Raw genomic sequence first — 57,671 nt, 5'->3', positions numbered from 1 at the left:
AACGGCAGCAGCGCGGCGGCCCGGCACAGCGTCGCGTCGGAGTTGAAGCTCCAGCTTCCGGCGACCAGCGACAGGGCCACCGACACCGCGACGGGGTGCCGCAAGTGCGTCCACAGCGGGGCGCTCAGCCGCCACAGCACCAGCGCGACGAGGAACCACATCAGGAACTGCGGACGGAAAAGTTCGTGCAGCCGGAATTCATTTCCTCTGATGAACACCAGCTGCAACCGGTAAAGCACGACGAAGATCACGTACGGAACGACCAAGGTGGGGAAAACAACCCGGAATTTGTCGGTCGACCGCATGAAACCGCGCGCGAAGTAACCGGAGACGAACACGAACACCGGCATGTGGAAGGCGTACACCACGGTGTAGGCCGCGTCCACCGCGTGGCTGTCCTTCCTGAGGACCTCCCAGACGTGCCCGATCACGACCAGCAGGATGAGGAAGAACTTGACGTTGTCGAAGTAGGCGTCGCGCCGCCGGGGCGCGGCCGGGCGGGCGTCCGCCGGCCCCGCCGCGCGCGGGTCCCGCTCCTGCGGGCCCGGCGAGCCCGGGACCGTCCCCGGGTCCTGTGCGGTCTCCGGGGCCCGCGCGGTCTCCGGGCCCGGGGCGAGCCGTGCGTGCGGCGCCGGCCCGTCGTCCGGGCGCCGGTGGGGGTCCGAGGGGCGCGGTTGGGGGAGGGTTTCCGTCATGTCTCCGAAGGATCCATTTAGTACGTGACAACCGTTCACGTGGAGGCAGGCCGACTCTAGTGCGCGATCGGCGCCCCTGGGGCCGGATGTGGGATTGTTCCGGTTCGGGGCCCGCCGGGGCCGCCCCCTGCCCGGCTAGCCGCGGCCCGGCCGGCGCAGGGGGGTGAACACCCAGGTCATCTTGGGTTCCAGCGCCCAGCTCATGGTCCGGCGGACCGGGGGAGAGCACAGGAACGTCCCGACGACGACGGCGCCGCAGATCACCGCGACGACGCCGCCGGGCGTGTGCATCCAGTCCGCGCCCCACCAGCCGGTGAAGTTCAGCAGCCGGGTGACGAAGCCGTGCAGCAGGTAGCAGTAGAGCGTGGTCGCGCCCAGCGCGGTGAACCAGTGCTTCCGGCGCGGGACCAGCGTCAGGAACGCGGCGACCAGCACGGTGGCGCACGCGAACATCGCCAGCCGCATCAGCGTGCCCTTGAAGTCGCCGACGCCGAGCATGAAGTGCGGGTCCTTCCAGAAGATCCAGCGCACCGACATGTGCTTCATCACCAGGTACGAGCACGCCAGCCCGACCGCCAGCACGGCCGCGCCGATCGGCCGCGCCGCCGGCCGCTTCAGCAGTTCGAAGTGCTCCGGCCTCAGCTTCAGGCCGAGGACGTAGAACGGCAGCAGCCCGAAGACCCGGTGGATGTCGAAGGTGGTGCCGAGGTCGCTCATGTAGGCCAGCAGCGCGAACCCCAGCGCCACCGCCAGCGGCCAGCGGATCTGCTGCCACACCGGCGTGGACAGCCGCCACAGGAACAGCGCGCACAGGAACCACGTCAGGTAGTACGGGCTGAGGAGGCTGATCTCCAGGTCGTGCCGGCCGGCCAGCCAGTCGTAGACCGAGTACGCGACCTCGAACACCACGTACGGCACGCCGACGTTGGTGATGAGCTTGCGCGCCTTGCCGGGGGAGAACGTCCAGTTCCGCGAGAAGTAGCCGGTGATCACGATGAACAGCGGCATGTGGAACATGTAGATGAAGATGTACAGGCCCTTGGCCATCGGGACGTTCTGCAGGTTGGCGATCGAGTGCCCCGACACCACCAGCAGGATCGCGAAGTACTTCGCGTTGTCGAAGAACGGGTCGCGCTCCGTGCGCGGCTTCGGCGGCGACGCGAGCCTGGGGCCGGCCGCGGGACGTCCGCCGTCCGGGGCCGCCGCTTCGGTGGGTCCCGGGGGGCCCGGGGCCGTCGCGACCGGCGCCGCCGGGTCGGGGCGGGGATCCGAGACGTCCGGTCTCCGCTGATCCGCCGGTGCCGGCGCATCGGCCGTGGCCGGTGGGCTGGGCTGCGGTCCCGTCTCGGCCCCCGAGGGCCTGGTGCTGTACGTCATGGCCTGCCGGTTCAAGCCCCCTTGCAGATGTCGTCGTTGGCGCGGATCTCGCCCTGCTGCTCGGGGATGCCCCCCTTGGCGTTCTTCAGGGCCGTCCAGTTGGAGCCGACGACCAGGTCGACCACGCCGGGCGTGCCGCCGGTGGTGCGGGCCGCCGCGGCCGGCCTGCTCGGGATCAGCGCGGTCAGCGTCCCGGCCTGCTGGTCGGCGCCGGAACCGTACATCACCTTGGTGCTCTGGGTCCGGGACGCGTTGCCGCCGACCGTCACCTGGAAGCCCTGCGCCTCCAGGTCGGAGGCGACCCGGCTCGCCTGGCCGGCGATGCCGCTGCCGTTGTAGACCCGCACCCGGACCTGCTCGGGCTTGATCTTGGGCGCGGCCGTCTTGGACTCGCTCGGCACGGTCTTGTCGTTGCGGACCGCGGCGAAGAACGGCTGGGCGGCGGAGGTGAGCACGACCCGGTTGGGGTCGGCCGGGTCGGGGCCGGACGGCGCGGTGACGAAGCGCAGCTTGCCCGAGGTCATGCCCTGCATGCCCTGGGCGATCTTCAGCATGACCGGCGGGGTCAGCTCCTTGTCGGTGGTGAGCGACTTGGTCGCCGCGTTCATCAGCGGGATCAGCTTGGTGGGGTTGCTCAGCACGCCCTTGCTCATGGCCTTGTTCGCCAGCGCGCCCATGAACTTCTGCTGCCGCTTGATGCGGTCGAGGTCGGAGCCGTCGCCGAGGCCGTGCCTGACGCGGACGTAGGCCAGCGAGGTGGAGCCCTTGATGACGTGCTTGCCGCGGGACAGGTGCAGCTTGGACTTGGGGTCGTTCACGTCCTTCGGCAGGCACACCGGGACGCCGCCGACCGCGTCGGTGATCGCCTTGAAGCCGGTGAAGTCGACCTGCATGAAGTGGTCGATCCGGACGTCGGACAGGCCCTCGATCGTCTTGATGACGCAGGCCGCCCCGCCGGTGGTGAAGGCCGAGTTGATCTGCGCGCGCGGCTGGTCGGGCGACGTGCCGCCGGCGTGGGTCTTGCACGCCGGGATGTGCACCATCAGGTCGCGCGGGAAGCTGATGCCCATCGCCTGGCTGCCGCCGGGCGACAGGTGCAGCAGGATCATGGTGTCCGAGCGCGGCGGGTCGTTCTTCATCGAGCGGCCGTAGCTGGCGTTGGCGCCCGCGCGGGTGTCGGACCCCAGCAGCAGGATGTTCATCGCGCTGTTCAGCTTCTTCGGCCGGTTGGGGCCGAGCTGGGCGTTGACGTCCTCGTGGTTGATGTTGCCCATCGCCTTGCGGTACACGCCGTAGGCGGTGAGCGATCCGGCGACCAGGACGGCCGACATCCCGATGCTCACCCAGCCGAGGATGCGCCAGCCGCGTCGACGCGGCGCCGGCTGTGGATCGGCGTCGTCGACGTACTCCATGTACATCGGGTTGCTGTTCATCGGCTCCGTGGTCCGGGGGCGCGGCCCGCTCTCAGGGGGGTCGGTCGGCTTGGTCTGTCCTGCGGAAACTGCCTGTTCTGCGAGAACTGTCTGGCTCTGCTGGAACTGTCCTGTAGCTCTGAGACGGGGCTGGCCGGGGCTCGGTTGACAAAGCGCGGGCAAAGAGAGCGTAGGTCAGGCGAGCCGGCGCACGGACCCGGATGCGTCATTCCATCCGGGCACTCCGGCCACCGCCGTCACATGCTCCAAGGCCACGCGTCGATCTAGGGCGGCTTTGTCAAAGTTTCGTTGGATTATGACGGAAGCACCTGAGGCTAGTGGTGCGACCAGGCCGGCCAGTAGCCCGTCCAGTGTGGCGAACGACATGTCAACCAGGACGCGCGACGACGCGTCCAGCTCCCATTTCTCGGCCGCCGCGGCACCCGCCGCGACCAGCTCGGCACCGGTCAATGTGGTCTTTGTCACATCGAGCGCGGGCAGCCGCGGGGTGACGTCCGGGCCCGCGGCGAACCGGTCGCCGTAGGAGCGCACCTCCGCCGCGTAGTCGGTGACGCCCGGGGGGCAGTCGGCCAGCGGGCCGCCGAGCGGATGCAGCGACAGCCCCACGACCTCCTCCGCGTCCGCGTTCACGCCAGGGTCCGCGAGCACCACTTCGAGCACCTCCTCGGCCGCCGCCAGGATGTACGGCCCGGACGCCCCGTCCGGTTCGGGCACCGCCGCGCCGCTCTCCAGGACCGCCGCCGGATCGACCGGCACGGCCGTCAGGCCCGCCGACCAGCACGCCATCAGCCACACCGCGGTCTGCCAGTGCGGCGGCAGCGCGAGCACGACACGCCCGCCGGGCTCGGTGGCCAGCCCGTCCACCAGGAAGTTCGCCGTCTTGGCCACCCAGTTGTCGAACGTCCGCGCCGACAGTTCGACGCGCTCGCCCTTCGCGTCGTCGTAATACGTGACGAGGGGGCGGGACGGGTCGGCGGCCAGCCGCCGCCGAAGCAGGTCGGCGGGTCCGGGCGCGGCGGGGTCGCTGTCGCTCATGGGGCGAGCGTAGAGCCCCGTGACCGGCCCGGACTCGCCAACCGGCCGTTCCCGCTACGCTCCGCACCGATGAATGACCACGGATCGGACGAGCGCGGGGCGGATTCATGAACGCGGGTCGGCTGCTCGCCCGGCTCACCGTGGCGCCGGCGCTGCTGGTCACCGCGTGGCTCGTGGTGGCGATGCCGCTGCTGATGGGCGGGGTGTTCCGGCCGGGGCCGGCGATCCTGCTGTGGGTGCCGGTCGCCGCGGCGGCGCTCTGGCTCGGCCTGCGCCGCCGCCCCCGCGAAGCCGTGGAGCCCCGTGACGGGGCCCCTGACGAGCCGCTCGGTGCCGTCCCGTGGTGGTCGGCGGGCGGCGTCGTCGCGGTCGCCGTCGCGTTCGGCGTGTTCGAGGCGCTGATGTGCTCCGAGCAGATCATCGTCCGCCGCGACCCCGCCTCGTACGTCCAGTTCGCGACCTGGCTGAAGGACCACGGGTCGCTGCCGATCCCGCAGATGCGCCAGGCCTTCGGCGGCGGCGACCCCGCGCTGAGCTTCGACAGCCCGGCCTTCTACCAGGACGGCGGCGCGGTCGTCCCGCAGTTCATGGCGGGCCTGCCGCTGATCCTCGCGCTCGGCGGCTGGGCGGGCGGAACGCACGGGATGCTGCTGATGGCGCCGCTGCTCGGCGCCTGCTGTGTGCTGGCCTTCGGCGGCCTCGCCGCGCGGCTCGTCGGCCCGCGCTGGGCGCCCGCCGCGGCGCTGCTGCTGGCGCTGACCCTGCCGATGCTGTGGGTGTCGCGGTCCACCTTCAGCGAGCCGCCCGCGCTGATCCTGCTGCTCGGCGGGCTGTCGCTGCTGCACGACGGCCGGACGGAACGCCCCAGTGCGGCCATGGCGAAGGCGTTCCTCGGCGGCCTCGCGCTCGGGCTGATCGTGCTCGTCCGGATCGACGGGATCCGCGACATCCTGCCGGTCGCGGTGTACGCCGGGCTGCTGGCCGCCCGGCGGCGCCGGAGCGGTTACACGCTCGCGGGCGGGCTCGCGATCGGCGCGGCGGCGGGGCTCGTCGAGGGCTACCTGAAGTCCCGCCCGTACCTGGACTACCTGCACGCCTCGCTCAACCCGCTGCTGCTCATCTCCGCCGCGATCGTCGTCGCCACGGTGCTGATGGTGCTCGTGCTGCGCTGGGACGCGACGGGCCGTCGGCTGCGGGCCGCCGGGGCGGCGATCGGGCGCGGCCGGCTGCCCGGCGCCGCCGCGATCCTGACCGTGCTGGTGATGGTCGGCTTCGCCGTCCGGCCGCTGGTGCAGACGGTCCGGCGCGTCCCGGCCAACACCGACGACCGGCTGAACGCGCAGTTCATCGAGGCCGTCCAGAAGCTCAACCACATGCCGCTGGACGGTGCCCGGCAGTACTCGGAACTGTCGCTGTACTGGGTCGTCTGGTACATCGGCATCCCCGCGCTGCTGCTCGCCACGTTCGGCGCGGCGCTGCTGGTGCGGCGGCTGATGCGCCGCCAGTCCCCGCAGTGGCTGCTCCCGTACGCGGTCATCGTCTGGACGACCGTCCAGGTGCTGGTCAGGCCCGGCATCACCCCGGACCATCCGTGGGCGTCCCGGCGGCTGATCGGCCTGGTCATCCCCGGGCTGCTGCTGTTCACGGTGTTCGCGGCGGCCTGGATCACCAAGCGGCTGCGGCGGATCGGGTACTCGCGGAAGGTGGTGCAGGTGACGGCGGTGGCGGGCATCGCCCTCACGCTGGTGCCGATCGTCATCACGTCCGCCATGTACATGGTTCACAGGACCGACCAGAAGGAGGTCGGCGCCGTCGACGCGATGTGCGACCGGATCGGGCCCGGCCGCTCCGTCGTCGTGGTCGAGGCCGGCACCGCCGACCGCTTCCTTCAGGTACTGCGCGGAATGTGCGGGCTGCCCGCCGCGCGCACCACCTCGTTCGCCACGCCCGCCGACGTCCGCCGGATCGTCGGGAAGGCCGGCGGGGCGGGCCGGCGTCCGGTCGTCATGGGATCGAAGCCCGAGCAGGTCGCGCCGTACGGGACTCCCCGGCAGGTGATGCGGCTGCGCACCCGGCAGGACGGCCGCACCCTCGACCATCCGCCGGGCGGGTCGTGGGGGCTGGCCATCGACGTGTGGATCGCCGAGCCGCCGGTGGCGTGACGCGGGCGTGACCGGCGCGTGTCCGGTGCGCGTCCAGCGGCCGTCGGGGCGGTGTTCTCGCGCCGTGTCGGCCGGTGAGTCGGCCTGAGCGCGCCGTTGCGAGTATTCTCGCGGTGCGTGAGTACCCAGCCCGCCGAGCCCGCGCCCCGGCCCGTGCCCGAAAGCGCCGAGACCGGTGACCCCGTGAGCGACGCCGCCCCCGTGCATGTGACCATCGTCCTGCCCTGCTACAACGAGCAGGAGCACGTGATCGACGAGGTCGAGCGGATCACGAAGGCGATGGACAACAGCGGCAAGAGCTACGAGCTGCTGGCCGTCGACGACTGCTCCACCGACGGCACCCTGGCCCGGCTGGAGGAGGCCGCCCCCCGCTTCCCGCACATGCGGGTGCTGGCGTTCCAGCACAACAGCGGCTCGGGGACGGTCCGGCGCATCGGCTCCCAGCAGGCCCGCGGCGAGATCGTCGTGTGGACCGACGCCGACATGTCCTACCCCAACGAGCGGATCCCCGACCTCGTCGACATCCTCGACACCGACCCGTCCGTCGACCAGGTCGTCGGCGCCCGCACCTCCGAGGAGGGCACGCACAAGCTCCTGCGGGTGCCCGCCAAGTGGTTCATCCGCAAGGTCGCCGAGCGGCTCACCAACTCCAGGATCCCCGACCTGAACTCGGGGCTGCGCGCGTTCCGCCGCGACGTGTCGCTGCCCTACCTGCGGCTGCTGCCGCCCGGGTTCTCCTGCGTGACCACGATCACGATCGCGTTCCTGTCGAACCAGCACCCCGTGCGCTACGTGCCGATCGAGTACTCCAAGCGGGCCGGCAAGTCGAAGTTCCACTTCACCAAGGACGCCTACCGCTACATCCTCCAGGTGCTGCGGATGGTGATGTACTTCAACCCGCTCAAGGTGCTGATGCCGCTCGCGCTGTGGCTGATCGGGATCGGGCTGCTCAAGGGCGTGTTCGACATGGTGGTGCACATCGGCTACTTCGCCAACAACACCATCATGATCTTCGTGACGGGGCTGATCATCGCCTCGCTCGCGCTGCTGGCCGACCTGATCGTCCGATCGCGCGGCGACGTCTAGTGCGGATCGCGATCGTCGGCCCCGCCTTCCCGTACAAGGGGGGCGGCGCCCACCACACCACCGAGCTGGCGCGGCGGCTCGCCGCCGCAGGGCACGAGGTCGCCATCGAGTCGTGGCGTGCCCAGTACCCCGGCTTCCTGTACCCGGGGCAGCAGACGATCTCCGAGCCGGAGGGCGAGCCGTTCCCCGGCACCCGGCACCGCCTCGACTGGCGCCGCCCGGACGGCTGGTACCGCACCGGCCGGGCGCTGCGGGCGTACGACCTGGTCGTGCTGGCGGTGATGAGTTCCGTCCAGGTGCCGTCCTACCTGGGCATACTCGCCGGCCTGCGGCATCGGGCGCCCGTGGTGGCGCTGTGCCACAACGTGCTGCCGCACGAGCGCAAGCCGTACGACGAGCCGCTGATGAAGCGGCTGCTGCGCAAGGCCGACGGCGTCCTGGTCCATTCGGAGGCGCAGGCGGAGCTGGCGCGCGGGCTGACCTCGCGTCCGGTCCGGGTCGCGGAGATGCCCGCGCACCTGCCCGCCTCCGGTGGTGCGCCCGCCGACGACGGCAAGGTGCGGCGCCGGCTGCTGTTCTGGGGGATCGTCCGCCCGTACAAGGGGCTGGACGTCCTGCTGCGCGCCCTCGCCGAGGGCCCGGACGACGTCGGGCTGACCGTCGCGGGCGAGTTCTGGGGCGGCCTGGACGAGACCCGCGCGCTGATCCGGACGCTGGACCTGGCGTCCCGGGTGGACCTGCGCCCGGGGTACGTGCCGGCCGCGGACGTCCCCGGCCTGTTCGCCTCCGCCGACGCGCTCGTCCTGCCGTACCGGACGGCCACCGCGTCGCAGAACGTGTGGATGGCCTACGAGCACGGCCTCCCGGTGATCGCCACGGACGTCGGCGCGTTCGCCGAGCAGGTCCGCGACGGGGTCGACGGGCTGGTCTGCCGCCCCGGCGACGTGCCGGGGCTGGCGGAGGCCATCACCCGGTTCTATGCGCCGGGAACGCCGGAGCGGCTGCGCTCCGGCGTCCGCCCGGTCGACCACGGCCCGGTCTGGGCCGCTTACCTGGAGGCGCTCACCGCGCTCACAGGTGCGGTTCGATGACCTTGAGCAGGGCCCGCTTCGGCTTGGCGCCGGTGATCTGCTCGACGACCTCGCCGTTCTTGAGCAGCAGCAGGGTCGGCAGGCCCAGCACGCCGTACTTCTGCGGGGTCTGCGGGTTGGCGTCGTAGTCCATCTTCGCGATCTTGATCCGGCCGTCCTGCTCGGTCGCGATCTGGTCCAGGACGGGGGCGATCATGCGGCAGGGGCCGCACCAGTCGGCCCAGAAGTCGACGAGCACGGGGACGTCGCTGTCCAGGACTTCCTCGGCGAACGTGGCGTCGGTCACGCTGATGGGGGCCGTCACGGTCACTCCTTAGTGGGTTGCGTACCCCTGACAAGCGCGGGGCGCCCGCCTTCATTCCCGCCTTCGTTCCCGGCCTCGTCCCCGGTCTCGTCCCCCGTCCCGGAGCCGCCGGAGCGGGCGCCGCGGCCGAGGACCATGCCGGCCCCCGCGTTGACCAGATCGGCGATCGTCAGCAGCACCCGGGACGCGATGGCGACCACGACGGGCGCGCCCGCCGGCAGCACCGGGGTCAGCACCACGGTCAGCGCGGCCTCCCGGGCGCCGATCCCGCCGGGCGCGATGAAGACGATGAACCCGGCGACGAACGCCAGCGAGTAGGCGCCGGTCGCCAGGAACGGCAGCCCGGGGCCGTCGCCGCCGACGGCCAGGCACAGCAGCCAGGTGTGGACGCCGAACAGCACCCAGCCGAGCACCGTCCAGCCGACCGCCCGCAGCGTCACGCCGAGGCTGACCGGGTGCTCCAGCGGGGGCCGCCGGACGAGCCTCAGCAGCACGCCCAGCGCCCAGGTCACGATCTTCGGGTGCAGCGCCGCGATCATGAACGGGGCGAGCAGGAACAGCCACCAGTACTCCCGGCGCGCCGCCGCCGAGGTCAGCGGCAGCGTCACCGCCGCGACGGCGAGGCCGCAGGCGGTGGAGGTCGCCACGGCCAGCAGCGTGGAGCCGAAGCTGCGCTCGGCGGGCACCTTGTGCTCGCGGGTCATCTCGATCTGGGTGACCAGCGCCCACACCTTGCCCGGCACGTACTTGCCGAGCTGGGAGACCGCGGAGATCCGGTACGCGACGCGCAGCGGCAGCGGCGAGCCGAGCCCGCCGAGGAAGGTCCGCCAGGCCAGCGTCCAGGAGAACAGGCCCGCCAGGCCCACCGCGAGCGCGCCCGCGAGCGTGGCCCAGGACATCTCCTGGAACGCCTTCGTCGTCGCGTCCCACTGGGAGGCCACGCTGTAGGCGCAGAACCCGAGCGCGAGCAGGATCAGCAGCACGCGCAGGGCCCGCATGGCGGCGACCTTCGTATTCACGCGCCCAGCGTAGGCGAACCGGGATCACGGCGCGTGCCGTCGCTTCGGCCGCGCCGCCGCCCGCCGCGCCCTAGAGTTGGGGACGATGAAACTCTCCGATGTGGTCGCCTTCATGGGGCACCAGGTGCACGTGTGCCGGTACCGCGAGGCGGGGACGCTGCTGTCGTGGATGGGACGGGACCTGCGCGGCAAGCGGGTCCTCGACGTCGCCGGCGGCGACGGCTACTGGGCGGGGCGGGCCCGCAGGCGCGGCGCCGACGCGGTCTCGATCGACCTCGCCCGCAAGAAGATGGTGTACGGCCGGACGCTCGCCGACGCGCCCGCGCTGATCGAGTGCGACGCGCTGCGGCTGCCGTTCGGCGACGCCACGTTCGACGCGGTCCTGTCGGTCTGCGCGATCGAGCACTTCGACGACGGCGGCAGGTCCCTGGACGAGATGGCGCGAGTTCTCAAGCCCGGCGGCGAGGTCTTCATGTCCGCCGACGTGCTGAGCCGCGCGGACGCGTGGCCGAAGCTGCGGGACGCGCACAAGTCCAAGTACCACGTCCAGCACACCTACACCCACGAGAGCCTGCGCAAGCTGATGGACGAGCGGGGGCTCGACCTCGTGCGGCACTCCTACCAGTTCAGGACGGCCGCGACCGAGCGGCTCTACCTGTCGCTGTCGACGTACGGCGGCCGGGTCGGCTTCAACGCCGCGGCGCCGCTGGCGCCCCTGGTCGCGCTCGCCGACCGGAGCGCGCCGAACCGGCAGGGCAGCATCGTCCTGATTCACGCGCGCAAAAGATAGGCGGGTGGGTAGGGGGCCACAAGGACTTGCGGCGGCGACCGGCGCGGAGGGCCCACGGCCGGCCGGTCGCAGGCGTAGGCTCGAACGGTAAAGAGTGATCTACGCCACTACGGCTTCAGCGCCGGAATGGGGGAGTGGACCGTGGCGCCTCGGATACTGCTCGACGCCACCGCGGTGCCCGCCGACAGGGGCGGGCTCGGGCGGTACGTGGACGGACTGCTGTCGGCCCTGCACGCGCTCGGCGCCGACCTCGCGGTCGCCTGCCAGCGCTCCGACGAGAAGCGGTACGGGCTGCTCGCGCCGGGCGCCCGGATCGTCGCGGGCCCGACGGCGCTGGCGCACCGCGCGAGCCGGCTGGCCTGGGAGCAGTCCGGGCTGCCGCACGTCGCCGACGGCGTCGCCGCCGACGTGATCCACCTGCCGACGTACACGATGCCGGTCAGCTCCGTCCGGCCGACGGTGGTGACGATCCACGACGTGTCCCTGTTCGCCGAGCCGGAGATCCACGACCCCGTCCGCACCACCTACGTCAAGTCGGCGACCCGCACCGCGGCGCGCCGGGCGACCCGGCTGATCGTCCCGTCGCGGGCGACGCGGGACGAGATGGTCCGGGTGCTGGGCGCCGACCCCGAGCACATCGACGTGGCCTACCACGGTGTCGACCACGAGGTGTTCCACCGCCCGTCGGAGGCGGAGATGAAGAGTCTCTCCGACCGGCTCGGCCTGCACGGCCGCCCGTACGTCGCCTATCTGGGCGCGCTGGAGCCGCGCAAGAACGTCCCGAACCTGATCCGCGGCTGGGTGCGCGCATGCGCCGGGCTGGAGGACCCGCCCGCGCTGGTGCTGGCGGGCGGCGGAGGCTGGGACGACGAGGTCGACGCCGCTCTGGCGATGGTGCCGCCCCGCCTGCGGGTGCTGCGGCCGGGGTACCTGCCGTGGCCGTCGCTGCCCGGGTTCTTCGGCGGCGCGCTCGTGGTGGCGCTGCCGAGCCGCGGCGAGGGGTTCGGGCTGCCGGTGCTGGAGGCGATGGCGTGCGGCGCGCCCGTCCTGACGACCCGCCGCGGCTCGCTTCCCGAGGTCGGCGGCGACGCGGTCGCCTACACCGAGCCCGACCCGGAGGGCATCGCGACGGCGCTGACCGCGCTGAGCGCCGACCCGGCCCGGCGGGCCGAACTGGCCGCCGCGGCGCACGCGCGGTCGCAGGAGTTCAGCTGGGCCGCGTCGGCCGAGGCGCACCTGGCGTCCTACGAGCGGGCCGTCCGGCAGCACGCCGCGTCGGGCGGTCACGGTTCGGCGCCCGCCACCCACTAGGCTTCCTCTCCACGACCGTGGTGGAGAAAGGGAACCGAGTGGAAGCGATCCTCCTGGTGGGAGGTCGGGGCACCCGCCTGCGCCCGCTGACGATCTCCACCCCGAAGCCGCTGCTCCCCACGGCCGGCGTCGCCTTCCTGGCGCACCAGCTCGCCCGCGCGCACGCCGCCGGCGTCGAGCGCATCGTGTTCGCGACGTCCTACCGCGCGGAGATGTTCGAGGCGGCGTTCGGCGCCCGCGCGCACGGCGTCGACCTCGCCTACGTCAGCGAGGCGCAGCCGCTCGGCACGGGCGGCGCGATCCGCAACGCGGCCCGCGCGCTGACCTGCGGCCTCGACGACCCGGTGCTGATCCTCAACGGCGACATCCTGTCCGGCCACGACGTGCCGGCCCAGGTGAAGCTGCACGAGGACACCGGCGCGGCGGTGACACTGCACCTCACCGAGGCCGACGACCCGTCCCGGTTCGGCTGCGTCCCCACCGACGACTCCGGGCGTGTCACCGCGTTCCTGGAGAAGACGTCCCATCCGGTGACGAACCAGATCAACGCGGGCTGCTACGTGTTCCGGCGTTCGGCGATCGACACGATCGCCGAGGACGAGGTCGTCTCGGTCGAGCGGGAGACGTTCCCGTCGCTGATCTCGTCCGGCGCCGTGGTCATGGGGTACGTCGAGTCGGGCTACTGGCTGGACGTCGGCACGCCCGAGGCGTTCGTGCGCGGCTCGTGCGACCTCGTGCTCGGCCGGCTCGCCTCCCCGGCGATGCCCGGCGAGCCGGGCGAGCGCCTCACCCTCGCCGGGGCGTCGGTGTCGCCGGGCGCGGTGGTGCGCGGCGGCACCACGGTCGGCCGCGGCACGGTGATCGAGGCGGGCGCCATCGTCGTCGGCAGCGTGCTGCTGGACGACGCGTTCGTCGCGGAGGGCGCGACCGTCCGCGACTCGGTGCTGAGCCGCGGTGCCCGCGTGGGCCCCGGCGCGATCCTGGACGGCGTCATCCTGGGCGACGGCGCGGTCGTCGGCCCGGGCAACGAACTCTGCTGCGGCCTGCGCGTCTGGCCCGGCATCGAGCTTCCCCCCACCGCGGTCCGCTTCTCCACCGATGCCTGACGGCCCGCCGGGCACGGCCGCCGGCGGCGTGGCCGGGGAGGAGACCGCCGGGCTGCTCACCGGCCACGGGTCCGGGAGGGTGCGGCGGGAGTGGGCGCCGCGATGGCCCGTGGACGTGGGGGCCACGCTGTCGCCGCATCGGCGGGGGCATCACGATCCGGCGTTCCGGGTGGAGCGGGACGGGACGGTCTGGCGCGGGTCCTACACGCCGGAAGGGCCCGGCACGCTGCGGATCCGTGCGCGCGGGGACGTGGTGGTCGCGGACGCGTGGGGGCCGGGGGCCGCGTGGCTGCTCGACGGGCTGCCCGACCTGCTCGGCGCGTCGGACGAGCCCGAGGGGTTCGAGGCGCGGCACGAGATCGTCCGGCGGCAGGCGCTACTGCGGCCCGGGCTGCGGATCGGGCGGACGAACCGGGTGTTCGAGGCGCTCGTCCCGGCGGTGATGGAGCAGAAGGTCCTGGCGCAGGAGGCGTGGCGGGCCTGGGGGTACCTGGTGCGCCGGTTCGGGACGCCAGCGCCGGGCGCGCCCGCCGCGCTGCGGCTGCGGGTGCCGCCGCCGCCCGCGGTGTGGGCGCGGATCCCGTCGTGGGAGTGGCACCGGTCCGGGCTGGAGGCCGTCCGGGCCCGGACGATCATCGGCGCCGCGCGGGTCGCCGCCCGGCTGGAGGAGGACCCCGCCGAGCGGCGGCTGCGGAGCCTGCCGGGCGTCGGGGTGTGGACGGCGGCGGAGGTACGGCAGCGGGCGGCGGGCGATCCCGACGCCGTCTCCGTGGGCGACTACAACCTGCCCGGCGTGGTGGGCTGGGCGCTGGCCGGCCGCAAGGTCGACGACGACGGGATGCTCGAGCTGCTGGCGCCGTACGCGGGGCATCGGTATCGGGTCACCCGGCTGCTGGAATCGTCCGGCGCGCGCCCTCCGCGGCGCGGTCCCCGTCTGCCCGTCCGCGACTACCGGGGCTTCTGACTTTTCCCTTCGGGGTTCCGTTCGACCGGCGCGGGAGCCAGAAGTGGTCGGGGGTCCAGCTCAGGCCGTCGCGGGTGTCGGCGCCGAAGACCGGCGCGAGGACGGCGAGCGCGATGATGATCGCGAGCATGACCAGCATGGGACTGTCCTTCGGGCGAGGGCCGTGCGGCGGTGGTTCCGCCCGGGGGACGACCCTCTCGCACTCATAGTTTGACTCAGTCCAACATTGAGGACCAGCGACTATTTCTAGACGTATTCATTAAGGTTCGCTACATCCTGGGAGGGACGCCCTCGCCGGGGAATAGATCGGGAGCGCCGCTGGCTCTCGTAGGCGGACACCGTTCCCCGGGGCCCCGCCGCGTCGCGAAATATGACGATTGGCATAGAGTGCCCGCATGGAGGCCACGCAGAACGCGATCAGGCGGGCTTTGGCCCGTGCGCGTGACGGGAAGACGCTCGACCACTCCGAGGCCACGACGCTGCTGCAGGCCCGCGGGCCGCGGCTGGACGATCTGCTCGCCCACGCGGCGAGGACCAGGGACGCCGGCCTCGCGGCGGCGGGCCGTCCCGGGATCATCACCTACAGCCGCAAGGTCTTCATCCCGCTGACCCGCCTGTGCCGGGACCGCTGCGGCTACTGCACGTTCGCGACCGTCCCGCACAAGGTGGACGCGCCGTACCTCAGCCCGGACGAGGTCCTGGGGATCGCCCGGCAGGGCGCCGCGATGGGCTGCAAGGAGGCGCTGTTCACGCTCGGGGACCGTCCCGAGGACCGGTGGAAGCAGGCCCGCGAGTGGCTCGACGCGCACGGCTACGACGACACCCTGTCGTACGTGCGGGCGATGGCGGTCCGGGTGCTGGAGGAGACCGGGCTGCTGCCGCACCTGAACCCGGGCGTGCTGACCTGGCGCGACTTCCAGCGGCTCAAGCCGGTCGCGCCGTCCATGGGGATGATGCTGGAGACGACCGCGACACGGCTGTTCAGCGAGCGCGGCGGCCCGCACTTCGGGTCGCCCGACAAGGACCCGGCCGTCCGCCTGCGGGTGCTGGAGGACGCCGGCCGGACGAACGTCCCGTTCACCACCGGGATCCTCATCGGCATCGGCGAGACGGTCGAGGAGCGCGCCGACGCGATCTTCGCGATCCGCAAGACGATGCGGGAGTACGGCGCGATCCAGGAGGTGATCGTGCAGAACTTCCGCGCCAAGCCCGACACCAAGATGCGCGACACGCCCGACGCCGAGCTGGAGGAGCTCGCGGCGACGATCGCGGTGACGCGGTTGCTGCTGGGGCCGAAGGCGCGCATCCAGGCGCCGCCGAACCTCGTCGCCGACCAGTATTCGCTGATGCTGCGCGCCGGGATCGACGACTGGGGCGGCGTCTCGCCACTGACGCCGGACCACGTGAACCCGGAGCGGCCGTGGCCGCAGATCGACGAGCTGGCGGCACGGACCGCCGAATCGGACTTCGAGCTGCGCGAACGGCTCACGATCTACCCTGAGTACGTCAAGCGCGGCGAGCCGTGGCTGGACCCGCGGCTGATCGGGCACGTGTCCGCGCTGGCCGACCCGGCGACCGGGCTCGCCCGCGAGGACGCCGTCCTCGAAGGCCGCCCCTGGCAGGAGCCCGATGGCGGGTTCCAGGCGTCCGGACGCACCGACCTGCACACCGAGATCGACACGACCGGCCGCACCTCCGACCGGCGCGACGACTTCGACGAGGTCTACGGCGACTGGGACGCGCTCAAGGAGCGCATGAGCGCGCCGGAGCGCTTCGACGCCGACGTCAAGGCCGCGCTCGCCGCCGCCGAACGCGACCCCGCCGGGCTGTCCGATGACGAGGCGCTGGCGCTGTTGCACGCCGACGGCCCCGAACTCGACGCGCTCGCGAAGCTGGCCGACGACCTGCGCCGCGACACGGTCGGCGACGACGTGACCTACGTCGTCACCCGGAACATCAACTTCACGAACGTCTGCTACACCGGCTGCCGGTTCTGCGCGTTCGCGCAGCGCCGCACCGACGCCGACGCGTACACGCTGTCGCTCCAGCAGGTCGGCGACCGGGTGGACGAGGCGTGGGAGGCGGGCGCCACCGAGATCTGCATGCAGGGCGGCATCCACCCGGACCTGCCCGGCACCGCCTACTTCGACCTCGCCCGCGAGGTGAAGCGCCGCGCGCCCGACATCCACCTGCACTCCTACAGCCCGATGGAGGTCGTGAACGGCGCGTCCCGCAGCGACCTGTCCATCCGCGAATGGCTGGAGGCCGCGAAGGAGGCCGGCGTCGACTCGCTGCCCGGGACGGCCGCCGAGATCCTCGACGACGACGTCCGCTGGGTGCTGACCAAGGGCAAGCTGCCCACCGACCAGTGGGTCGAGGTCGTCACCACCGCGCACGAGATCGGCATCCCGACGACGTCAACGATGATGTACGGGCACGTCGACACCCCGTCGCACTGGGTCGGGCACATCAAGCTGCTGCGCTCCATCCAGGAGCGGACGGGCGGGTTCAGCGAGTTCGTGCTGCTGCCGTTCGTCCACCACAACTCGCCGATCTACCTGGCGGGGCTCGCGCGGCCGGGGCCGACCGTCCGGGAGAACATCGCCGTCCACGCGCTCGCGCGGATCCTGCTGCACGGGGCCATCTCCAACATCCAGACGTCCTGGGTGAAGCTGGGCGACGAGCTGTGCACGCGGGTCCTGCAAGGCGGGGTCAACGACCTCGGCGGGACGCTGATGGAGGAGACCATCAGCCGGATGGCCGGGTCGGAGAACGGCTCGTTCAAGGCCATCAGCGAGCTGGAGCAGATCGCCGCCCTCGCGGGCCGTCCCGCCAAGCAGCGCACCACCCTCTATGGCGAGGTGTCGGCCGAGCGCATCGAGGCCGCCCGCAAGACCGACGGCATCGGCCACTTCGGACGCCCGTCCCTCACCCTCACCCCACGTTGAGTTGCGGCGAGTCGTCGTTATGGCGCGGCTCATAACGACGACTCGCCGCAAGTGAACGCATGTTCATCGCGAGTCCGGTATGACTGACGCGTGAGCTTGAAGGTCTGGGTTCCGGCGGCCGTGCTGCTCGTCGCGGTCGCCGGGGGCGGGGCGTGGGCGTTCGGCCTGCTGCCGTCGCCGTCGCCGTGCCGGAGCGGGACGGTGGAGGTGTCCGTCGCCGCACAGCCGGAGATCGCGCCCGCGCTGCGGGACGTCGCGTCCCGGTTCACCGTGGAGCGGCACCGGGTCGGCGGGCGCTGCGTCCGCGTGCGGGTGACGGCCGTCGCCCCCGCCGAGTTCGCACACCGCCCCGACCTGCGGCGCCGCACGGACGCCTGGGTGCCGGAATCGTCGCTGTGGCTCGGCATCGTCCGCGACGCGGGCGACAGGAGCGTTCCGCAGGGCGGGACGTCCCTCGCCGTCACGCCCGTCGTGCTCGCGACGACCCGTCCGGTGGCCGACGAGTTCGCCGCCGACCACGTCGCCATGAGCTGGAAGCTGCTGCTGAAGCCCAAGGTGAACGGTCTCGGCCTCGCCCGAAAGGCGGCGGACCCGGGCGTCGGCATCAGCGGGATGGTCACGATGCTCGCCCTCGACCAGGTCGGCAACGGGACCGGGGACGTGGCCGGCGACCTGCGCAAATCCGCGCCGTCACCGGCGGACGACGCGGCCGGCGGCGCCGCGGCCGTGCTCGCCGGGCTCACCGCCGCCGAACGCTTCGACCGTCCCCTCGTCGTCACCACCGAGCAGGCCGCCGTCGCCTACAACGACGCCCACCGCCCCAACCCGGTCGCCCCGATCGTCCCGGACGAGGGCACCCTCCTGCTCGACCACCCGTACGCGGTCACGGCCCGCGACCCGCGGCACCGCGACGCGGCGGCGGCGTTCGGCGACGCGCTCGGGACGCGGTTCGCCCGCGACACGCTCCAGCGCGCCGGGTTCCGCGCCCCCGACGGCACCTTCGGCGACGCCCATGCCCGCGAGCACGGGGTCTCCGCGGCGCCGCCGAAGGCCCTGCGCTTCCCGACCCGCAAGGAGATCGACCGGGCCCTGGCGTCCTGGAAGACGTGAACCCGGCTAACGGACCTCGACGAACGCGTCCGCGCTCCGGGGCGGGCGGTCGCGCGGCGGCGCGGCCGGGTGGCCGACGCCGACGGCGCCCATCGGGTCCCACTCGTCCGGCAGGTCCAGGGCCTCGCGGACGACGTCGCGGCAGAACATCGTGCTGGACACCCAGCACGACCCGAGGCCTTCCACCGCCAGCGCGACCAGCAGGTTCTGCACGCCCGCGCCGGTCGCCACGACGAACATCTCGCGTTCGGCGGCGGCGCGGCGCGCGTCGGGATAGTCGTGCGAGCCGTCCATGACCAGGCACGGGACGACGAGGTAGGGCGCGCGGCGGAGCACGTCGCCGCGCCGCAGCCGCTTGGTGATCGACTCCTCGGAGAAGCCGTCGCGGCGCAGGTCGCCCTCCCACGCGTCGCGCATCGCGTCCAGCAGCCGGGTGCGGGACTCCGCCGACTCCAGCAGGACGAACCGCCACGGCGTGGTGTGGTGCGGCGCCGGCGCGGTGATCGCGGCGGCGACGGCGCGCCGCACCGCCTCCGGGTCGACCGGGTCGGCGGTGAACTCGCGGATGGTGCGGCGCGCGTGCAGGACGTCCGCCGACCCGTACCGGAACATGTCCTCGGCGGGCGGCCGGACCAGCTGCCGCGCGCCCGGCCCGTCGTCGGCCGTGACGAGGTGGGACAGCCCGCGCACGACCGCGATCGGCACCCCGTCGAGCTTGCCCTTGACCAGCTCGCCCGCCGCCGCGATCTCGTCCGCGACCGCCGTGATGGTGGCCTCGAGCCGGTTGCCGTACCGGTCGTCGCTGCCGCGCAGGTCGCTGAGCGGCGCCAGGCCCGCCACGCCGATCGCCGCGTCCGTCAGCCCGTTGCGCCACGGCCGGCCGAGCGTGTCGGAGACGATGACCGCGACGTCCCTGCCGGTGCGTTCCCGCACGCCCGCTCGGATGCGGCGCGCGGAGGCGTCGGAGTCCTCCGGCAGCAGCAGCACGGTGCCGGGCGCGGTGTTGGACGCGTCCACCCCGGCGGCGGCCAGCACCAGGCCCTGCCGCGTCTCCACGATCCGGGTCTCGCCGCGCGCGTGCCTGCGCCGCGCGACGACCCGTACCGTCTCGGCGTCGATCGCCTTCTCCCGGTCGTCGGCGACCAGGACCCGGCCCTCCGCCTTGCTCACGATCTTGGACGTGACGACGAGGACGTCCCCGTCCTCGACCAGGTCCGCCGGGACGAGCGCGGCGATGTCGTCGCCCTCGCCGACCTCCGGGAGCCCGGGGATCCCGAACACCCGCAGGCCCACCTGGCCGGTCCCGGTCGTCATGCGGCCTTCTTCAGTTCGAGGGCCAGGTCGAGCGCCTCGCGCGCGATCGCCGCGGTCGCCTCCAGGTCGCTCATCAGCAGCGGCCGGGGCCGGATCTCGATGCCCTCCACCCGAACGTCGCCGTCCGCCTCGTCGACGAGCCAGCCGTCCAGCAGCCCGAGACCGTAGTGCTCGGCCACCGCCTTCGCCGAGGTCTCCACCCCGATCGCGGTCAGGCACGCGTCCGCCATCCCGCGCACCGGGGCGCCGCCGATGATCGGCGACACGCCGACCACGGTGTTCGCCGCGACCGCCTCCCGGATGCCGGGGATCGCCAGGATCGTCCCGACGCTGACGACCGGGTTGGACGGCGGGAACAGCACCACGTCCGCCTCCTCGATCGCCTTGAGCACCCCCGGCGCCGGCTTGGCCTCGTCGGCGCCGACCGGCGCGATCGACAGCGCGGGCAGCGACGCCCGCAGCCGCACCCACCACTCCTGGAAGTGGATCGCGCGCCGGCCGTGCTCGGGGTCGTCCACGACCACGTGCGTCTCGACCTGGTCGTCGGTCATCGGGATCAGCCGCACGCCCGGCTTCCACCGGTCGCACAGCGCCTCCGTCACCGACGACAGCTTGTACCCGGCCTCCAGCATCTGCGTCCGGACGATGTGGGTGGCGAAGTCGCGGTCGCCGAGCCCGAACCAGCCGGGCCCGACGCCGTAGGCGGCCAGCTCCTCCTTGACGGCGAACGTCTCGTCCGCCCGCCCCCAGCCCTGCTCCTCGTTGATCCCGCCGCCGAGGGTGTACATCACGGTGTCCAGGTCGGGGCACACCCGCAGTCCGAACAGGGAGATGTCGTCCCCGGTGTTGCCGATGACGGTGATCTCCGCCTCGGGGGCGGCGGCCTGGAGCCCGCGCAGGAAGCGGGCTCCCCCGATGCCGCCCGCCAGCGCCACGATCCTCATGCCGATCAGCCTAGGCCGTACGGGGGGCGCGGCGGCTGCGAGCCCGGCTTTCTCGCGGTTTGGCGGCGGGCGGGGGACAGAGACGTCCGTGGGCGGGATGTGCAAAGCTTTGCGTGTCATCCGATTGCCTCGGTCTGGAGAAGCCACCGTGAACAAGGAAGCCGTCCAGCGCCTGCGCGAACCGGCCGCCTGGGTACTGCTCGCCTCCGCGGGCGTCCAATTGCTCGCGGGCGTCATCCTGCTGCTCGGCGGGCGCGGTGCCTTCACCTATCGCGCGTTCGAGGCCGCCACGGACTCGCTGTTCACGCAGGTCGTCTGCGTCGGGCTCGTCGTCCTGGCGGTGCTGCTGACCACCTGGGGCGCCGTGACGCCGCAGGCGCGCACCATCACCATGGGCGCGCTCGGCGTGCTGGGCGTCACCGCGCTGTTCGCGGTCGTCTCCTGGCTGAGCGCGATGGCCGCGGACGGGCTGGGCGCGCTCACCAAGCTCTCGGTGTTCCTGGCCGGGGGCGGCAAGATCGCGGTGATCGGCATCGGCGCCTGGTTCGTCTTCACCGTCTTCCAGGGCATGCAGCCGGCCCGCCCGCAGCCGCAGATGCAGCAGGGCTACCCCGACTACGGCTACCAGCAGGGGCAGCAGGGGCAGCAGTTCGGGCAGCAGGGCTACGGACAGCAGCCCTATCAGCAGTACCAGCAATACGGCCAGCAGGGCGCCGAGGGCCAGCAGGCCGCCCAGCAGCAGGGCCAGCAGCAGTACGGGCAGCAGCAGCCCTACCAGCAGCAGTACGGGCAGCAGCCTTACCAGCAGTACGGCCAGCCGCAGCCGGGCCAGCCCGGTCAGCCTCAGCCGGGGCAGGGCCAGTCGGGCGAGCAGCCGCAGCCCCAGCCGCAGCCCGCCGACCAGCAGGAAGAGATGGGCGAGTGGACCCGGGCCTACGGCGGCTCCGGGCAGGAGGGCGCCCAGGGTCCGCAGGGCACCCAGCCGGGGCAGCCGCAGGGCGAGCAGCGCCCCGAGGAGGGCGGCGACTGGTACCGCGACAACCGGCCCCCGCCGCCGCAGTGATCGCGCGCCGTTCCGCGCCCTGACCCGCCGATTAACTGATCTTCATCTGAGGTCCGGCGAGCGGTTCACCACATAACCCGCCATGCCGCCCTGGAAACTCGTTCCGCTTGACGGGGCGGGCGCTACACGCGTGTAATTTCGTCGGTGTAGTTTCGATGCCTTCTCGGGGGAGAGATCTTGAGAACGGCATTGACCAGGGGGTTCCACGGGCAGGAGGTGCGCTGTGAGCGAGGTCGTCATCCCGCTGGCGCACGGCACAGACGGCGAAGAGTTGGGCTGGCAGGAGCGCGCACTGTGCGCGCAGACGGACCCGGAGGCGTTCTTTCCGGAGAAGGGCGGCTCCACTCGGGAGGCCAAGAAGGTGTGCCGGGCGTGCGAGGTGCGGACGGAGTGCTTGGAGTACGCGCTGCAGCACGATGAACGTTTCGGTATTTGGGGGGGACTGTCCGAACGCGAACGCCGCAAGCTGAAGCGCCAGGCCGTCTGACGCGCACGACCCGCGGGTCACCGGCGGGCAGGGTTCGCGGGCGCCGAAGGGGAGCGGCGCCGCGCTGAGCCCCTCCCGGACGCCCGCGGCGGCCGCGGCGTCGCCCGGATCCGGGGGATCCGGAGCGTGCAGGCCCGGCCGCGCGTACAGTTATCAGCCGTGCCGGCCCCCGGGGCCGGCACGGCTGCTGCGTATCCGGCAGGAAAACCGTCGTCCCACAGATCGAGCGATCCTTGGCCCCCACACTCGATCGCCATGTCGTCACGGCCGTCCTCGTCGCCCATGACGGCGCGCGCTGGCTGCCGGAGACGCTGAAGGCGCTGCTGACGCAGGCGCGGCCGGTGCAGCGCCTGGTGACCGTGGACACCGGAAGCCGCGACCGCGGGCCGGCCGTCCTCGCCGAGGTGGTCGGCGGGCGCGACGTCCTCACGCTGCCCCGCACCACCGGCTACGGCGAGGCCGTCGCGGAGGCGCTCCGCCAGGACGCGGCGTCCGCCCCCGTCCCCGACGACGACCCCGGGAACCCGCGCACCGAGTGGGTCTGGCTGCTGCACGACGACTCGGTGCCCGACCACGACGCGCTCGACCGGCTGCTGCGGACGGCCGAGGCCGACCCGAACATCGCCGTCCTCGGCCCCAAGCTCCGCGACTTCGACGACCGGCGCGTGCTGCGCGAGGCCGGCACGTCCGTCGACGGGGCCGGGCGCCGCTGGACCGGCATCGACCGGCGCGAGTTCGACCAGGGCCAGCACGACGGCGTCCGCGACGTGCTGGCCGTCTCCAGCGCCGGGATGCTGGTGCGGCGCGACGTGTGGGAGCGGCTCGGCGGCTTCGACGTCGAGTACGGCGTCTTCCGCGACGACCTCGACTTCTGCTGGCGCGCGCACGCCGCCGGGCACCGGGTGGTCGTCGCGACCGACGCGGTCCTCTACCACGCCGAGGCCGCCCGCCGCGGGCTGCGCCGGATCGGCATGACCTCCGACCACCCGCTGCGCCGCGACCGCCGCAACGCGCTCTACACGCTGCTGGCGAACCAGCCGTTCCGCGCCATGCTGCGGACGCTGGTCCGCAACATCTGGACGTCGCTGGTGCACGCGCTCGTCCTCACGGTCACCAAGCGGCCCACCGCCGCGCGCGCGGAACTCGCCGCGCTCACCGACGTCCTGCGCGACCCCGGCCGGCTGCGGCGGGCCCGCGCCGCCCGCGCGGACGGCCGCGCGCGCGTGCACCGCAGCGTGCGGCGGTTCCAGCCCCGGATGGTCGTGCTGCGCCGGATCGCCGAGGGGATCTCGGAGTTCTTCGCCGCCCACGAGCACGACCGCGAGTCCGAGGACGAGATCACCGACGAGCCGGGGCCGATCCGCCGGCTGCTGGCCCGTCCGGGCGTGCTGGTCGTGCTGGCGCTCGCCGCGGTCACCGCCGCGGCGGAGCGATCGCTGGTCACCGCGGCCGGGCGCCTCGGCGGCGGCGCGCTCGTGCCCGCGTGGGGCGGCGCGAGCGACCTGTGGGAGCAGTACCTGGCCGGCTTCCACCCGGTCGGGCTCGGCACCGACGCGGGAAGCCCCCCGTACGTCGGGTTCCTGGCGCTGCTGTCGACGGTCCTGTTCGGCAAGCCGTGGCTGGCGGTGGCGGTCCTGCTGCTCGGCAGCGTCCCACTGGCCGGGCTGACCGCCTACCGCGCGTCCCGGGTGCTGGTGCTGGAGCCGCCGCGGAGCGGCCGCCGCGCCCGCAAGAGCGGCCGCCGCATCCCCGTCTCCGCCGTCCGCGTGTGGTTCGCCGCCGTGTACGCGCTGCTGCCCGCCGCGACCGGCGCCATCGCGGGCGGACGGCTCGGTACCGCGATCGTCCTCGTCCTGCTCCCGCTGGTCGCGCTGCAGGTCGCCCGCATGTACGGGCTGCCGCGGTTCGCCGCCGACCCTGCCACGCTGCGCAAGCGCGCCGGACGCGCCGCCTGGGCGGTCGCGCTGCTGCTGACCGTCGCGACGGCGTTCGTCCCGCTCGCCTGGCCGCTGGCCCTGGCGGGCGGCGGGCTGGTCTGGGCCCTGTTCGACCGGCGCCGCCGGCAGGACCGCCGCAACCTCGTCATCGCGCTCGGCGTGCCGCCGCTGCTGCTGTTCCCCTGGACGCTCGGGCTGCTGCTGCACCCGTCGCGGTTCCTGCTGGAGGCGGGGCTGAACCGGTCGTTCGAACCGGCGACGGCGGCCGAGCTGCTCGCCCTGAACCCCGGCGGCCCGGGGACGCCCGTGTGGTGGACGCTCACCGGGCTGTTCGCCGCCGCGGTGTGCGCGCTGCCGCTGCGCGGCCGCCGGACCGCCGTCCTCGCGGGCTGGCTGCTGGCCGTCGCGGGGCTGCTCGTCGCGATCCTCACCGGCGCCGCCACCGTCACCAAGGGCGCGGACGCGGCCCCGGCCTGGCCCGGCGTCGCGCTCGTCTTCGCGGGCGCCGGGGTGCTGCTGGCCGCGACCGCCGCCGTCCAGCGCGGCACCGAGGTCCTCGCCGGCAACCATCTGCTCTACAAGGCGGGCGGCGCGGTCGTCGTCCTCGCCGCGCTCACCGCGCCGCTGCTGGCGGCGGGCGCCTGGGTCGTCCGGGGCGCGGACGGTCCGCTCGGGACGGTCGGCGCGGACACCGTCCCGGAGTTCGTCAAGGCGCCCGGCGGGCCGCGCACGCTCGTCCTGCACGGCGGACCGTCCGGCCGCGTCGCCTACACGCTGCTGCGCGGCGACCGCCCGAGGCTCGGCGAGGCCGAGACGCAGGCCGCCGGGCCGGGCGAACGGCGCCTGGACCGGCTGGTCGCCGGCCTCGCCGTCAACCGGGAGGGCGACGACGGGCCCGCGCTGTCGCGTATGGGCGTCCAGTACGTGCTGGTGCCGCACCCCGGGTCCGACCCCGTCACCAAGGTCCTGGACGCGGCGCCCGAACTGACCCGGCTCAGCCGGACGGGCACGTTCGCGGTGTGGCGCCTGCAGGCGAACTCCGCGCGCATGATGCTCGTGCAAGGCTCCACCGTCACGCCGCTGCGGGCGGGCAAGACCGGTGCCCGCGTGCGCATCCCGGCGGGCACGGGCGCCCGCACGCTGCTGCTGGCCGAACCGTCCGACGGCGGATGGAAGGCGAAGCTGAACGGCCGCGGCCTCAAGTCGCGGACCGTGGACGGTTGGGCGCAGGGCTACGACGTCCCCGCGTCGGGCGGCGAGTTCACGCTGGAGCGCGGCATGCGGATGCGGCATACCTGGCTCATCGTCCAGGGCGTGGCGGTGCTGCTCGTCGCCGTGCTGGCGCTGCCCGGCGCGCAGGCGGACGCCCTCATGTCGAGCGGCGAGCGCCACCGCGAACGGCGGGAAGGGCGCGAACGGGGCGGCCGGCGTACGAGGCGCGGCGGGCACCGGGCGCGCGTCCGCCACGAGCCGACGCCCACGGAGCCCGTGGAAGAGCCCGTGAAGGACGAGCCTGCACCGGACGAGCCCGCGAAGGAACCGGCGCCGGAGCCCGAGCCTGTGGCGTCCGAGGAGAGCTGACATGGAAAAAGTCGGCACGAAAAAAGTCGGCATGGAGAGAGTGCTGAAGCTCCTCGGCATGCGCTACGCCATCGCAGCCCTAGTCCTGGTCGGCCTCGCCGCGCTCTACGGAGCCGCGTCCTTCTCGCGCCCGGGCAATGCCGAGGAGGGGAACCGGAGCGAACCGGTCAACGCCGCGGTGATGGTCTGCCCGGGCCACGAGGGCGGCCGCGTCAGCGTCCAGTCCCTCCCGCAGAAGCGGACCGGCGGGCGCCTCGACGTGGCCGACACCCGCGGCGGCTCCCCGCTCGCCTCCATGACCGCGCCCGGCCACGGCTGGGACAAGGACATGGGGACGACCAAGGACGCCTTCACCGTCCGCGCGAGCGGCGCCCTCGCCGCCGGGCTGGAGGCCGAGCAGACCACCTACTGGCCGCACGGCGACGACCGCGGCCTCGCCAACGCCCGCTGCGCCCGTCCCGGCACCGACCTGTGGTTCCTCGGCCCCGGGCCGCTCGCCGCCGACGGGCTCGACCTCTACCTCACCAACGTCGACGCCCAGCCGGCGTCCGTCGACCTCGCCGCGATGTCCGGCGAGGGGCCGCTCGACACCACCGAGGGGCGGGCCACGCCCGTCGCCCCCTACAGCACCAGCGTGATCAAGATCGGCGGGCAGCCCGAGGGGCTCGGCGACATCGTCGAGACCGCGCGCGACCTCGCCCTCAACGTGCACACCACCGCCGGACGCGTCGCGGCGTCGCTGCGGGTGCGGATCGGGAAGAAGAAGGGCGTCGAGTGGCTGCCGCTGTCGCCCGAGCCCGCCGCGTCCCTGGTCGTGCCCGGTGTGCCCGGCGGCGACGGCCAGCGCCGGCTGCTCCTCGCGGTGCCCGGCGAGACGGACGCGCGGATCAAGGTGCGGGCCGTCACCGCCGACGGCGCGTTCGCCCCGCAGGGCCAGGACGAGGTGGACGCGCCCGCGCAGAGCGTCACCGCCATCGACCTCGCCGGGGCCCTGTCGGGCCGGGCCGCGGCCGTCCGGCTCGACTCCGACCAGCCGATCATCGGCGGCTTCTCCGCCGCGCGCGGCGCCGACGTCGCCTACGGCACCGCGACCGAGCCGCTCGGCGGCGCGTCCGGCGCCTCCGCGGTGATCGCCGACGACCGGTACGACGCGTCCGTCACCCTCACCGCGCCCGCCGGTGCCGCCGCCGTCCAGATCACGACGATGGACGGCCAGGGCGCCGGCTCACCGCAGAACGTCCGGATCGCGGCCGGGCGGACCGTCGAGACGAAGCTGCCCCCGCCCCGCGACGGGGACGACGACAAGGGCTACGGCGCCGTCGTCACCGTCCAGCCAGGCTCGGGCCCGGTCTACGGCGCCCGGACCATCGCCAAGGGCAAGGGCGACGGCTACCTGTTCACCGTCCTGCCACTGATGCCCGCGCCGGCCACCCTCCGGCTGCCGCCGACCGACGACAGCCAGACCGCCCTGACGCCCTAGCCGGCGCGCTGGCCCGGCGCGCTAGTCGTCGGGGGAGTCGTAGCTCGGGTCGACGGACTCGGGGGAGAGGCCGAGGAGGTCGGCGACCTCCTCCACCAGCAGGTCGCGCACCAGCCGGCCGAGCTCCTGCTCGCCGGACGCGCGGGCCTCCACGGGACGCCGGAACACCACGATCCGGACGGGCCGGCCGGCCTCGCCGGGGACGGTCCGGCCGAGCGGCACGGGACCGTCGAACCACGGCTCGACGTCCGGCACCTCCTCGACGCCGAACTCCACCCCGGCCAGCTCCCGGCCCCAGCGCGCGCCGAGCCGCCGCACCTCGTCGTGGACGAGGTCGTCGAACCTCTCCGCGCGGGACCGCGAGATCGGCGCCTGCGGGGGCGTCAGAGGGCCACGGAGGCCGCGACCGTGCCGATCGCGGCGCCGTACGCCTGCCACACGGGATCCCACCTCACCAGGGTACCTCCCGCCGCACGCGAATCCCTGTCCCCGCATCAGGAACACCCGTCTCCACCCCCGCAACACCGTCCTGGCGACCCGGACACGTCCGGCACGGTGAGAGTTCAGGTCCACACGGTATGTGTTTGTTACCCCGGAAATCAGCCGGTAACGGCGACACGTGCGGCCGGGTGGTGGCGGAGGCGGCGGGAGCGAGGTACGGTCGGCCATCGTGAGCCCCGTCCGCACCTGCTCCCGCACCGCCTGCAAAGCGCCGGCAGTCTTCACGCTCACGTACGTCTACCGCGACTCGACCGCTGTCCTGGGGCCCCTCGCCACGTACGCCGAGCCGCACTGCTACGACCTGTGCGCGGAGCACTCGGAGCGGCTGACCGCTCCCATGGGCTGGGAGCTCGTCCGGCTCCCCGTCGAGGAGGAGTCCGAGCCGAGCGCCGACGACCTGGAGGCCCTCGCCGACGCCGTCCGCGAGGCCGCCCGGCCCGCGCCCGGCCCCGGCCAGGAGCCGGTCGGCCAGGGCACCGAGGTCGGCCGCCGCGGGCACCTGCGGGTCCTGCGCTCCGAGCCCGCGGGCACGCAGCCGCAGGAGTGACCCCGGCCGCGACCGGCACCGGCACCGGATCGGGCCGCCGCCGCACTTCCCGGTAGGCTCGGTGACCCCGCCATCATCCGGTCATCACTTGCGTACAGGGGAGCAGGAGTGGGCGACCTCGCCAAGATCTTCAAGGCGTACGACATCCGCGGTGTCGTGCCCGACGAGCTGGACGCCGCCGTCGCCGAGGCGGCCGGTGCGGCGTTCGTGCGGGTGACCGGGGCGGAGGCGATCGTCACCGCGCACGACATGCGCGAGTCGTCGGTCCCGCTGGCCGCCGCGTTCGCCCGCGGCGCCACCTCCCAGGGCGCGGATGTCGTCGAGGCCGGCCTCGGCTCGACCGACATGCTCTACTACGCCAGTGGCGACCTCGGCATCCCCGGCGCGATGTTCACCGCGAGCCATAACCCGGCCAGGTACAACGGCATCAAGCTGTGCCGGGCGGGCGCCAAGCCGGTCGGCCGCGACACCGGGCTCACCGAGATCCGCGAGATGATCGAGAACGGTGTCCCCGCCTACGACGGCGAGCCGGGCTCGGTGACGCAGCGCGACGTCCTGCACGGCTACGCCGATCACCTCAAGACGCTCGTCGACCTGTCCTCGATCCGCCCGCTGAAGGTCGTCGTGGACGCGGGCAACGGCATGGGCGGCCACACCGTCCCGGTCGTGTTCGAGGGGCTGCCGATCGACCTCGTCGCGCTGTACTTCGAGCTGGACGGCACCTTCCCCAACCACGAGGCGAACCCGATCGAGCCGGAGAACCTGCGCGACCTGCAGGCCAAGGTCCGCGAGACCGGCGCCGACATCGGGCTGGCCTTCGACGGCGACGCCGACCGCTGCTTCGTGGTGGACGAGCGCGGCGAGATCGTCGCCCCGTCCGCGATCACCGCGCTGGTCGCGACCCGGGAGCTGGCCAAGCACCCCGGCGCCTCCATCGTGCACAACCTGATCACCTCGAAGGCCGTCCCGGAGATCGTCACCGAGAACGGCGGCACCCCCGTCCGGACCCGCGTCGGGCACTCGTTCATCAAGCAGACGATGGCCGAGACGGGCGCGGTGTTCGGCGGCGAGCACTCGGCGCACTTCTACTTCCGCGACTTCTGGTTCGCCGACTCCGGCATGCTGGCCGCGCTGCACGTGCTGGCCGCGCTGGGGGAGCAGGACGGGCCGCTGTCGGGGCTGCTGGAGGAGTACACGCGGTACGTCGCGTCCGGCGAGATCAACAGCGAGGTCGCCGACCAGGACGCCGCCGCGGGCAAGGTGCGCGAGGCGTTCGCGGGCCGCCCCGGCGTTACGATCGACGAGCTGGACGGCCTGACCGTCGGCGACGAGTCCGCCGGCTGGTGGTTCAACCTCCGGCCGTCCAACACCGAGCCGCTGCTGCGCCTCAACGCGGAGGCCGGCGACGAGGCGACCATGGCGGCGATCCGCGACGAGGTCCTTGCCATCGTGAGGGAGAAGTGACGCTGCTATGACCATGAAGCTGGACTCCTGGCTGCTGGAGATCCTGGCCTGCCCGAACTGCGGCGGCGAGCTGCGCGCCGACGACGCGGCCGCCGAGCTGGTGTGCACCGGCTCCTGCGGCTACGCCTACCCGGTCCGCGACGACATCCCCGTCCTCCTCGTCGACGAGGCCCGGGCGCCCGCTTCGTGAGCACGCCGGACCCCGGGCGGCTGGAGGAGGCGCGGGACGTCGAGGCGGCCGACCCGGGCGGGATGCTGCGGCAGGTCGCCTCGTCGGCGGCGCAGATCCGGGAGGCGCGGCGCGCCGCGGCCGAGGCGGGCGTCGAGGCGCTCGCGGACGACGGGCGGCCGCGCGCGATCGTGGTCACCGGCATGGGCGGCTCCGGGATCTCCGGGGACGTGCTCGCGGCGGTGTGCGGCCTCGGCTGCCCCGTCCCGATCACCACGGTGCGCGGGTACCGGCTGCCCGGCTGGGTCGGCGCCGCCGACCTGGTGATCGCGGTGTCGTGCTCCGGCTCCACCGAGGAGACCCTGGAAGTGGCGGCGGAGGCGGCCCGGCGCGGCTGCCGGCTGCTGTGCGTCGGCGGCGCCGGCTCGCCGCTGGCGGAGCTCGCCGCCCGCAGCCGCGCCCTGTTCGTCCCGGTGCGGTCGGTGGGGCAGCCGCGCTCCACGCTGTGGGGGCTGACGGTCCCGCTGCTGGTGGCGGCCCGCGCGCTGCGCCTGGCGGACGTCCCCGACGAGGTGCTGGAGTCCACGGCGGTCCTGCTGGAGGACGTCGCGCACCGGTGCCGTCCGGACAGCGAGCCGTTCGTGAACCCGGCCAAGCGGGTCGCCCTCGACCTCGCCGGCGACGTGCCGCTGGTGTGGGGGACGTCTCAGCTCGCCGAGACGGCCGCCTACCGCATGTGCTGCCAGCTCAACGAGAACGCCAAGTACCCGGGCGTCTACGGCGCACTGCCGGAGGCGGACCACAACCAGGTGATGGCGTTCGACGGCTTCTTCGCGGGCGGCGGATCCCCGGCCGACCCGGCCGACCCGGACGGGTCATTGTGGGGGCCGACCCCCACACCCCCCGACAACGACGATTTCTTCCGCGACCGCTCCGAGGACGCCGAGCACGGCCTGCACCTGGTCGTCCTGCGCGACACCGACGAGCATCCGCAGACGGCGAAGCGGCGCGAGGCGTCCGTCGAGATGGCCCGGGCCCGCGGCGTCGCGGTGACGGAGATCCCCGCCGAGGGCGCCCATCCGCTGGAGAGAATCGCGACAATGATCGCGCTGGCGGACTATGTCACGGTTTACTTGGCCATCACGCTGGGCGTCGACCCGACGCCCGTGCGGGCCATTCAAGAGCTCAAAGCGAGGATTGCCTAGATGAGTGCTGAGGGTGGGACGAAGGCCATCATCGCGGCCCTGGCCGCCAACCTCGGAATCGCCGTGTCCAAGATGGTCGCGTTCGCGTTCACGGGGTCGTCGTCGATGCTGGCGGAGTCGATCCACTCGGTCGCGGACTCGGGGAACCAGGGCCTGCTGCTGCTGGGCCGCAAGCGCTCCGAGCGCGACCGCACGCCCGAGCACCCGTTCGGCTTCGGGCGGGAGCGCTACTTCTACGCGTTCGTCGTCGCGGTCGTGCTGTTCACCGTCGGGTCGGCGTTCTCGCTGTACGAGGGGTACCACAAGATCTCCCACCCGGAGGAGGTCGAGTCGCCGGTCTGGGCGTTCGTGGTGCTGATCGTGGCGATCGGGATGGAGGGCTTCTCCTTCCGCACCGCGATCAAGGAGTCGAACACGCTGCGCGGCGCCAACTCGTGGTGGGCGTTCATCCGCCGCGCGAAGGCGCCCGAGCTGCCCGTCGTCCTGCTGGAGGACGCGGCGGCGCTGATCGGCCTGGTCCTGGCGCTGTTCGGCGTCTCGATGGCGGTCGCGACCGGCAACGGGCGCTGGGACGGCATCGGCACCGTCGCCATCGGCATCCTGCTCGGCCTGGTCGCCACGGTGCTGGCGATCGAGACCAAGAGCCTGCTGATCGGCGAGGGCGTCGACGCCGAGCAGGAGAAGCGGATCATCGACGCGCTGGAGTCGGTGGAGCAGGTCGACCACGTCATCCACATCCGGACCGAGTACATCGGCCCGGAGGAGCTGCTGGTCGCCGCCAAGATCGCCGTGCACCACGACGACACCGCCGCCGAGGTGGCCCGCGGCATCGACGCCGCCGAGGCCAAGATCCGCGCGGAGATCCCCGAGGCGGGCCTGATCTACCTGGAGCCGGCGCTGGACGAGGCGGACCGCAGCAACGCCAAGACCGCCGAGAAGGCGGCCGGCGAGAACGTCTGACGGCCCTTCACCTGGCCTGCCCGGCGCGGGCCCTCGACGGGCCGGCGCGGGCGGCCGCACGGGATCCCTCGCCGGGCGGTCGGAGCCAGGTGCCGGCCGAACCCCAGCCCAGGCGAGACCGGCGAGTGCCTCCGCGGAGGCGGGCGGCGCGGCCGTCCGGCGAGGTGCTTCCCATGCTTCCCCGCCCGGACCCCTGAAACCGGGCGGTTGGCGTGACCGCGGCGACCCCGCCGAACCCCCTACGTCGGCGGTGCCGCCGTTGCGGTCACGGTTAAGACATTACGTCCGCGCCGATCGTCCGCACGTCCCCCGCAAGGAGGGATCGGGGGTCGTCCTCCAGGGGGATTCCGGCCGCGCGCATACCACCGCACGGTGAGGTGATGAGCCCGACCAGCGGTCAGTATTGAGGAGTGACCAGCGATGACAAGGCCCGGCCCGGACCCGGCCCCGCGGGGTTCGGCCCGGCCGTCGCCCACCAGGCGTGGCGGCTGTCCGGCCGGATCGTGGCGGGGGTGGGGCAGCTCCTGCTGTGGATCCTCACCGGTATCGGGCGGCTGCTGCGGCCCCTGGCCGTCAGGCTCGGCGCCCGGCTGAACGGCGGCGCCGCGCGCCCGCCGGTCCCCGGCGCGCCCGGGATGCCGCCGGGGCGCGCGGCCGGTGAGACGGCGCCGCTGCCCCGCTGGATCAACACCTGGGCCGACTTCGCCGGCGCCTGGTACTTCGCTCCGCTGACCGGCCTCGCGCTGACGATCGCCGCGCTGGCCGAGCTGGCGCCGAGCACCGGGTCCCCGCTCAGCCTCGCCGGCGGCTTCGCGGTCGCCTCGACGCTCCCGCTCGTCTGGCGCCGCGAGAACCTGCGGCCCGTCGCGGCCGTGGTCCTCGGCGCGTTCGCGGCCGGTCTGCTCACCGGCCAGCAGCTGCTGATCACCACCGCGTTCGCCGCGCTGTACACCCTGTACGCGCTCGGCCGGCAGCTGCCCCGGCAGTCCGCCGGCGTCCTCGCGGCCGGGAGCGTCGCCACCGTCGCCGTCGTGTACCTCGCCACGGGCACGCTCGACGACGTCCCGTGGCCGGCGGCGGTCGTCGCCGTGCTGGCCGCCATCGGCCTCGGCGACGCGCGCCGCGCCGTCGAGTCCGCCGGACGCACCGAGGCGGAGGCCGAGGAGCGCACCAACGAGACCCTCACCCGGCTCACCGCCGTCCAGCGTGAGCAGGCGGTCATGCGGGAGCGCGCCCGGATCGCCCGCGAGCTGCACGACGTGGTCGCGCACTCCGTATCGATGATCGCCGTGCAGGCCGAGACCGCCCCGTACACGATGGACGACCTGTCGCCCGAGGCCCGCGCCGGCTACACCGAGATCGCCAAGACGGCCCGCGACGCGCTGGTGGAGATGCGCCGGCTGCTCAGCGTGCTGCGCGCCGACGCCAAGCCCGAACCGGACGCCGCCAACTCCCCGCAACCCCGTCTGGACCGGCTGCCCGACCTGATCGAGCAGCACCGCGGCGCCGGCGGCGCCGTCGACCTCGCCGTGCACGGCGACCCGCGCGCGCTGTCGACGACCGTGGAGCTGTCGGCGTACCGGATCGTCCAGGAAGCCCTCACGAACGCGCGGCGGCACGCCCCCGGCGCCGGAGTGCACGTCGACCTCACCTTCCTCCCCGACCGGCTCGCCGTCCGCGTCCGCGACGACGGCCCCGCCGCGCGCACCCGGGTGCTGAACCGCGACGACCCGTCCGCCCGTACCGCGGTACTGGGCCCCTCCGGCGGGCCCGCCGGGCCGACCCGGCTGGAGGGCGCGCAACCCGGCGGGCCGGGTGGACAGGGCGGACACGGTCTCGTCGGCATGCGGGAACGTGCGACCATGCTGGGCGGACGGTTCTCCGCCGGCCCGGCCACCGAGGGCGGGTTCCTGGTGGAGGCCGAGCTGCCGCTGACGAGGGAGGGGAATTCCACCGGTGGACACGGCTTCGAGGCGCCCCCCGGCCGCCGCTGACCGGGCTCCCGGCCGCCGCGGGACGGGGACCGGGCGGTGATCCGGGTGCTGGTGGCGGACGACCAGACGATCGTCCGCGCCGGGTTCGCCGCGCTGCTCGCCGCGCAGGAGGACATCACCGTCGTCGGCGAGGCCGGCGACGGGCGGGAGGCGGTCCGGCTCGCCGGGCAGGGCCGTCCCGACGTCGTCGTCATGGACATCCGGATGCCCGGCATGGACGGCATCGAGGCGACCCGCCGCATCCTCGCCCAGCCCGGCTCGGAGGGCGTCCGCGTCCTCGTGCTGACCACCTTCGACGTGGACGAGTACGTCTACGAGGCCCTTGCCGTCGGCGCGTCCGGGTTCCTGCTCAAGGACGCGACCGCCGACGAGCTGGTCTCGGCCGTCCGGGTCGTCGCGCGCGGCGACTCGCTGCTGGCGCCGCAGGTCACCGGGCGGCTCATCCGCGAGTTCACCAAGCAGCGCCGCAACCGCCCGCAGGCGCCGTCGGAGCTGTCCACGCTGACGGCCCGCGAGAACGAGGTGCTCGTGCTGATCGCGGGCGGGCTGTCCAACGCCGAGATCGCCGCGCGCCTGGTGGTCAGCGAGCACACCGTCAAGACCCACGTCGCCCGGGTCTTCACCAAGCTCGGCCTGCGCGACCGCGCCCAGGCCGTCATGCTCGCCTACGAATCCGGCGTCGTCGTCCCCGGCGAGAACCAGGGCTGATCGTCGGCGCGGAGGCGTCCTGGCGGCTACGCGGGCGGGTAGGGGCCCGGCGGCGGTTGCGGGTAGGGCCGGTCCGGCGGCGGTGGCAGGTCGGCCGGGTGGGCGTTCGGAGGCGGCGGGGGCGGATAGGCCGGTCCGCCGTGCGGCGGCGGCGGGTACGCCGGGCCCGGGGCCGGCGGATAGGCGGGGGTCGCCTGCGGGTAGGCGGCCGGCTGGGGCGGGTAGCCGGGCTGGGGGCCGGGGTATCCGGGGCCTGCGTATCCGGGGCCGGGCTGGGCGGGGTAGGCCGGGGTGCGGCGGCGCTTGATGGACGGGCCGAGGAACACCACGCCGGAGCCGACCGCCAGCAGCGGGCCGACGATCATCATGATGACGCTCTGCCGGCCGTCCTTGGACTTCTGCTCGTCGAACGACCGGTTGGTGGAGTGCCCGTTGCGGATCGTCGTGCAGGTGTCGCCCTGCGACATCACGCGGCCGCCGCACTTCGCCGTGTCGCCCGGCATGGTCACCAGGCCGAGCAGGAACATGCCGATCCCGGCCACGAGGCCGAGGACCCCGTACAGCGAGTTCTTCACGCGCCGCCTCCGTCCGTCCAGCGGGATCGTAGTGGGTGCCGCCGACAGGGCGGGGGCCGCCAGCCAACGGGGCGGGGCCCGCCGGTTACCGGCGGCGGAGTAGCCGCAGCGCCTTCTCCTTCTCGAAGTCCAGCGCACGGGCGGGCGGCGCGGACAGCCGCCCGATGCGTTCGCCCAGCTCGCGGACGCCCGCCTGGACCTGCGGCTCGGCCAGCACGCGCAGCCCGAACGCCAGCTCGGCGGGGCCGATGTCGTAGCGCTTCTCCAGCGCGAGCGCGAGCGCGACGGCGCGCAGCTCGGCGTCGCCGAACCGCCGGTGGCCGCCGCCCCGCCCGGTCCCGCCGCCGGTCAGCGCGGGGTCGCGGGTCGCGGGCAGCAGCCCCAGCGTCTCCCGGTAGCGGAGCATGCGGGGCGAGGTACCGAGCCGCCGGGCGGCCTCCGTGATGCGCATGCGTCGATTCTGACAAATTCGTGTCAGAAATGCCTCCCCGACCGTGCCTCCGGCACGTCCCCGCCCGTAGACTCGCCGAGTCGGCCGGCCCGCGGGGCCGGCTCTCGCGGACGAACGACGCGCCCCGCGGGCAAAGCAGACCTGCAGCGCACGAGCGGACCTGCTGCAAGCAAGCAGACCCTGCTGCCACAAACCTGCTGCCACAAAGCAGACAAGGAGCAACGAAAGCATGGACTACAAGGTCGCCGACCTGTCGCTGGCGGACTTCGGGCGCCGGGAGATCCGGCTCGCCGAGCACGAGATGCCGGGCCTGATGGCGGTGCGCGAGGAGTACTCCGCCGCCAAGCCGCTGCGCGGGGCAAGGATCATGGGCTCCCTGCACATGACGATCCAGACCGCCGTGCTGATCGAGACGCTGGTCGATCTCGGCGCCGACGTCCGCTGGGTGTCCTGCAACATCTTCTCCACCCAGGACCACGCCGCCGCCGCGATCGTCGTCGGCAAGGACGGCACCCCCGAGGACCCGAAGGGCGTCCCGGTGTTCGCCTGGAAGGGCGAGACGCTCGAAGAGTACTGGTGGTGCACCGACCAGGCCCTGCAGTGGCCGGACGGCACCGGCCCGAACATGATCCTTGACGACGGCGGCGACGCGACCATGCTCGTCCACAAGGGCACCGAGTACGAGAAGGCCGGCGCCGTCCCGCAGGCGGCCGAGGACGACCCGGAGGAGTGGGGGATCGTCCTCGACACCCTCCGCCGCACCATCGCCGAGAAGCCGGGCCGCTGGACCGAGACCGCCGCCGCGATCAAGGGCGTCACCGAGGAGACCACCACCGGCGTCCACCGCCTGTACGAGATGGCGAAGGCCGGCACGCTCGCCTTCCCGGCGATCAACGTCAACGACTCGGTCACCAAGTCGAAGTTCGACAACAAGTACGGCTGCCGGCACTCGGTCATCGACGGCCTGAACCGCGCCACCGACGTGCTGATCGGCGGCAAGGTCGCGGTCGTGTGCGGCTACGGCGACGTCGGCAAGGGCTGCGCCGAGGCGCTGAAGGGCCAGGGCGCCCGCGTCATCGTCACCGAGATCGACCCGATCTGCGCCCTCCAGGCCGTGATGGACGGCTTCCAGGTCACCACCCTGGAGGACGTCGTCGACATCGCCGACATCTTCGTCACCACCACCGGCAACTTCAACATCATCTCGGCCGAGCAGATGAGCCGGATGAAGCACCAGGCGATCGTCTCCAACATCGGCCACTTCGACAACGAGATCGACATCGCCGGGCTCGCCAAGATCGACGGCATCGAGAAGATCGAGATCAAGCCGCAGGTGCACGAATGGCGGTTCAAGGACGGCCACTCCATCATCGTGCTGGCCGAGGGCCGCCTGATGAACCTCGGCTGCGCCACCGGCCACCCGTCGTTCGTCATGTCCAACTCGTTCACCAACCAGGTCATCGCGCAGATCGAGCTGTTCACCAAGACCGAGGAGTACCCGGTCGGCGTGTACGTGCTGCCGAAGCACCTGGACGAGAAGGTCGCCCGCCTCCACCTCGACGCGCTCGGCGTCAAGCTGACCGCCCTCACCAAGGAGCAGGCCGACTACATCGGCGTCCACGTGGAGGGCCCCTACAAGCCCGACCACTACCGGTACTGAGTTCTATTGCAGTGCCCTTGGCGGTCGGGCCCTGGGGGCCCTCCCTTCGGCGGGCAATGCGTGCGATCGCTGCATCGCTCCGACTCGGCCCTGGGGGCCTCGCTGCGCGATCAAGTTCTCGCAGGCTCGAACTTGGCTTCGCTCGCGATCGCGACGTTCGGGGTCTGCGAAGGTAGAGGTCAAGGCGGAAACGCGCGCGGCCGGGCAGGCGAACCTCGTCTGCCCGGCCGCTGGCTTCCGGCGCTGCGGGCAACATTGAGGAAGACATGAGCGATATCGCGGATGTGTCGCTGGCGTACGAGGGCGTCAAGCGGATCGAGTGGGCCGACCGGAGCATGCCCGTGCTGCGGCAGATCCGGGAGCGGTTCACCAAGGAACGCCCGCTGGACGGCCTGCGCATCGCGGCGTGCATGCACGTCACGACGGAGACCGCCTGCCTGATCCGCACCCTGCAGGCGGGCGGGGCCAGCGTGGCGCTCGCGGCGTCCAACCCGCTCTCCACCCAGGACGACACGGCCGCCGCGCTGGTGCAGGAAGACGGTGCGGAGGTCTTCGCGCGCGCGGGGATCGACCGCGAGGGCTACTACGCGCACATCCACCATGTGCTGGAGACCGGGCCCGATCTGGTGCTGGACGACGGTTGCGACCTCGTCAACATGCTGCACATAGACCGCACCGATCTGCTGCCCACGGTGAAGGCGGGGTGCGAGCAGACGACGACGGGCGTGATCCGCCTGCACCAGATGGCCCGTGAGGGCGCACTCCGGTTCCCCATGGTCGCGGTCAACGACACCGATACGAAGCACATGTTCGACAACCGGTACGGCACCGGCCAGTCGACGTTGGACGGCATCATCCGCGCCACCAACACGCTTCTCGCCGGCAAGACCGTGGTCATCGCGGGCTTCGGCTACTGCGGGCGGGGCCTCGCTGAGCGCGCGCGCGGACTGGGCGCCCGCGTGGTCATCACCGAGATCGACCCCGTGAAGGCGCTCGACGCGGCGTTGCAGGGGTTCGCCGTCCAGCCGATGGCGGAGGCCGCCGTGGACGGCGACGTCTTCATCACCGTCACCGGCAACCGCGAGGTGGTGAACGCCGAGCACCTCGCGGTCATGAAGGACGGCGCGATCCTCGCGAACTCCGGCCATTTCGACGTCGAGATCGATGTCCGGGCCCTGGAGGACATGGCCGTCGCCGTGCACCACGGCGTGCGGCCCCAGACGGACGAGTACGTCCTCGCCGATGGCCGCCGCCTGGTCCTGCTGGCGGAGGGCCGCCTCGTCAATCTGGCGGCCGCCGAGGGCCATCCGGCCGCGGTGATGGACATGTCGTTCGCCGACCAGGCGCTCACCTGCGCGTGGCTGGCCGAGTCGCACACGTCGCTGGCCGCCGCCGTCCACGACGTCCCTAAGGAGATCGACACGGAGGTGGCGCGGCTCAAGCTCGCCTCCATGTCCATCTCCATCGACCTCCTCACGCCCGACCAGGAGGACTACCTGCATTCGTGGCGTCTGGGGTCCTGACCCATGCCGTCCGGTACCTACCTGCATCTGGACGAGGGGGTCGAGGAGCGCTTCCAGTGCGCTCCCGGCCCCGGCGGCTGGCGGTACGTGTCCCAGTGCTCGGACGGCCGGCGCCTCGACCTCGTCGTCGACTCGCGCTGGCGGCAGATCCGCGTCGAGCTCGTCACCCCGGGCTGGTGGCTGCGCGGCGGCGTGACCGGCCCGGACCTGGCGTGGGTGCGCGCCGCGTCCGGGGAGGGTTCGGAGCATGCCGAGCGGGCCTACGGGTTCCTGGGCGACTCGCCTGCGTTCTCCATAGCCGTGGCGCGTTCCCTCGCGTTGGAGGAGCCGGGCGCTGAGGTGAAGCTCCGCCTGGTACGGGTGGGCGGCTCCTCGTTGTCGGCACTCAGCGGAGTGTGGCGATGGCGGCTTGCGGAGACGTCCGTGTACGAGACCGACACCGTGCCGTTGCAAGTCTCGGAGTACGAGGTGACGGACCTTTCCACCGGGGAGGCGACCTCGGTCCACGTCGCCGGTGACGTCCTGCTGTCCGGCCCTGATATCGAATTGACCGCGCTGGAATCGCCGCCCAACTTCGTCACCTGACTAGGGGTGCGGGAGGAGTGCCAGTAGGGCTTCTACTGCGGGGGATAGGGGGCGGGTGGTGGGAGTGACGGCGACGAGGGTGCGGTACAGCGGGGGATCGGTCGGGACGGCGGCGACGCGGTCCGTGGCGTTGCGGAGGGCCTGAGGCGGGAGCAGGGCCGCGCCGAGCCCGTGGCCGACGAGTTCCACCAGGTACTGGATGGTGTCGACCTCGGCGACGATCCGCCGGTCGAGGCCAGCGCGAGTGCAGGCGGCGTCGATCTGGGCGCGCAGAGCGGAGTCGGCGCGGTATTCGACGAAGTCGCGGCCCGCGAGCGCGGGATCGGTGAGGCGGACCATGCCGCGCGAGGCCAGCGGGTCGTCGCGGGAAACGGCGAGGACGAGCCGGTCGCCGCCGAGCGGATGCTCGGTGAGCCCGGGCTCGCCGGTCGCCCGGTCGACGAACGCCAGGTCGAGCGTCCCGGCGGCGCGCTCGCCGGCGAGGGCGGCGGCGCCCGCGTGCCGCAGCCGGACGGTGACGCCGGGGTGGCGCCGGTGGTAGCGGGCGAGCAGCGCGGGCAGGTCGAGGACGCCGAGGGTCTGGATCGCGCCGACCGTCAACCGGCCGCGCACGAGGCCGCGCACTCCGGCGACGGCGTCGCGGCCGCTCTCGGCGGCGGCCAGCGCGCGGCGGGCGGACGGCAGCAGAGCGCGGCCCGCCTCGGTCAGCGCGACGCGGCGGTTGGTGCGGGTGAACAGCCGGGCGCCCAGTTCCCGTTCGAGGGCGCCGATCGAACTGGACAGGCTGGACTGGACGATGTGGACGCGGGCGGCGGCGCGGGTGAAGTGCAGTTCTTCGGCGACCGCGACGAAGTGTTCGAGCTGGCGCAGGTCCATGAATCGACGGTAGCGATGATGAGCATCGGATTCATGCGTTGGACTGATGATGGCTCCCTCCGCCACCCTGGGAAGGGTGGTTTGAGTGGAAAGGGAGGATTCATGGGGGCTTGGGGGACGCGGCCGGAGCGGAACGTGCGGGCCGGCATCGGCCCGGTGTGCATGGCGTACGCCTTCTGGGCCGTCATGCTCGGCACGACCCTCGCGACGCCGCTGTATCCGATCTACCAGCAGCGGTTCGGCTTCGGCAGCCTGGTCACGACGGTCGTCTTCGCCGTCTACGCGGCCGGAGTGATCTTCGCGCTGCTGTTCGGCCGGTCGTCCGACGCGCTCGGGCGCCGCCGGGTGATGCTCGCGGGCGTCGCCGTGTCGATGGTCGCGGCGGTGGTGTACCTGGTGGCCGGGGACGTGCCCGTCCTGCTGGCGGCACGGGTGCTGTCGGGACTGTCGGCCGGGGTCGTCACGGCGACCGGGACGGTGACGCTGGTCGAACTGGTCCGGCCCGAGCGGCGCGGCGGGGCGGCACTGCTGGCGGCGGCCGTCAACATGTTCGGGCTCGGCTGCGGTCCGCTGCTCGCGGGGCTGCTCGCCGAATACGCGCCCCATCCACTGGCCGTTCCGTTCGTGGTGGACCTCGTGTTGCTGGCGCTTGCGTTCGTGGCCGTTCTGGCGGCACCGGAGACCGTGCGGGACCGCCGGACCGTATGGCCGCGTGCACAGCGTCCCGCCGTCCCCGCCGAGGTGCGGCCGGTGTTCGTCCCTGCGGCCATTGCGGCGTTCGCGGCCTTCGCGGTCTTCGGCCTCGTCACGGCGGTGGTGCCGGGGATTCTGGTCGGCGTGCTGCACCGCCCGGACCGGGCATTGGCGGGGCTGGTCGTGTTCGCCATGTTCGGCGCCTCCACGGCCGGACAGGTCCTGTTCGCCAAGGTGCCGGAACGGATCGCACTACCGGCGGGGTGCGCGGTGCTCGTCCTCGGGCTCGCCGCCATTGCCGGAGCGCTCTTGGCCGAGTCGCTCCCCTTGCTCGTTACCGGCCCCATCGTTGTCGGCCTGGGCCAGAGCCTCGGTTTCCGGGCCGGCCTGGCCGCCGTCACAGCGGGCACCCCGGCCGCCCAGCGCTCCCAGACGGTGTCGAGTTTCTTCCTCACCGCCTACGCCGGGATCTCCCTGCCGGTGGTCCTGGTCGGCGTCGCCGCCAGTGCCTTCGGGCTGCGCGGTGCCGCAGTGGCGTTCACCGCGGCCGTCGCCGCGCTCGCGCTGGCCGCGCTGGCGGCCCTGCTCCGGCTCGAACGGCGCCGTCCGGCCCCGCAGGACGGGGAATCCGGGCGGAGCCCGGCACCGCACCATGCCGGGCGCTGACCGCGTACTCTCCGATGGTTAGTGTGGTGGCATGCCGAGAGCACCGCTCACCCGCAGACCGCGACCGGGCACGCCGGGACGCTCGCCCCTGACGTGGCTGCCCGACGGGAAACCGGCCGACGTGTACAGCGCCCCATGCCCGTCCCGTGCCGCGCTCGACCGGATCGCCGACAAATGGACGGCGCTGATAGTCGGCGCCCTGTTCGAGGGCACGCGACGCTTCTCCGAACTCCGCGCGGAGATCGACGGCATCAGCGACAAGATGCTCACCCAGACACTCCGCAGCATGGAGCGCGACGGGCTCGTAACCCGGCGCGTCCACCCGACGGTGCCGCCGAAGGTCGAGTACCGGCTGACCGACCTCGGCCGGACGCTCGAAGAACCGCTGGCCGCCGTCCGGACCTGGGCGGAGAAGCACATCAACGAGGTGGAGCGGGCGCGGCTGGAGTTCGACTCCGGTGGGGACGCGCACTTGCAAGTGCGTACTTCCTAATGGTTAGTGACTCTCCGATAGTGGGTGCAACGGCCTCCGCCGGAGGCCGCCCACGAGAGGATGGTCATGGTCCAACCGGCTTCCCGCGCACAGGTCCGCCTTGGCGGTGCCACCGTCACCTTCCTGCCCGACGGTCACGCCAGGGTCGTGCCCACGGCGGTCTTCCCCGCGAGCGCCCCCACCGGCTGGGCGACGCACAGCGAGTTCCTGGACGCCGATGGGCGGCTCCCCATCAGCATCGGCTCGTTCCTCGTCCGCACTGGCGACCGCGTCATCCTGGTGGACCTCGGCCTAGGCGAGGTGGACTTCGAGGTCCCCGACCTCGCGTCGTTCAAGGGCGGAACGCTGCTGCGCAGTCTCGCCGCGGAAGGACTCGCCCCGGAGGACGTCGACACGGTCGTCTACACCCACCTGCACCACGACCACGTCGGCTGGACCACTGATGTGGCGCCCGGCCCCACCCTCCCCGAAGGGAGCGCACCCAGCGGCCTGACGTTCCCCAACGCGCGCCACCTCGTCGCCGAGGCCGAGTGGAAGCACTGGACGGGGACGGCGGAGATCATCGGCCCTGACCCCGTCGCCGTGCAGGGCCCCCTGGCGGGCCGCGTCGAGTTCGTCGAGGACGGGCAGGACATCGCGCCCGGAATCCGCGTCCGTGCGACCCCCGGCCACACGCCCGGCCACCAGAGCCTCGTCGTCACCCGGCCGGGGGACGACCGCCGCCTGGTCATCCTCGGCGACGTGATGCACTGCCAGGTCCAGGTCGCCGAGAGCGACTGGGGGTTCGTCTTCGACGACGCCCCTGCGGAGGCGGCGGCCACCCGGGAGTCGCTGCTCTCCGAACTGGAGGACGAGCGGACGCTGCTGGCCGGCGGCCACTTCGCGGGCCACGTCTTCGGTCGTGTCCTGCCGCCTGTGGCGCGCCGTGCCTGGAGCAGCGCCGCGCAAGGCCGTGTCGCGTAAGGCCGTGTCGCGACTATGGCGTGACGGTGACGGTGTGGGCGGCGGTGTTCGGGTCGGCCCACACGGACAGCACGTGACGGTCGGCGTCCCAGGCCGTCCTCCACTTGCCGGCCGGATCGGTCGAGGCGACCTTCGGGGTGGACGGGAACCAGATCTCCGTTGGGCCCGATACACCGGCCTTGTTGCGCCACGAGACCGTGAGGGTCTGCGAGGAGTACGACATCTTCACCGGGGTGCCCGCTATGGCCCGGGCATAGGGGCGCGCCAGGAGTTTGGCGAACAGCGTTGGATTCCCCTTGCCGTCGGTCACGCCGGAGGAGCCGGGGTCGTTGGACCAGTAGGCCCAGCCGATGCCGAGGTCGTCCGCCATGGAGAGCCAGTCGCCGGTGAAGTCCGCTGCTCCCGGAGCGTCCTGTCCCATCCCGCCCACTTCTCCCAGCCACATCGGGGCGTTCAGGCGGCGCGCCGCAGCGGGCATGTTGCGCTTCCACAAGGCGAACTGTGCCTGCACGAGCAGTTTCGTGGCGCCGTCATAGGAGCCGCCGAGGTCGACGCCACCCGGATAGAAGTGCGGGGCCAGCACGATGTGAGGGGTGCCGGGGCGTGGGTCCTTGACCACACCGATGGACGATTCGGCGCCTTCGTTGGACCCGAGCGCCTGGGGCTCCACGAACACCCAGTTGTCCTTGTCGACCTTCCGGATGGCGTTGACGACGCGCTGGTAGGAGGGGGTGAGGATGGGGCCCTCGAAGAACCCGAACTGCCTCGTCCCGCCGAACGGCTCGTTCATCAGGTCGTAGCCCAGCACGGCGGGGTCTCCGGCGAAGCGCTGCGCCACGTGCTGCCACATCGCCGTGTACCGCTCCATCAGCTCCGGATGCTTCCCGGTGTTGTTCCAGAAGTTGTCGTACGCGCGCAGCACGGCGGGCTGGAGGTAGGTGAGCACCCACGGGTCCTGGGGTGTGCAGGGCAGGCCATCGGTGAAGGTGGCCCAGGCGGGGGCGCCGTTGCCGGCGCCGATGCACGCCGCGGGGCCGTAGATGTCCTGGTGCATGTCCAGGATGACGTGCATGCCCTGCTCCCGGTACCAGGCCACGCGCTCCGCGACGGCGTCGAGATAGGCGTCGTCGTACCGGCCGGGCTCGGGCTCGACGTTCTTCCACTGGATCAGGTACCGGACGGAGTCGGTGCCCATTTCCCGGGCTTCGCGGACGACGTCGTCCCGGCTGATCCAGGGCAGCCCGCCGGGCCCCTTCGCGCTGCTCGCGGTGTTGAGGCCGTGCAGGATGAGCGTCCGGCCCTGGTCGTCGGTGATCGTGGGGAGCGGCGCGGTGTCCGCGTGCGCGGGGGCGCCGGCCGCCGCGGTCCCCGCGGCCCCGGCGAGGGCGAGCGCGGTGGTGAGGGTGATCCGGCCGAGCGCAGTGCGGACGCGCATCCCGCCTCCTGAACGTGAAATTTGTTCGGATATTAGGAGGCGGATCGGGCCCGGGGAAGTCGGAGAAATGCACAACAACCGTGCCGGGATACGGCTGTTGATGACAAAGCGGCGGTCCTGCCGCTGGTCGGACGGCGCTCAGGGACGGCCGGGCGCTGCGGCGTCGCCTACCGGCCCGGCGGTACGCCGCCGTCCGGGTACCGGCCGGGAGGCATCCCCTGCACCGGATACGGGCCGGGTGCATACGGAACGGGCGCATACGGGCCGGGCGCGTAGGGGCCGCCGGGGTACGGGCCTGCCGGGTGGCCCCCAACTGGGTAACCGCCGGTCGGGTAACCGCCTGTCGGGTGCGGGCCCGGTGCGTAAGGGCCCGGCTGTTGCGGCCCTGGGGGCGGCCCCTGCCATCCGGGTGGCGGAGGCTGGCCTGTACCGGCCATTGCCATCGCCGGTACGGGAGCGGGGTCCTGGGTCATGTGCGCCTGCCCGGTGCGGCGCAGCCGGCGGGCGCGGCGCTCGGCGAGGCGCCATTCCTCGCGGCGGCGGCGCTCGGCGAGCACGGCGGACAAAAGGATCTCGGGACGGACGCCTGGAGGCGGCGGTGGGCTGACCACCTCCACGACCTGCGCCGCGATGCGCTGCCCCAGCGAATCGCGGACCTCCGGCAGCAGCTCCCAGAAGCGCGCCAGGTACTGGCGGGCCGTCATCGCCAGCTCGTCCGACAGCATCGACAGCTCCAGCGACCGCCCCCACCAGGCGAGCTGCGGGGGCATGACGGCGACGGGGCCGAGGCGGCCGGACGCGGGGATCCGCTCCTGGATGACGATCGTCCCGGCGAACAGGTCGCCGAGCCGCTTCCCGCGCCGGTTGCAGAACGAGGTGATCAGGGCGGGCGCCCCGTAGAGCGTCCAGAACTCCAGGAAGCCGGCCAGCGCGCGCACGAGCGCCTGCCGGAACCTGATCGGGCCCCCGTCGTCGGCCACGACCCGGATCCCCACGGCCATCTTGCCCAGCGTCCGCCCGCGCGACAGCGTCTCGAACGCGCACGGGTAGCCGACGATCACCGCGACGACGGCGATCAGGGACAGCCCTATCGTCCACGCCTCGTCCGCCACGAGGGCCGTCAGGCCCGCCACATAGAGGGTGACGTTCAGCAGGATGAGCTGGAGCAGCAGATCCAGCAGCAGGGCACAGCCCCGGCTGGCCAGGCGCGCGACACGGATGTCGAGCGCGACGGCCTCGCCGGTGACGAGTTCGGCCATGTCCTGATCCTCCCATGCGGGGCCGGTCCATTTTGCCGCCTTCGCCGGTCGAGGCGTTAGTCTCCCCGGGTGGACGTCGACGCCTATGTGGCCGCGCACAACGCCGACTGGCAACGGCTGGAGCATCTCATCAACCGCGGCCGCAGGCTGACCGGCGCCGAGGCCGACGAACTGGTCGAGCTGTACCAGCGGACGGCCACGCACCTGTCGGTCGTCCGGTCGAGCTCGCCGGACCCGGACCTCGTGGGCCGGCTGTCGTCGCTCGTGGCGCGCGGACGGGCCGCGGTGGCGGGCGCGCAGGCGCCTATGTGGCGCGACGTGACCAGGTTCGCGACGGTGTCGTTCCCCGCCGCCGCCTACAGGATGCGCTGGTGGTGGCTCGGGAACGCGGTGCTCGGCAACCTGCTCGCGCTGGCCCTGGCGATCTGGGTCGTGCACAGCCCGCACGTGCAGTCGAGCATCGGCACGCCGAACGAGGTCCGGGACCTGGTCGAGCACGACTTCGCGAACTACTACACCGAGCATTCGGCGGCGTCGTTCGCCTTCCAGGTGTGGACGAACAACGCGTGGGTGTCGGCGGTGGCGCTCATCTTCGGCATCCTGCTGGGCATCCCGACCGTCTACGTGCTGCTGATGAACCAGATCAACCTCGGTGTCACGGGCGGGCTGATGTTCGCCTACGGCAAGGGCGACGTGTTCTTCGGGCTGATCCTGCCGCACGGCCTGCTGGAGCTGACCGCGGTGTACCTCGCGTGCGCGGGGGGCCTGAAGCTCGGCTGGACGGTCGTGGACCCCGGGCGACGCCGCCGCGGCCAGGCGCTCGCGGAGGAGGGGCGCGCCGCGATCAGCATCGCCATCGGGCTCGTCGCCGTGCTGCTGGTGTCCGGCCTCATCGAGGGCTTCGTCACCGGCTGGGTGCACGTCACCTGGCTGCGCATCACGATCGGCGTCGTCGCCGAGACGGCGTTCCTCAGCTACGTGATCGTGCTCGGGCGCCGGGCCACCCGCCAGGGGGAGACGGGCGACGCCGAGCTCCGTCCGGATCTCGTCCCGGTCGCCGGCTGAGAGCCAAGACGCGGCACCCTCGCAGCGTCCAGCACTGAGACGTCAATCCCGGCGAACCCCCATCAACCGGCAACCGAGCCGCCCGGAGCGGGCGCGCCGGGGCGACTGGCGGCCGTCCAGGCGCCGCTGAGGGCGCCGCTGAGCCGTTCAGAGGCGCCCGGCGGCCTTGAGCGCGAGGTAGGCGTCCGCGAGGGCGGGAGCGATTTCCTGAGGCGGCGCGTCCACGACCTCGACCCCGTGCGTGCGGAGCTCGGCGGTGAGCCGGCGGCGATCGGCCCGGGCCCGCTCGGCGGCGGCCGCGTCGTACACCGCCGCGAGATCGCCGCGCCCGGCGGCCATCTCGCCGACCCGCGGGTCGGCGACGGCGGCGATCATGACGAGGTGGCGGGCGGTCAGCAGCGGCAGCAGCGGCAGCAGGCCCTCCTCGATCGCGGCGGTGTTCAGGTCGGTCAGCAGCACGACCAGGCACCGCTGCCTGACCCGCGCCATCAGCGTCGACACCATGCCCGCCGCGTCGAACTCCAGCAGCTCCGGCTCCAGCGGCGCCATTGCGTGCACCATCGCCGGGAGCAGGTCCGTGCGGGACGCGCCCTCGACGCGCGTACGGACGCGCCGGTCGTAAGCGAGGAGGTCGACCCGGTCGCCGGCCCGCGACGCCAGGGCGCCCAGCAGGAGCGCCGCGTCCATGGAGCAGTCCAGCCGCGGGATGTCCCCGACACGGCCCGCCGACGTGCGGCCGGTGTCGAGCACCAGGTAGATCCTCCGGTCGCGTTCGGGACGCCACGTCCGGACCACCACGTCCGCGCGCCGGGCGGTGGCCCGCCAGTCGATGGAGCGGACGTCGTCGCCGTCGACGTACTCGCGCAGCGAGTCGAACTCGGTGCCCTGGCCGCGGATGAGCGCGACGTGCGCGCCGGTCAGCTCGCGCAGGCGCGCCAGCTTCGCGGGCAGGTGGCGGCGCGAGGGGAACGCGGGCAGCGCCCGGACGGTCCAGGGCGCGGACCGCGACAGCTGCCTGGCGGCCAGCCCCAGCGGCCCCACCGAGCGGACCACGACGGTGACGGCGCGCCGGTCGCCGCGCCGGGTCGGCGTCAGCGCCATGTCGACGCGGCGGCGCTCCCCGGCCGGAACGTCCACGTGCACCATCCGGGGCGCGGCGGCGGCGCTGGGCGGCCACACGTCCCTCAGCCGCGCCTTGAGCCGGCGCCGGCCGAGGTTCTCCACGAGGAGCGTCACCTGCGCCGTCTCGCCGAGGCGGACGGAGGTGGCGCCCGACCTGTGGAACCGCAGCGCCCGCACGTTGCCGGCCAGCGCGAGGTCCGTCACGACGCCGAGCAGCAGGACGCCCCAGATCGCGAGCAGCGTCCACCAGCTCGGCAGCAGGATCGGCACGACCGCGCCGAGCAGCGCCAGCAGCCCCAGGCGTCCGGTGAGCGCCATCAGCGCGGCGCGGGGACGTGAGCGAGGATGCCCTCCAGCACCCCGTCCGCGGTCGCGCCCTCCAGCTCCGCCTCCGGACGCAGCTGCACGCGGTGGCGGAGCGTCGGCCGCGCCAGTGCCTTCACGTCGTCCGGCGTCACGTAGTCGCGGCCGGACAGCCACGCCCACGCGCGCGCGGTGGCGAGCAGTGCGGTAGCACCGCGCGGGGAGACGCCCAGCTGGAGCGACGGGGACTGGCGCGTCGCGCGGCACAGGTCCACGACATAGGCGGCGATCTTGGGATCCAGGTGCACCGCTCGGACGGCGGCGCGCCCGGCCGCCAGCTCGGCGGCGCCCGCCACGGGCTTCACCTCGGACAGGTCGCGCGGATCGAATCCGGCGGCGTGCCGCTGCAGCATCCTGATCTCCTCGTCCCGCGTGGGGACGGGGACGGTGAGCTTCACCAGGAACCGGTCGAGCTGCGCCTCGGGCAGTGGGTAGGTGCCCTCGTACTCGATCGGGTTCTGCGTCGCGCACACCACGAACGGGTCGGGCAGGGGGCGCGCGGCGCCCTCCACCGAGACCTGCCGCTCCTCCATGGCCTCCAGCAGGGACGCCTGGGTCTTCGGCGGAGTCCGGTTGATCTCGTCGGCGAGCAGCAGGTTGGTGAAGACCGGGCCCTCGCGGAACTCGAACTCCGAGGTCCTGTTGTCGTACACCAGCGACCCGGTCACATCGCCCGGCATCAGGTCGGGGGTGAACTGCACGCGCTTGAAGCCGAGGTCGAGGGCCCGCGACAGCGTCTTGATGAGCAGCGTCTTGGCGGTGCCGGGGACGCCCTCCAGCAGCACATGGCCGCGGCACAGGAGCGCGATGACGAGCCCGGTCACCACCGAGTCCTGGCCGACGACCGTCTTGGCGACCTCGCCGCGCAGCGCCGCGAGCGCCGCGCGGGCGGTCTCGGCCTGCCGCCGGGCCTCCTCCGACATGCCCTCGGCTCCGGGCGGGGTGTCGCTCGGCGCGACACCGCCGGGGGACAGCCCGGGCCCGTCGTCCTTCCCGAGGTCAACAGGGTGGTTCACGACTGGCGTACCTGCCTTTCAAGGTCGTCGAGGACGGCGGTGAGGGCGATCAGCCCGGCGTCGTCCAGGGGGTCGGGACCGTACAGGGCCGCGCCGACGTACGCCTCGTCGTGGGCGGTCCGGCGGGCCACGGCCGTGACGATCTCCTGCGCGGCCGCGGGGTCCTGCGCGCTGCTGCGCGGCAGGCCGAGGAGCGGGACGAGGCGCTCGCGGGCGCCTGAGCGCAGCGCGCCCGCGGCCCGGTCCCGGGCACGGGCGGCCCGGTACAGGCGCGCGCGCCCCTCGACCGTCTCGGCGGACCGGACGATCACGGGGAGCGCCTCCGCCACGACGGGGCCGAGGCGCCGGCCCCGCCACAGCGCCACCAGGACGACCGCGAAGACCAGCTCCAGGAAGAACAGCTTGACGCCGAACGGAAGCAGGTCGGTCAGCGACTCCTGCCCCGCGCCGGCGCCTTCGGTGGGCATGTCGGGGGCCAGCCACACCACGGACTGGCGCGCCCCCGCGAGGTTCATCAGCAGCGCGGCGTTGCCCTCTTCCGCGAGATGGCGGTTGGTCAGCGGCGCGCTGGAGCCCAGCACCGTGACGGTCCGGGGACCGTCCTGGACCTGGACGAGCCGCGCCTGATCGTCCGCCCGGTAGCAGACGACGCCGTTGCCGGACGCCTCATAGGTCTGCGACTGGTCGAACGCCACCGTGCCCGCGAGTGTGGCGGCCTGAAGGGAGCACCCGGGTTCGGCCGCATTGGCGAAGCTGGTGCCGTTCATCTCCACGCCGGGCGCCAGTGCCTCCAGTACGGGCGTCGTGGGTTCGACGAGCAGCAGGGCCCCCTGCGTGCCACGCATCCGGTCGATGTCGTTCTGTGTGAGGCGCTCGCTGCGCGTCACCACCATGACGGTGCTGGGGCCGGACCGGTCGACGGCCTCCTCGGCGTGCCTCGCCACCGTCACCGGCGTCCCGTGCTGCTTGAGGATCTCCGCGAGCGCGCGCGAGCCGTCCGTCTTCGGCGAGGTCGGATCGAGCCGTTCCGGGGAGTCGGACGGGCGCAGCGCTGCAAGGATCACCGCGATCACGACCATGGCGAACAGCGCCGCCACGACGCCGCGCGCCGACCGCCAGCGGCGGCCGGCGACCTGCCGGGCGGACGGCTCGCCCTGCGTGCGCCGCCCCTGGGCCGGCGACTCGATCACCATCGCGGGGCCCCGTCCGGGTCGTCGGCGCCGGCCGCCGCCGGGACGAGCCCGTCGGACTCCAGCGGCTTCGGACGCGCCGCGCGCAGCCGCTCGTCCAGCTCCTTGACCTGCCCGTATCCCTCGGCGGTGCCGGGGCGGTCGCCGTACCAGACGTCATCGAAGACCCGCACGCCGGCGCGCAGCGCGTCCGCGAGGTCCGGCACCGCCTCACCGGCCTCCGCCGCCAGCTCGTCCGCCGTGCGGCCGGGACGCGGCGCGAGCACCGCGCGCTCCTCCAGGTCGCGGGCGATGGCGCGGAGCCTCTCCCGGATGGCCTCGGCCCACTGCCCCTCCGCGGCGAGCCGTTCCGCCGCATCGCGGTGGTCGAGGGCCGTCGAGGGCTTGTCCTCCAGGAGCGGGTCCTTCCTGGAACGCGGGTTGCGGCGGTCCCACATCAGCCACACGACGAGCGCCACCGCCACCAGAGCGATCACCACGATGACCGCTATCGAGATCCACCCGCCGCCGTTGCCGTGTGCGTTCGGCTGGGCCGCGTGACTGAACAGGTCGTGGAGCCAGTCGGTGAAGCGGTCCCACACGCGCTCCAGCCAGGACGGCTTGTCCCGCTGGTAGATCTGCTTGTCCAGCTCGCGGCGGGCCATGTCGCGGGCCTCGTCGCGGCCGATCGGATCGAGCATCACGGACGCGCCCCCGCTTCCGGACCGGTTCCCCTCCAGGCGCCCACCGGGCGCGGCCGCCACAGGTCGATGAAGCCTTCCCCATCGACGTCGTCGCCCTGGCCGCCCGTCTCGCCGGGGCCGGAATCGGGGCCGGCGCTAGGGCCGGGGCCGTCACGGCCGGAACCGGCCGCCACAGCGGCGGCGGAACGCCCTCGCGTGCGCAGGTCCAAGTCCAGTCCCTCGCGGCGCATCCGTCGGTCCATGTAGAGCAGCGCGATGACGCCGGCGTCGAACGGCAGCACCACCGACCAGCTGATGATGCGCCCCACCGTGTCGACCGTGAGCGCGCCCATCGTCGACCCGCCGTCCGAGCCGATGCCGAAGAAGAGCAGCTGGATGACCAGGAACGGGATCCGCAGGGCGAAGAACCCCATGAACACCGTGATGAGGATCGCCAGCAGCAGAGTCCCGCAGGTGCGGAGCCACCGGCCCTTGGACAGCACCCGGGCCCGGTTCAGCGCGCCCCCGACCGTCGTACGCTCCAGCACCACGGCCGGTACGGCCTGGACGAGCAGGATGTACGTCCACACCATCAGCCCTATGCCGATGGGGAAGCCGACGACCGCCGCCAGCGCCCCCAGCGCCGGATGCGCGCCCGAGGCCACCAGGAGGATGAACGGGATGATCGGCGCCGTCATCGCCAGGAGCGGCACCAGCAGCACCACCGCCGCCGTGGCGGCGAGGCGGCCCAGCCGTGGCCGGGCATCGCGCCAGGCCTGGCGCGGCGCGATCGGCAGGCCCACCAGCTCCCGTCCCAGGATCGGCGCGAGCAACCCCGACAGGACCAGGATCCCGTAGGCCGACAGCACCAACCCCATGAGCGCGAGGGTCAACTGCGCCCCGAAGGAGCGGATGAGCACCCCTGGCGTGACCTCGTCACGAGCCTCGTTGCCGATGAAGAAGTACGCCGCCACCGAGCTCGTCACCTGGATGACCGTGCTGAACGCCAAGGCGATGCCCAGCGCCGTACGCGGACGGCGCCGGATCCCGGCGATGGCGCCGTCGAGCATCTCCGAGATGGACATGGGGCGGAACGGGACGTCGGCGTCCGCGTCGTCGTCCCAGCCGTCCGGTCCCGGCATGTCGGCTCCCTGCGGTGTTCGGCGGGGGTGTCCCGGCGTGGACGGCCCATGGTGACCGTGGCCGCCGGTCAGGTCATCCTGTCACGGGCGAGCCGCCGCAAATGCCGTCACCGGACCGGTCGATGGCGATCTGTGCCCTGACGGGGCCCCGTACCGGACGAATGCTGCCGATCTCGGTCAACCTGGCATGGGTTTCGGGAGTCCCGTTTACAATCCCGCCCTTGTGTGGGGTGTCGTATAAGGCGCGTATAAGGCCACCCGCCTGCCATGTCGCGCCTTGGCTTGCGCCAAGGGGCCGCCCACCGGATGCCTGGAGGAGTCATGTACAAGGCAAACGCAGGTAACCTTGCACGCCAAGGCATATCTCTCCCTGGCGAGGTGGGGCCGGAGCGTCTCACCCCACTCCACCGAACCCCGACTTTGTGACGATGAGGGCCATGAGAGGACGTGTACTGGTCGTCGACGACGACCTCGCGCTCGCCGAGATGCTCGGCATCGTGCTGAGGGGCGAGGGCTTCGAGCCGTCGTTCGTCCACGACGGCGACAAGGCGCTCGAGGCGTTCCGGGAGACCCGGCCCGACCTGGTGCTGCTGGACCTGATGCTGCCGGGCGCCGACGGCATCGACGTCTGCCGGCAGATCCGCGCCGAGTCCGGCGTGCCGATCGTCATGCTGACCGCCAAGAGCGACACCGTCGACGTGGTCCTCGGCCTGGAATCGGGCGCCGACGACTACATCGTCAAGCCGTTCAAGCCCAAGGAGCTGGTCGCCCGCGTGCGCGCGCGCCTGCGCCGCACCGACGAGCCCGCTCCCGAGACCCTGCAGATAGGGGACATCACCATCGACGTGGCCGGGCATTCGGTGAAGCGCGCCGACCGCCACATCCCCCTCACCCCATTGGAGTTCGACCTGCTCGTCGCGCTCGCCCGCAAACCGCGCCAGGTGTTCACCCGGGAGGTCCTGCTGGAGCAGGTCTGGGGCTACCGGCACGCCGCCGACACCCGCCTGGTGAACGTGCACGTGCAGCGGCTCCGCGCCAAGATCGAGAAGGATCCCGAGCGGCCCGAGATCGTCGTCACCGTGCGCGGCGTCGGCTACAAGGCCGGTCCCGCCTGACCTCGCGGTACCGCACCCCTCGTGACAGCCGGAACGGCACGCCGATGACCGAGAGCACACCACGCCGCCAGGACCCGTCGTGAGGGTCGCCACGACCAGGGCCAAGCGCCTGGCGCGGCGCGGCCTGGTGACGCTCCGGCGCGTCCTGCGCGGCACGGCGCGCCGCGGCTCCGTGCGCTGGCGCCGCTCCATCCAGGTGCGCGTGGTCACCTCGACGCTGTTCATCTCGGCGATCGTGGTGGCCATCCTGGGCGCGTTCCTGATGCAGCAGGTGTCGTCCGCCCTCATGGACGGGAAGGTCAAGGCCGCCCGCCTCCAGCTGGACGAGGGCCTGGCGCAGGTACAGCGGGACCTGGGCAACACGTCCGCCGCCACGGAGGACGGCAGCCGCCTCAACGCGGTGGTGAACCGGCTGAAGGCGCGCAGTGGCCCGTCCGGCCTGTACGAGGTGTACATCCGCGACACCACCGCCGAGTACTTCGACGGGTACGCCACCAACGAACTCCGTAAGGAGAGCGTCCCGCAGCGTCTCCGGGACGAGCTCAAGCACGCCCCCGCCGGGGCGCGCGCCTACACCTACGGCAAGCTCACCTATGTCGGGGGCCATCCGTCCGAGCGCGGCCTCATCGTGGGCGGCAAGGCCGGGCAGTTCGAGCTGTACTACCTGTTCCCACTGGAGCAGGAGCAGAGGACCCTCACCAACGTGAGCCGCTCCATGGTCGGCGTGGGCGTCGTCCTGGTGCTGCTCCTGGCCGCCATTGCCTCCCTGGTGACGCGCCAGGTCGTCATCCCGGTGCGGCTGGCGGCGCAAGGGGCGCAGAGGCTCGCGGCAGGGCGGCTTGAAGAGCGCATGCGCGTGCGCGGGGAGGATGACCTGGCGCGCCTGGCCCGGTCCTTCAACGACATGGCCGCCAACCTCCAGGAGAAGATCGGCGAACTGGAGGATCTGTCGCAGTTGCAGCGCCAGTTCGTCTCCGACGTCTCCCATGAGCTCCGCACGCCGCTGACCACCATCAGGATCGCGGCCGACATGCTCTACGAGAACCGCGACACCTTCGACGACCCCGCCGTGGGCCGTTCGGCGGAACTGCTGCAGAGCCAGCTCGAACGCTTCGAGTCGCTGCTTGCCGACCTGCTGGAGATCAGCCGCCACGACGCCGGCGCCGCGACGCTCGACGCCGAGTCGCTCGACATGCGCGACCTGGTGCTGCGCGTCGTCGGCGACATCCAGGGCCTCGCCGAGCGCAAGGGCAGCAAGGTCGTCCTGCAGCTGCCGGGCGAGCCGTGCATGGCCGAGGTGGACCGCCGCAGGGTGGAGCGCATCCTGCGGAACCTCGTCGTCAACGCCGTCGAGCACGGCGAGGGCGAGGACATCGTCGTGTCGGTCGCCGCCGACCGCGACGCCGTCGCCGTCGCCGTGCGGGACCACGGCGTCGGGCTCAAACCGGGGGAGGGGCAGATGGTCTTCGACCGCTTCTGGCGTGCGGACCCCGCGCGCGCACGCACGACCGGCGGCACGGGACTGGGGCTGTCCATCTCCCGGGAGGACGCCCAGCTCCACGGCGGCTGGCTGCAGGCATGGGGCGAACCCGGTGTCGGCTCCCAGTTCCGGCTGTCGCTGCCCCGCGTCGCCGGAGCCGAGCTGCGCGGATCACCCCTCCCGCTCGTCCCGCCCGGAGCGGGCGATGCGCGGCCCCTCTTCGCCGAACTGGAGGCAGGGGATTGACCGGCGACCGCCGCGCAACGCGCCGCCTCCACGCCGGGCGGGTACGGCCCGCCGTCGCCGTCGCGGTCGTCCTGGTCCTGTGCATGACCGGATGCGCCAACGTGCCCACCGGCGGCCAGGTCGTCACCGGCAAGCCCGCGGAGAAGGCCGAGCGCGTGGACGACCCGTACGTCCGCCTGATCCCCGTGAGCCCGCAGCCGGACTGGACGCCCACCCAGGTCGTCTCCGGCTTCCTCACCGCCTCCGCGAGCTTCGACGACGGCCACAAGGTCGCCAAGGAGTACCTGAGCACCCCCAACGCCTGGGACCCCGGCCTCAGGCCGTACGTGGACGTCCTGACCAGCCGCCTGGTCGACCCCCATGTCGAGCAGACGTCCGCCAACCGGGCCACCGTCCACGTCACCGGGGACCAGCTCGGCGCCATCGCCTCCGACGGGCAGTACACGGCCGCCCCCAAGAGCTTCGACGTCAGCTTCCAGCTCGCCAAGACCCAGCAGGGCGTCTGGCGCATCACCGGCCTTCCCGGCAACGACAAGGAAGGCCTGCTCCTCACCAAGGACGACGTCGAACGCGCCATGCGGACCGTCAACCTGTACTTCTTCGCGCCGGACCAGCACACCCTCGTCCCCAACGGCATCTTCCTGCCCGTGGTGGACCGGGAGACGCTGCCCACTCAGCTCGTCCAAGCCCTGCTGTCCGGGCCCACCTCCTGGCTGGACGGGGCCGTGCAGAGCGCCTTCCCCAAGGGGACGAGGCTGCGCGGCGGCAATGTCCGCATCGACAAGGACCTCGCGATAGTCGACCTCACCCAGGAGGCCCGCGGCGGCAACGTGGAGCGCATGTCGGCACAGCTCAGCTGGACGCTGCGGCAGCTCTCGGAGATCAAACGCTGGCGCCTGCAGATCGACGGCGAGACCGTCACGCCCGACGGCACGGACTCCACCCAGTCGGTGCACGCCTGGGACGGCAACTCGCCCGACGGGCAGGACCCCGACGAGCAGATCCGCCAGACCGCCTATGTCGCCGGATCGTCCGGCTTCATCGGCACCCTCCAGGGCGACCGCGCCCAGCCCGTTGTGACGGGGCCCGCCGGGCGGCTGTCCCACCCCGCCGTCTCGCCGAACTACCAGGAGCTCGCCGGGCTCAGCGCCGAGGGCGACCAGCTCGTCACCGCCGGGCCCGTCGCCGGAAGCCCGACCGCCCGCGTCGTGCTGAACGCCCATCGCGGCGCCCGGTTCACGGCCCCCTCGTGGAGCCGCGACGGCAGCCTGTGGACGGTGGAGAGCACGACGAAGGCGTCCTGGCTGTGGGTGCGGCGTCCCGGCAAGGCGCCCGTGCGAGCCGCCCACTGGGGCCTGGCCGGACGCCAGGTGCTCGCCTTCCACGTGGCCCGCGACGGTGTCCGCGCCGCCGTCATCGTCCGCATCGACGGGCGTCCGGAGGTGCAGATGGGCCGGATAGCCGTAGGCGCGGGCGGCGCCCCGGACGTCGGCTCGTTCCTGCCCGTCTCGTCCGAGCTGCAGACCGCCGTCGACCTGGCGTGGCGCGACTACGACACCCTCGCCGTGCTCGGCCGCGCCAAGCGCGACTCCCCGACGCTGCCGTACCTGATGCCGGTGAGCGGCAGCGCGATCACCTCCCTGGGCGTCGGCGCGCTCGGCGAGCCCCGCACCATCGCGGCGGCCCCTGGGGCCCCTGTGCTGATCGGCACCAGTTCGTCCGGCAAGGACCAGGTGTGCCGTCAGCGCCCGCCGATCACCTCCTACAGCCCCTGGATCTGCCCGACCCCGGCACGGGACCCGAGCTACGCCCGCTGAGCCGGACGCGGAGCTGTGGATAACTTCGCGGCGAGGTTATCCACATTTCGGCGAGGGGCTTCCGGCCACTGGGCGGGCCGAGCATCGTCGAGGTCATGAGCTTCTTCGGCGACCTGATCGACTTCCTGCTCCCAGAGCGCTGCGCCGGTTGCGGCGGCGAGCCCGTCCTGCTGTGCGGCGGATGCGCGGCCGCGCTGTCCGGCCCTGCCCGGCCCACGCGTCCGGCGCCCGCCGGCCTCCCGCCTCCGTGGACGGTCGCCGCGTACGACGGCCCGGTCCAGAAGATCTTCTCGGCCTACAAGGAGCACGGCCGGACGGCGCTCGCCGTTCCGCTCGGGGAGGCTCTGGCGAGGGCGGTCGACGCGGCGGTACCGGAGGCGTGGGACGGCGGGACGCCGGGCGGGCCCGGTCCGCCGACGGGCGCCTCGGCGGCGTCGCAAGGGGAGACCCCGGTCGTGTGGGTCCCGTCGCGGCGGGGCGCTGCGCGGC

The 57,671-nt window shown here is 73.0% G+C and carries 50 protein-coding genes (1 of these 50 running past the window's edge); 31 read left to right on the top strand and 19 right to left on the bottom strand.

Features of this window, described 5'->3' with window-relative positions:
- The 4 genes from ABD296_RS09030 to ABD296_RS09015 form a co-directional block, all read right to left on the bottom strand.
- On the bottom strand, positions 1 to 695 hold the 5' portion of the coding sequence (locus ABD296_RS09030; RefSeq protein WP_344263554.1) for an acyltransferase family protein. The gene continues 538 nt to the left of window position 1, outside the view; 695 of the gene's 1,233 nt are visible here — the first part of the coding sequence; its start codon is at positions 693 to 695; its stop codon lies off the left edge, out of view.
- A 135-nt stretch (positions 696 to 830) separates the two neighbouring features.
- A complete protein-coding gene (locus ABD296_RS09025; protein ID WP_344263552.1) occupies positions 831 to 2,072 on the bottom strand; it encodes an acyltransferase family protein in 1,242 nt (413 codons plus the stop codon).
- Between the two features lie 11 nt (positions 2,073 to 2,083).
- Positions 2,084 to 3,505, bottom strand: coding sequence for an LCP family protein (locus ABD296_RS09020; RefSeq protein WP_344263550.1), 1,422 nt, complete (start codon positions 3,503 to 3,505; stop codon positions 2,084 to 2,086).
- Between the two features lie 174 nt (positions 3,506 to 3,679).
- Positions 3,680 to 4,540, bottom strand: a complete 861-nt coding sequence (locus tag ABD296_RS09015) for a TIGR03089 family protein (RefSeq protein ID WP_344263548.1) — start codon at positions 4,538 to 4,540, stop codon at positions 3,680 to 3,682.
- 107 nt (positions 4,541 to 4,647) lie between these two features.
- On the opposite strand from ABD296_RS09015, the gene ABD296_RS09010 reads away from it, so the two are divergent.
- From ABD296_RS09010 to ABD296_RS09000, 3 genes are all read left to right on the top strand, one after another.
- Positions 4,648 to 6,702 (top strand): hypothetical protein, encoded by a 2,055-nt coding sequence (locus ABD296_RS09010; RefSeq protein WP_344263546.1) that lies wholly within the window; start codon positions 4,648 to 4,650, stop codon positions 6,700 to 6,702.
- Between the two features lie 153 nt (positions 6,703 to 6,855).
- Positions 6,856 to 7,788: a glycosyltransferase family 2 protein gene (locus ABD296_RS09005; RefSeq protein ID WP_407061456.1), complete on the top strand. Its 933-nt coding sequence runs from the start codon at positions 6,856 to 6,858 to the stop codon at positions 7,786 to 7,788.
- The gene (locus ABD296_RS09000) at positions 7,788 to 8,879 is read left to right on the top strand and encodes a glycosyltransferase family 4 protein (protein ID WP_344263544.1); all 1,092 of its coding nucleotides are present in this window, start codon (positions 7,788 to 7,790) and stop codon (positions 8,877 to 8,879) included. Before ABD296_RS09005 ends, ABD296_RS09000 begins: the two co-directional genes overlap by 1 nt.
- On the opposite strand, the gene trxA is transcribed toward ABD296_RS09000, so the two are convergent.
- Complete coding sequence (gene trxA, locus ABD296_RS08995; protein ID WP_344263542.1) at positions 8,860 to 9,183, bottom strand: thioredoxin; 324 nt, start codon at positions 9,181 to 9,183, stop codon at positions 8,860 to 8,862. The genes ABD296_RS09000 and trxA overlap by 20 nt on opposite strands.
- Before the next feature lie 2 nt (positions 9,184 to 9,185).
- Positions 9,186 to 10,202 (bottom strand): lysylphosphatidylglycerol synthase transmembrane domain-containing protein, encoded by a 1,017-nt coding sequence (locus ABD296_RS08990; RefSeq protein ID WP_344263540.1) that lies wholly within the window; start codon positions 10,200 to 10,202, stop codon positions 9,186 to 9,188.
- An 85-nt stretch (positions 10,203 to 10,287) separates the two neighbouring features.
- On the opposite strand from ABD296_RS08990, the gene ABD296_RS08985 reads away from it, so the two are divergent.
- From ABD296_RS08985 to ABD296_RS08960, 6 genes are all read left to right on the top strand, one after another.
- Positions 10,288 to 10,992: a class I SAM-dependent methyltransferase gene (locus tag ABD296_RS08985; protein ID WP_344263538.1), complete on the top strand. Its 705-nt coding sequence runs from the start codon at positions 10,288 to 10,290 to the stop codon at positions 10,990 to 10,992.
- 141 nt (positions 10,993 to 11,133) lie between these two features.
- Positions 11,134 to 12,303, top strand: coding sequence for a glycosyltransferase family 4 protein (locus tag ABD296_RS08980; protein ID WP_344263536.1), 1,170 nt, complete (start codon positions 11,134 to 11,136; stop codon positions 12,301 to 12,303).
- A 38-nt stretch (positions 12,304 to 12,341) separates the two neighbouring features.
- On the top strand, positions 12,342 to 13,409 hold the full coding sequence (locus ABD296_RS08975; RefSeq protein ID WP_344263534.1) for a mannose-1-phosphate guanylyltransferase: 1,068 nt from the start codon (positions 12,342 to 12,344) through the stop codon (positions 13,407 to 13,409).
- A complete protein-coding gene (locus ABD296_RS08970) occupies positions 13,402 to 14,373 on the top strand; it encodes a DNA-3-methyladenine glycosylase family protein (RefSeq protein WP_344263532.1) in 972 nt (323 codons plus the stop codon). The genes ABD296_RS08975 and ABD296_RS08970 overlap by 8 nt, the downstream gene beginning before the upstream one ends.
- 395 nt (positions 14,374 to 14,768) lie before the next feature.
- Positions 14,769 to 17,321, top strand: a complete 2,553-nt coding sequence (locus tag ABD296_RS08965) for a bifunctional FO biosynthesis protein CofGH (protein ID WP_344263530.1) — start codon at positions 14,769 to 14,771, stop codon at positions 17,319 to 17,321.
- 90 nt (positions 17,322 to 17,411) lie between these two features.
- The gene (locus ABD296_RS08960; protein ID WP_344263528.1) at positions 17,412 to 18,431 is read left to right on the top strand and encodes a substrate-binding domain-containing protein; all 1,020 of its coding nucleotides are present in this window, start codon (positions 17,412 to 17,414) and stop codon (positions 18,429 to 18,431) included.
- A 6-nt stretch (positions 18,432 to 18,437) separates the two neighbouring features.
- Here ABD296_RS08960 and ABD296_RS08955 read toward each other — a convergent pair whose 3' ends face one another.
- Positions 18,438 to 19,745 carry a coenzyme F420-0:L-glutamate ligase gene (locus ABD296_RS08955; protein WP_344263526.1) on the bottom strand — a complete coding sequence of 436 codons (1,308 nt, stop codon included), beginning with the start codon at positions 19,743 to 19,745 and terminating at the stop codon, positions 18,438 to 18,440.
- Positions 19,742 to 20,689, bottom strand: a complete 948-nt coding sequence (cofD, locus tag ABD296_RS08950; RefSeq protein WP_344263524.1) for a 2-phospho-L-lactate transferase — start codon at positions 20,687 to 20,689, stop codon at positions 19,742 to 19,744. Before cofD ends, ABD296_RS08955 begins: the two co-directional genes overlap by 4 nt.
- Positions 20,690 to 20,837: 148 nt before the next feature.
- On the opposite strand from cofD, the gene ABD296_RS08945 reads away from it, so the two are divergent.
- The 4 genes from ABD296_RS08945 (at position 20,838) to ABD296_RS08930 (ending at position 27,237) form a co-directional block, all read left to right on the top strand.
- A complete protein-coding gene (locus ABD296_RS08945; RefSeq protein ID WP_344263522.1) occupies positions 20,838 to 21,752 on the top strand; it encodes a hypothetical protein in 915 nt (304 codons plus the stop codon).
- A gap of 223 nt (positions 21,753 to 21,975) precedes the next feature.
- The gene (locus tag ABD296_RS08940) at positions 21,976 to 22,239 is read left to right on the top strand and encodes a WhiB family transcriptional regulator (RefSeq protein ID WP_021594342.1); all 264 of its coding nucleotides are present in this window, start codon (positions 21,976 to 21,978) and stop codon (positions 22,237 to 22,239) included.
- A gap of 233 nt (positions 22,240 to 22,472) precedes the next feature.
- Positions 22,473 to 25,757 carry a glycosyltransferase gene (locus tag ABD296_RS08935; protein WP_344263519.1) on the top strand — a complete coding sequence of 1,095 codons (3,285 nt, stop codon included), beginning with the start codon at positions 22,473 to 22,475 and terminating at the stop codon, positions 25,755 to 25,757.
- A 31-nt stretch (positions 25,758 to 25,788) separates the two neighbouring features.
- Positions 25,789 to 27,237, top strand: coding sequence for a DUF5719 family protein (locus tag ABD296_RS08930; protein WP_344263517.1), 1,449 nt, complete (start codon positions 25,789 to 25,791; stop codon positions 27,235 to 27,237).
- 21 nt (positions 27,238 to 27,258) lie between these two features.
- Here ABD296_RS08930 and ABD296_RS08925 read toward each other — a convergent pair whose 3' ends face one another.
- A complete protein-coding gene (locus ABD296_RS08925) occupies positions 27,259 to 27,687 on the bottom strand; it encodes a metallopeptidase family protein (protein ID WP_344263515.1) in 429 nt (142 codons plus the stop codon).
- A 220-nt stretch (positions 27,688 to 27,907) separates the two neighbouring features.
- On the opposite strand from ABD296_RS08925, the gene ABD296_RS08920 reads away from it, so the two are divergent.
- From ABD296_RS08920 to ABD296_RS08890, 7 genes are all read left to right on the top strand, one after another.
- Positions 27,908 to 28,285, top strand: a complete 378-nt coding sequence (locus ABD296_RS08920; protein ID WP_214618398.1) for a DUF3499 domain-containing protein — start codon at positions 27,908 to 27,910, stop codon at positions 28,283 to 28,285.
- A gap of 108 nt (positions 28,286 to 28,393) precedes the next feature.
- The gene (locus tag ABD296_RS08915) at positions 28,394 to 29,749 is read left to right on the top strand and encodes a phosphomannomutase/phosphoglucomutase (RefSeq protein ID WP_344263510.1); all 1,356 of its coding nucleotides are present in this window, start codon (positions 28,394 to 28,396) and stop codon (positions 29,747 to 29,749) included.
- Between the two features lie 7 nt (positions 29,750 to 29,756).
- Complete coding sequence (locus ABD296_RS08910) at positions 29,757 to 29,939, top strand: Trm112 family protein (RefSeq protein ID WP_285911263.1); 183 nt, start codon at positions 29,757 to 29,759, stop codon at positions 29,937 to 29,939.
- A complete protein-coding gene (locus tag ABD296_RS08905) occupies positions 29,936 to 31,123 on the top strand; it encodes a bifunctional phosphoglucose/phosphomannose isomerase (RefSeq protein WP_344263508.1) in 1,188 nt (395 codons plus the stop codon). The genes ABD296_RS08910 and ABD296_RS08905 overlap by 4 nt, the downstream gene beginning before the upstream one ends.
- Complete coding sequence (locus ABD296_RS08900; RefSeq protein ID WP_344263506.1) at positions 31,124 to 32,083, top strand: cation diffusion facilitator family transporter; 960 nt, start codon at positions 31,124 to 31,126, stop codon at positions 32,081 to 32,083.
- 410 nt (positions 32,084 to 32,493) lie between these two features.
- Positions 32,494 to 34,077 carry a sensor histidine kinase gene (locus ABD296_RS08895; RefSeq protein ID WP_344263504.1) on the top strand — a complete coding sequence of 528 codons (1,584 nt, stop codon included), beginning with the start codon at positions 32,494 to 32,496 and terminating at the stop codon, positions 34,075 to 34,077.
- A 36-nt stretch (positions 34,078 to 34,113) separates the two neighbouring features.
- On the top strand, positions 34,114 to 34,785 hold the full coding sequence (locus tag ABD296_RS08890; protein WP_344263502.1) for a response regulator transcription factor: 672 nt from the start codon (positions 34,114 to 34,116) through the stop codon (positions 34,783 to 34,785).
- Positions 34,786 to 34,811: 26 nt separating this feature from the next.
- On the opposite strand, the gene ABD296_RS08885 is transcribed toward ABD296_RS08890, so the two are convergent.
- Together ABD296_RS08885 and ABD296_RS08880 are read right to left on the bottom strand one after the other, a co-directional pair.
- The gene (locus tag ABD296_RS08885; protein ID WP_344263500.1) at positions 34,812 to 35,360 is read right to left on the bottom strand and encodes a hypothetical protein; all 549 of its coding nucleotides are present in this window, start codon (positions 35,358 to 35,360) and stop codon (positions 34,812 to 34,814) included.
- Positions 35,361 to 35,445: 85 nt separating this feature from the next.
- A complete protein-coding gene (locus ABD296_RS08880; RefSeq protein WP_344263498.1) occupies positions 35,446 to 35,811 on the bottom strand; it encodes a MerR family DNA-binding transcriptional regulator in 366 nt (121 codons plus the stop codon).
- Between the two features lie 229 nt (positions 35,812 to 36,040).
- Here ABD296_RS08880 and ahcY (ABD296_RS08875) point away from each other — a divergent pair, with 229 nt between their 5' ends.
- From ahcY (ABD296_RS08875) to ABD296_RS08865, 3 genes are all read left to right on the top strand, one after another.
- A complete protein-coding gene (ahcY, locus tag ABD296_RS08875) occupies positions 36,041 to 37,471 on the top strand; it encodes an adenosylhomocysteinase (protein WP_344263496.1) in 1,431 nt (476 codons plus the stop codon).
- 266 nt (positions 37,472 to 37,737) lie between these two features.
- Positions 37,738 to 38,994 (top strand): adenosylhomocysteinase, encoded by a 1,257-nt coding sequence (ahcY, locus tag ABD296_RS08870; RefSeq protein WP_344263494.1) that lies wholly within the window; start codon positions 37,738 to 37,740, stop codon positions 38,992 to 38,994.
- 3 nt (positions 38,995 to 38,997) lie between these two features.
- A complete protein-coding gene (locus ABD296_RS08865) occupies positions 38,998 to 39,579 on the top strand; it encodes a hypothetical protein (RefSeq protein ID WP_344263492.1) in 582 nt (193 codons plus the stop codon).
- Here the strand turns inward: ABD296_RS08865 and ABD296_RS08860 are convergent, their stop codons facing one another.
- A complete protein-coding gene (locus ABD296_RS08860; protein ID WP_344263490.1) occupies positions 39,580 to 40,455 on the bottom strand; it encodes a LysR family transcriptional regulator in 876 nt (291 codons plus the stop codon).
- 102 nt (positions 40,456 to 40,557) lie between these two features.
- Here ABD296_RS08860 and ABD296_RS08855 point away from each other — a divergent pair, with 102 nt between their 5' ends.
- The 3 genes from ABD296_RS08855 to ABD296_RS08845 all read left to right on the top strand — a co-directional run bounded on the left by ABD296_RS08855 (position 40,558) and on the right by ABD296_RS08845 (position 43,270).
- Positions 40,558 to 41,814 carry an MFS transporter gene (locus ABD296_RS08855; protein ID WP_344263488.1) on the top strand — a complete coding sequence of 419 codons (1,257 nt, stop codon included), beginning with the start codon at positions 40,558 to 40,560 and terminating at the stop codon, positions 41,812 to 41,814.
- 31 nt (positions 41,815 to 41,845) lie between these two features.
- Positions 41,846 to 42,307 carry a winged helix-turn-helix transcriptional regulator gene (locus tag ABD296_RS08850; RefSeq protein WP_344263486.1) on the top strand — a complete coding sequence of 154 codons (462 nt, stop codon included), beginning with the start codon at positions 41,846 to 41,848 and terminating at the stop codon, positions 42,305 to 42,307.
- Between the two features lie 66 nt (positions 42,308 to 42,373).
- A complete protein-coding gene (locus ABD296_RS08845) occupies positions 42,374 to 43,270 on the top strand; it encodes an MBL fold metallo-hydrolase (RefSeq protein WP_344263484.1) in 897 nt (298 codons plus the stop codon).
- 13 nt (positions 43,271 to 43,283) lie between these two features.
- Here ABD296_RS08845 and ABD296_RS08840 read toward each other — a convergent pair whose 3' ends face one another.
- Both ABD296_RS08840 and ABD296_RS08835 read right to left on the bottom strand, forming a co-directional pair.
- Positions 43,284 to 44,705, bottom strand: a complete 1,422-nt coding sequence (locus ABD296_RS08840; protein ID WP_344263482.1) for a cellulase family glycosylhydrolase — start codon at positions 44,703 to 44,705, stop codon at positions 43,284 to 43,286.
- A gap of 167 nt (positions 44,706 to 44,872) precedes the next feature.
- Complete coding sequence (locus ABD296_RS08835) at positions 44,873 to 45,964, bottom strand: RDD family protein (RefSeq protein ID WP_344263480.1); 1,092 nt, start codon at positions 45,962 to 45,964, stop codon at positions 44,873 to 44,875.
- 69 nt (positions 45,965 to 46,033) lie between these two features.
- On the opposite strand from ABD296_RS08835, the gene ABD296_RS08830 reads away from it, so the two are divergent.
- Entirely contained in the window at positions 46,034 to 47,029 is a 996-nt protein-coding gene (locus tag ABD296_RS08830; protein WP_344263478.1) for a stage II sporulation protein M, read from the top strand.
- 147 nt (positions 47,030 to 47,176) lie between these two features.
- Here ABD296_RS08830 and ABD296_RS08825 read toward each other — a convergent pair whose 3' ends face one another.
- The 5 genes from ABD296_RS08825 to ABD296_RS08805 form a co-directional block, all read right to left on the bottom strand.
- Positions 47,177 to 48,469, bottom strand: a complete 1,293-nt coding sequence (locus ABD296_RS08825; protein ID WP_344263476.1) for a DUF58 domain-containing protein — start codon at positions 48,467 to 48,469, stop codon at positions 47,177 to 47,179.
- The gene (locus ABD296_RS08820; protein WP_344263675.1) at positions 48,469 to 49,437 is read right to left on the bottom strand and encodes an AAA family ATPase; all 969 of its coding nucleotides are present in this window, start codon (positions 49,435 to 49,437) and stop codon (positions 48,469 to 48,471) included. The genes ABD296_RS08825 and ABD296_RS08820 overlap by 1 nt, the downstream gene beginning before the upstream one ends.
- A gap of 89 nt (positions 49,438 to 49,526) precedes the next feature.
- On the bottom strand, positions 49,527 to 50,723 hold the full coding sequence (locus ABD296_RS08815; protein WP_344263474.1) for a DUF4350 domain-containing protein: 1,197 nt from the start codon (positions 50,721 to 50,723) through the stop codon (positions 49,527 to 49,529).
- A complete protein-coding gene (locus tag ABD296_RS08810) occupies positions 50,717 to 51,400 on the bottom strand; it encodes a DUF4129 domain-containing protein (protein WP_344263472.1) in 684 nt (227 codons plus the stop codon). The genes ABD296_RS08815 and ABD296_RS08810 overlap by 7 nt, the downstream gene beginning before the upstream one ends.
- Positions 51,400 to 52,524, bottom strand: coding sequence for a hypothetical protein (locus ABD296_RS08805; RefSeq protein ID WP_344263470.1), 1,125 nt, complete (start codon positions 52,522 to 52,524; stop codon positions 51,400 to 51,402). The genes ABD296_RS08810 and ABD296_RS08805 overlap by 1 nt, the downstream gene beginning before the upstream one ends.
- Before the next feature lie 437 nt (positions 52,525 to 52,961).
- Here ABD296_RS08805 and mtrA point away from each other — a divergent pair, with 437 nt between their 5' ends.
- The 4 genes from mtrA to ABD296_RS08785 all read left to right on the top strand — a co-directional run.
- A complete protein-coding gene (mtrA, locus tag ABD296_RS08800) occupies positions 52,962 to 53,639 on the top strand; it encodes an MtrAB system response regulator MtrA (protein WP_151538627.1) in 678 nt (225 codons plus the stop codon).
- 79 nt (positions 53,640 to 53,718) lie between these two features.
- The gene (gene mtrB, locus ABD296_RS08795; RefSeq protein WP_407061454.1) at positions 53,719 to 55,365 is read left to right on the top strand and encodes an MtrAB system histidine kinase MtrB; all 1,647 of its coding nucleotides are present in this window, start codon (positions 53,719 to 53,721) and stop codon (positions 55,363 to 55,365) included.
- A complete protein-coding gene (locus ABD296_RS08790) occupies positions 55,362 to 57,182 on the top strand; it encodes an LpqB family beta-propeller domain-containing protein (protein WP_344263462.1) in 1,821 nt (606 codons plus the stop codon). Before mtrB ends, ABD296_RS08790 begins: the two co-directional genes overlap by 4 nt.
- Positions 57,183 to 57,277: 95 nt before the next feature.
- Positions 57,278 to 57,671: ComF family protein (locus ABD296_RS08785; protein WP_407061453.1), on the top strand; the 394-nt coding region annotated here is incomplete at its 3' end.

Source organism: Actinomadura napierensis (assembly GCF_039529375.1).
GTDB lineage: Bacteria > Actinomycetota > Actinomycetes > Streptosporangiales > Streptosporangiaceae > Spirillospora > Spirillospora napierensis.
Note: the sequence above shows the minus strand (reverse complement) of the source record. Positions and strands in the feature narration are given on the sequence as shown.

Coding starts and splice junctions, on each gene's coding strand:
- ABD296_RS09025 (WP_344263552.1), bottom strand. CDS start 2,072: ATGACGTACAGCACCAGGCCCTCGGGGGCCGAGACGGGACCGCAGCCC.
- ABD296_RS09020 (WP_344263550.1), bottom strand. CDS start 3,505: ATGAACAGCAACCCGATGTACATGGAGTACGTCGACGACGCCGATCCA.
- ABD296_RS09015 (WP_344263548.1), bottom strand. CDS start 4,540: ATGAGCGACAGCGACCCCGCCGCGCCCGGACCCGCCGACCTGCTTCGG.
- ABD296_RS09010 (WP_344263546.1), top strand. CDS start 4,648: ATGAACGCGGGTCGGCTGCTCGCCCGGCTCACCGTGGCGCCGGCGCTG.
- ABD296_RS08985 (WP_344263538.1), top strand. CDS start 10,288: ATGAAACTCTCCGATGTGGTCGCCTTCATGGGGCACCAGGTGCACGTG.
- ABD296_RS08970 (WP_344263532.1), top strand. CDS start 13,402: ATGCCTGACGGCCCGCCGGGCACGGCCGCCGGCGGCGTGGCCGGGGAG.
- ABD296_RS08965 (WP_344263530.1), top strand. CDS start 14,769: ATGGAGGCCACGCAGAACGCGATCAGGCGGGCTTTGGCCCGTGCGCGT.
- ABD296_RS08955 (WP_344263526.1), bottom strand. CDS start 19,745: ATGACGACCGGGACCGGCCAGGTGGGCCTGCGGGTGTTCGGGATCCCC.
- cofD (WP_344263524.1), bottom strand. CDS start 20,689: ATGAGGATCGTGGCGCTGGCGGGCGGCATCGGGGGAGCCCGCTTCCTG.
- ABD296_RS08930 (WP_344263517.1), top strand. CDS start 25,789: ATGGAGAGAGTGCTGAAGCTCCTCGGCATGCGCTACGCCATCGCAGCC.
- ABD296_RS08910 (WP_285911263.1), top strand. CDS start 29,757: ATGACCATGAAGCTGGACTCCTGGCTGCTGGAGATCCTGGCCTGCCCG.
- ABD296_RS08900 (WP_344263506.1), top strand. CDS start 31,124: ATGAGTGCTGAGGGTGGGACGAAGGCCATCATCGCGGCCCTGGCCGCC.
- ABD296_RS08880 (WP_344263498.1), bottom strand. CDS start 35,811: ATGCGCATCACGGAGGCCGCCCGGCGGCTCGGTACCTCGCCCCGCATG.
- ahcY (WP_344263496.1), top strand. CDS start 36,041: ATGGACTACAAGGTCGCCGACCTGTCGCTGGCGGACTTCGGGCGCCGG.
- ahcY (WP_344263494.1), top strand. CDS start 37,738: ATGAGCGATATCGCGGATGTGTCGCTGGCGTACGAGGGCGTCAAGCGG.
- ABD296_RS08865 (WP_344263492.1), top strand. CDS start 38,998: ATGCCGTCCGGTACCTACCTGCATCTGGACGAGGGGGTCGAGGAGCGC.
- ABD296_RS08860 (WP_344263490.1), bottom strand. CDS start 40,455: ATGGACCTGCGCCAGCTCGAACACTTCGTCGCGGTCGCCGAAGAACTG.
- ABD296_RS08855 (WP_344263488.1), top strand. CDS start 40,558: ATGGGGGCTTGGGGGACGCGGCCGGAGCGGAACGTGCGGGCCGGCATC.
- ABD296_RS08850 (WP_344263486.1), top strand. CDS start 41,846: ATGCCGAGAGCACCGCTCACCCGCAGACCGCGACCGGGCACGCCGGGA.
- ABD296_RS08845 (WP_344263484.1), top strand. CDS start 42,374: ATGGTCCAACCGGCTTCCCGCGCACAGGTCCGCCTTGGCGGTGCCACC.
- ABD296_RS08840 (WP_344263482.1), bottom strand. CDS start 44,705: ATGCGCGTCCGCACTGCGCTCGGCCGGATCACCCTCACCACCGCGCTC.
- ABD296_RS08835 (WP_344263480.1), bottom strand. CDS start 45,964: ATGGCCGAACTCGTCACCGGCGAGGCCGTCGCGCTCGACATCCGTGTC.
- ABD296_RS08825 (WP_344263476.1), bottom strand. CDS start 48,469: ATGGCGCTCACCGGACGCCTGGGGCTGCTGGCGCTGCTCGGCGCGGTC.
- ABD296_RS08820 (WP_344263675.1), bottom strand. CDS start 49,437: ATGTCGGAGGAGGCCCGGCGGCAGGCCGAGACCGCCCGCGCGGCGCTC.
- ABD296_RS08815 (WP_344263474.1), bottom strand. CDS start 50,723: ATGGTGATCGAGTCGCCGGCCCAGGGGCGGCGCACGCAGGGCGAGCCG.
- ABD296_RS08810 (WP_344263472.1), bottom strand. CDS start 51,400: ATGCTCGATCCGATCGGCCGCGACGAGGCCCGCGACATGGCCCGCCGC.
- ABD296_RS08805 (WP_344263470.1), bottom strand. CDS start 52,524: ATGCCGGGACCGGACGGCTGGGACGACGACGCGGACGCCGACGTCCCG.
- mtrA (WP_151538627.1), top strand. CDS start 52,962: ATGAGAGGACGTGTACTGGTCGTCGACGACGACCTCGCGCTCGCCGAG.